This is a genomic window from Paenibacillus sp. NRS-1760 (assembly GCF_050467785.1).
Taxonomy (GTDB): Bacteria; Bacillota; Bacilli; order Paenibacillales; family Paenibacillaceae; genus Pristimantibacillus.
Genome location: NZ_JBITPK010000010.1, coordinates 519,042 through 576,712, shown reverse-complemented (window position 1 = coordinate 576,712; position 57,671 = coordinate 519,042). Strand labels below are relative to the sequence as shown.

The 57,671-nt window shown below is 46.1% G+C and carries 53 protein-coding genes (2 of these 53 cut by a window edge); 6 read left to right on the top strand and 47 right to left on the bottom strand.

Going from position 1 to position 57,671, the window contains the following annotated elements; translation table 11 throughout:
• The 15 genes from ACIFSR_RS13595 to ACIFSR_RS13525 form a co-directional block, all read right to left on the bottom strand.
• Positions 1–408: the 5' portion of a sulfite oxidase-like oxidoreductase gene (locus ACIFSR_RS13595; RefSeq protein WP_430057802.1), read on the bottom strand. The gene continues 267 nt to the left of window position 1, outside the view; only the first 408 of its 675 coding nucleotides appear in the window; the start codon lies at positions 406–408; the stop codon falls past the left edge of the window.
• Positions 409–476: 68 nt separating this feature from the next.
• Positions 477–1,400: an ABC transporter permease gene (locus tag ACIFSR_RS13590; RefSeq protein ID WP_076270797.1), complete on the bottom strand. Its 924-nt coding sequence runs from the start codon at positions 1,398–1,400 to the stop codon at positions 477–479.
• Positions 1,401–1,402: 2 nt separating this feature from the next.
• Positions 1,403–2,452, bottom strand: coding sequence for an ABC transporter permease (locus tag ACIFSR_RS13585; RefSeq protein ID WP_339207936.1), 1,050 nt, complete (start codon positions 2,450–2,452; stop codon positions 1,403–1,405).
• The gene (locus tag ACIFSR_RS13580) at positions 2,445–3,944 is read right to left on the bottom strand and encodes an ABC transporter ATP-binding protein (RefSeq protein WP_339207935.1); all 1,500 of its coding nucleotides are present in this window, start codon (positions 3,942–3,944) and stop codon (positions 2,445–2,447) included. The genes ACIFSR_RS13585 and ACIFSR_RS13580 overlap by 8 nt, the downstream gene beginning before the upstream one ends.
• 116 nt (positions 3,945–4,060) lie before the next feature.
• Entirely contained in the window at positions 4,061–5,098 is a 1,038-nt protein-coding gene (locus ACIFSR_RS13575; RefSeq protein ID WP_339207934.1) for a BMP family lipoprotein, read from the bottom strand.
• Between the two features lie 145 nt (positions 5,099–5,243).
• On the bottom strand, positions 5,244–5,687 hold the full coding sequence (locus tag ACIFSR_RS13570; RefSeq protein ID WP_076270801.1) for a MarR family winged helix-turn-helix transcriptional regulator: 444 nt from the start codon (positions 5,685–5,687) through the stop codon (positions 5,244–5,246).
• Between the two features lie 196 nt (positions 5,688–5,883).
• Positions 5,884–6,720 carry an urease accessory protein UreD gene (locus ACIFSR_RS13565; RefSeq protein ID WP_430057800.1) on the bottom strand — a complete coding sequence of 279 codons (837 nt, stop codon included), beginning with the start codon at positions 6,718–6,720 and terminating at the stop codon, positions 5,884–5,886.
• A 56-nt stretch (positions 6,721–6,776) separates the two neighbouring features.
• Positions 6,777–7,505, bottom strand: a complete 729-nt coding sequence (gene ureG, locus ACIFSR_RS13560; protein WP_339207932.1) for an urease accessory protein UreG — start codon at positions 7,503–7,505, stop codon at positions 6,777–6,779.
• A gap of 25 nt (positions 7,506–7,530) precedes the next feature.
• Entirely contained in the window at positions 7,531–8,223 is a 693-nt protein-coding gene (locus ACIFSR_RS13555; RefSeq protein WP_430057798.1) for an urease accessory protein UreF, read from the bottom strand.
• Positions 8,224–8,265: 42 nt separating this feature from the next.
• Positions 8,266–9,981, bottom strand: a complete 1,716-nt coding sequence (ureC, locus tag ACIFSR_RS13550; RefSeq protein ID WP_430057796.1) for an urease subunit alpha — start codon at positions 9,979–9,981, stop codon at positions 8,266–8,268.
• On the bottom strand, positions 9,978–10,346 hold the full coding sequence (locus tag ACIFSR_RS13545; RefSeq protein WP_430057794.1) for an urease subunit beta: 369 nt from the start codon (positions 10,344–10,346) through the stop codon (positions 9,978–9,980). The genes ureC and ACIFSR_RS13545 overlap by 4 nt, the downstream gene beginning before the upstream one ends.
• A 94-nt stretch (positions 10,347–10,440) precedes the next feature.
• Positions 10,441–10,743, bottom strand: a complete 303-nt coding sequence (locus ACIFSR_RS13540) for an urease subunit gamma (protein ID WP_339207926.1) — start codon at positions 10,741–10,743, stop codon at positions 10,441–10,443.
• Positions 10,744–10,958: 215 nt separating this feature from the next.
• On the bottom strand, positions 10,959–11,927 hold the full coding sequence (locus ACIFSR_RS13535) for a D-alanyl-D-alanine carboxypeptidase family protein (RefSeq protein ID WP_430057792.1): 969 nt from the start codon (positions 11,925–11,927) through the stop codon (positions 10,959–10,961).
• Positions 11,928–12,016: 89 nt separating this feature from the next.
• Entirely contained in the window at positions 12,017–13,120 is a 1,104-nt protein-coding gene (locus ACIFSR_RS13530) for a sensor histidine kinase (RefSeq protein WP_430057790.1), read from the bottom strand.
• The gene (locus ACIFSR_RS13525) at positions 13,110–13,814 is read right to left on the bottom strand and encodes a response regulator transcription factor (RefSeq protein ID WP_339207922.1); all 705 of its coding nucleotides are present in this window, start codon (positions 13,812–13,814) and stop codon (positions 13,110–13,112) included. Before ACIFSR_RS13525 ends, ACIFSR_RS13530 begins: the two co-directional genes overlap by 11 nt.
• A 241-nt stretch (positions 13,815–14,055) precedes the next feature.
• On the opposite strand from ACIFSR_RS13525, the gene ilvD reads away from it, so the two are divergent.
• Positions 14,056–15,741 carry a dihydroxy-acid dehydratase gene (ilvD, locus tag ACIFSR_RS13520; RefSeq protein WP_076270807.1) on the top strand — a complete coding sequence of 562 codons (1,686 nt, stop codon included), beginning with the start codon at positions 14,056–14,058 and terminating at the stop codon, positions 15,739–15,741.
• Between the two features lie 176 nt (positions 15,742–15,917).
• Here the strand turns inward: ilvD and ACIFSR_RS13515 are convergent, their stop codons facing one another.
• Entirely contained in the window at positions 15,918–17,309 is a 1,392-nt protein-coding gene (locus ACIFSR_RS13515; protein ID WP_339207921.1) for a polysaccharide deacetylase family protein, read from the bottom strand.
• Between the two features lie 166 nt (positions 17,310–17,475).
• Between ACIFSR_RS13515 and ytvI the strand changes: the two genes are divergently transcribed.
• Positions 17,476–18,639, top strand: coding sequence for a sporulation integral membrane protein YtvI (gene ytvI, locus ACIFSR_RS13510; RefSeq protein WP_430057787.1), 1,164 nt, complete (start codon positions 17,476–17,478; stop codon positions 18,637–18,639).
• 68 nt (positions 18,640–18,707) lie between these two features.
• On the opposite strand, the gene ACIFSR_RS13505 is transcribed toward ytvI, so the two are convergent.
• The 15 genes from ACIFSR_RS13505 to cymR all read right to left on the bottom strand — a co-directional run bounded on the left by ACIFSR_RS13505 (position 18,708) and on the right by cymR (position 35,217).
• Positions 18,708–20,831, bottom strand: a complete 2,124-nt coding sequence (locus ACIFSR_RS13505; RefSeq protein WP_430057785.1) for a peptidoglycan D,D-transpeptidase FtsI family protein — start codon at positions 20,829–20,831, stop codon at positions 18,708–18,710.
• A 208-nt stretch (positions 20,832–21,039) separates the two neighbouring features.
• Positions 21,040–23,256, bottom strand: a complete 2,217-nt coding sequence (locus tag ACIFSR_RS13500) for a methyl-accepting chemotaxis protein (RefSeq protein WP_430057783.1) — start codon at positions 23,254–23,256, stop codon at positions 21,040–21,042.
• Positions 23,257–23,454: 198 nt separating this feature from the next.
• On the bottom strand, positions 23,455–24,717 hold the full coding sequence (locus tag ACIFSR_RS13495) for a peptidase U32 family protein (protein WP_339207918.1): 1,263 nt from the start codon (positions 24,715–24,717) through the stop codon (positions 23,455–23,457).
• A 152-nt stretch (positions 24,718–24,869) separates the two neighbouring features.
• Positions 24,870–25,802 carry a peptidase U32 family protein gene (locus tag ACIFSR_RS13490; protein WP_339207917.1) on the bottom strand — a complete coding sequence of 311 codons (933 nt, stop codon included), beginning with the start codon at positions 25,800–25,802 and terminating at the stop codon, positions 24,870–24,872.
• Between the two features lie 54 nt (positions 25,803–25,856).
• Entirely contained in the window at positions 25,857–26,963 is a 1,107-nt protein-coding gene (mltG, locus tag ACIFSR_RS13485; RefSeq protein ID WP_430057781.1) for an endolytic transglycosylase MltG, read from the bottom strand.
• Positions 26,964–27,179: 216 nt separating this feature from the next.
• Positions 27,180–27,491, bottom strand: a complete 312-nt coding sequence (locus tag ACIFSR_RS13480) for a DUF1292 domain-containing protein (protein WP_054027280.1) — start codon at positions 27,489–27,491, stop codon at positions 27,180–27,182.
• Positions 27,491–27,787, bottom strand: coding sequence for a DUF1292 domain-containing protein (locus ACIFSR_RS13475; protein ID WP_076270813.1), 297 nt, complete (start codon positions 27,785–27,787; stop codon positions 27,491–27,493). The genes ACIFSR_RS13480 and ACIFSR_RS13475 overlap by 1 nt, the downstream gene beginning before the upstream one ends.
• Positions 27,788–27,795: 8 nt before the next feature.
• Positions 27,796–28,212 (bottom strand): Holliday junction resolvase RuvX, encoded by a 417-nt coding sequence (gene ruvX, locus ACIFSR_RS13470; RefSeq protein WP_076270814.1) that lies wholly within the window; start codon positions 28,210–28,212, stop codon positions 27,796–27,798.
• A 121-nt stretch (positions 28,213–28,333) separates the two neighbouring features.
• On the bottom strand, positions 28,334–28,600 hold the full coding sequence (locus ACIFSR_RS13465) for an IreB family regulatory phosphoprotein (RefSeq protein ID WP_076270873.1): 267 nt from the start codon (positions 28,598–28,600) through the stop codon (positions 28,334–28,336).
• A 50-nt stretch (positions 28,601–28,650) separates the two neighbouring features.
• Positions 28,651–31,284 (bottom strand): alanine--tRNA ligase, encoded by a 2,634-nt coding sequence (alaS, locus tag ACIFSR_RS13460; protein WP_430057779.1) that lies wholly within the window; start codon positions 31,282–31,284, stop codon positions 28,651–28,653.
• 355 nt (positions 31,285–31,639) lie between these two features.
• The gene (locus ACIFSR_RS13455; RefSeq protein ID WP_076270816.1) at positions 31,640–32,710 is read right to left on the bottom strand and encodes an AI-2E family transporter; all 1,071 of its coding nucleotides are present in this window, start codon (positions 32,708–32,710) and stop codon (positions 31,640–31,642) included.
• 155 nt (positions 32,711–32,865) lie between these two features.
• Positions 32,866–33,063, bottom strand: coding sequence for a hypothetical protein (locus ACIFSR_RS13450; protein WP_054027275.1), 198 nt, complete (start codon positions 33,061–33,063; stop codon positions 32,866–32,868).
• 13 nt (positions 33,064–33,076) lie between these two features.
• Positions 33,077–33,613 carry a PRC-barrel domain-containing protein gene (locus tag ACIFSR_RS13445; RefSeq protein ID WP_083682557.1) on the bottom strand — a complete coding sequence of 179 codons (537 nt, stop codon included), beginning with the start codon at positions 33,611–33,613 and terminating at the stop codon, positions 33,077–33,079.
• A 17-nt stretch (positions 33,614–33,630) separates the two neighbouring features.
• The gene (locus ACIFSR_RS13440; RefSeq protein ID WP_430057777.1) at positions 33,631–34,785 is read right to left on the bottom strand and encodes a cysteine desulfurase family protein; all 1,155 of its coding nucleotides are present in this window, start codon (positions 34,783–34,785) and stop codon (positions 33,631–33,633) included.
• 12 nt (positions 34,786–34,797) lie between these two features.
• Positions 34,798–35,217, bottom strand: coding sequence for a cysteine metabolism transcriptional regulator CymR (gene cymR / locus ACIFSR_RS13435; protein ID WP_054027272.1), 420 nt, complete (start codon positions 35,215–35,217; stop codon positions 34,798–34,800).
• Positions 35,218–35,418: 201 nt separating this feature from the next.
• On the opposite strand from cymR, the gene mnmA reads away from it, so the two are divergent.
• Positions 35,419–36,552 (top strand): tRNA 2-thiouridine(34) synthase MnmA, encoded by a 1,134-nt coding sequence (gene mnmA / locus ACIFSR_RS13430; RefSeq protein ID WP_339207910.1) that lies wholly within the window; start codon positions 35,419–35,421, stop codon positions 36,550–36,552.
• A gap of 74 nt (positions 36,553–36,626) precedes the next feature.
• On the opposite strand, the gene ACIFSR_RS13425 is transcribed toward mnmA, so the two are convergent.
• Positions 36,627–37,967 (bottom strand): hemolysin family protein, encoded by a 1,341-nt coding sequence (locus ACIFSR_RS13425; RefSeq protein WP_430057776.1) that lies wholly within the window; start codon positions 37,965–37,967, stop codon positions 36,627–36,629.
• Between the two features lie 376 nt (positions 37,968–38,343).
• Here ACIFSR_RS13425 and ACIFSR_RS13420 point away from each other — a divergent pair, with 376 nt between their 5' ends.
• Complete coding sequence (locus tag ACIFSR_RS13420; protein ID WP_430057775.1) at positions 38,344–38,913, top strand: copper resistance protein CopC; 570 nt, start codon at positions 38,344–38,346, stop codon at positions 38,911–38,913.
• Positions 38,913–39,998, top strand: coding sequence for a copper resistance D family protein (locus tag ACIFSR_RS13415; RefSeq protein WP_430057773.1), 1,086 nt, complete (start codon positions 38,913–38,915; stop codon positions 39,996–39,998). The genes ACIFSR_RS13420 and ACIFSR_RS13415 overlap by 1 nt, the downstream gene beginning before the upstream one ends.
• Positions 39,999–40,095: 97 nt before the next feature.
• On the opposite strand, the gene ACIFSR_RS13410 is transcribed toward ACIFSR_RS13415, so the two are convergent.
• The 14 genes from ACIFSR_RS13410 to ACIFSR_RS13345 form a co-directional block, all read right to left on the bottom strand.
• Positions 40,096–41,403 carry a replication-associated recombination protein A gene (locus ACIFSR_RS13410; RefSeq protein ID WP_430057771.1) on the bottom strand — a complete coding sequence of 436 codons (1,308 nt, stop codon included), beginning with the start codon at positions 41,401–41,403 and terminating at the stop codon, positions 40,096–40,098.
• Positions 41,404–42,049: 646 nt separating this feature from the next.
• Positions 42,050–42,805: a tRNA threonylcarbamoyladenosine dehydratase gene (locus ACIFSR_RS13405; RefSeq protein ID WP_430057769.1), complete on the bottom strand. Its 756-nt coding sequence runs from the start codon at positions 42,803–42,805 to the stop codon at positions 42,050–42,052.
• 29 nt (positions 42,806–42,834) lie between these two features.
• Positions 42,835–44,661 (bottom strand): aspartate--tRNA ligase, encoded by a 1,827-nt coding sequence (gene aspS, locus ACIFSR_RS13400; RefSeq protein ID WP_430057767.1) that lies wholly within the window; start codon positions 44,659–44,661, stop codon positions 42,835–42,837.
• Between the two features lie 28 nt (positions 44,662–44,689).
• Positions 44,690–45,955 (bottom strand): histidine--tRNA ligase, encoded by a 1,266-nt coding sequence (hisS, locus tag ACIFSR_RS13395; RefSeq protein ID WP_430057765.1) that lies wholly within the window; start codon positions 45,953–45,955, stop codon positions 44,690–44,692.
• A 187-nt stretch (positions 45,956–46,142) separates the two neighbouring features.
• Positions 46,143–46,295, bottom strand: coding sequence for a hypothetical protein (locus ACIFSR_RS13390; RefSeq protein WP_179089913.1), 153 nt, complete (start codon positions 46,293–46,295; stop codon positions 46,143–46,145).
• Between the two features lie 332 nt (positions 46,296–46,627).
• Positions 46,628–46,798 (bottom strand): hypothetical protein, encoded by a 171-nt coding sequence (locus tag ACIFSR_RS13385; RefSeq protein ID WP_179089914.1) that lies wholly within the window; start codon positions 46,796–46,798, stop codon positions 46,628–46,630.
• 92 nt (positions 46,799–46,890) lie between these two features.
• On the bottom strand, positions 46,891–47,334 hold the full coding sequence (dtd, locus tag ACIFSR_RS13380) for a D-aminoacyl-tRNA deacylase (protein ID WP_430057763.1): 444 nt from the start codon (positions 47,332–47,334) through the stop codon (positions 46,891–46,893).
• A 54-nt stretch (positions 47,335–47,388) separates the two neighbouring features.
• Positions 47,389–49,569 carry a RelA/SpoT family protein gene (locus ACIFSR_RS13375; protein WP_430057761.1) on the bottom strand — a complete coding sequence of 727 codons (2,181 nt, stop codon included), beginning with the start codon at positions 49,567–49,569 and terminating at the stop codon, positions 47,389–47,391.
• Positions 49,570–49,767: 198 nt separating this feature from the next.
• Positions 49,768–50,298 carry an adenine phosphoribosyltransferase gene (locus tag ACIFSR_RS13370; protein WP_076270828.1) on the bottom strand — a complete coding sequence of 177 codons (531 nt, stop codon included), beginning with the start codon at positions 50,296–50,298 and terminating at the stop codon, positions 49,768–49,770.
• 22 nt (positions 50,299–50,320) lie between these two features.
• Positions 50,321–52,339, bottom strand: a complete 2,019-nt coding sequence (recJ, locus tag ACIFSR_RS13365; RefSeq protein ID WP_430057759.1) for a single-stranded-DNA-specific exonuclease RecJ — start codon at positions 52,337–52,339, stop codon at positions 50,321–50,323.
• Positions 52,340–52,371: 32 nt separating this feature from the next.
• Positions 52,372–53,289 (bottom strand): cation diffusion facilitator family transporter, encoded by a 918-nt coding sequence (locus ACIFSR_RS13360; RefSeq protein ID WP_076270829.1) that lies wholly within the window; start codon positions 53,287–53,289, stop codon positions 52,372–52,374.
• Positions 53,290–53,352: 63 nt separating this feature from the next.
• Positions 53,353–54,267: a protein translocase subunit SecF gene (gene secF, locus ACIFSR_RS13355; RefSeq protein WP_339207880.1), complete on the bottom strand. Its 915-nt coding sequence runs from the start codon at positions 54,265–54,267 to the stop codon at positions 53,353–53,355.
• Positions 54,257–55,489: a protein translocase subunit SecD gene (secD, locus tag ACIFSR_RS13350; RefSeq protein WP_076270831.1), complete on the bottom strand. Its 1,233-nt coding sequence runs from the start codon at positions 55,487–55,489 to the stop codon at positions 54,257–54,259. The genes secF and secD overlap by 11 nt, the downstream gene beginning before the upstream one ends.
• A gap of 82 nt (positions 55,490–55,571) precedes the next feature.
• Positions 55,572–55,811, bottom strand: coding sequence for a post-transcriptional regulator (locus ACIFSR_RS13345; protein WP_076270832.1), 240 nt, complete (start codon positions 55,809–55,811; stop codon positions 55,572–55,574).
• Between the two features lie 221 nt (positions 55,812–56,032).
• Between ACIFSR_RS13345 and spoVB the strand changes: the two genes are divergently transcribed.
• Complete coding sequence (spoVB, locus tag ACIFSR_RS13340; RefSeq protein ID WP_430057756.1) at positions 56,033–57,610, top strand: stage V sporulation protein B; 1,578 nt, start codon at positions 56,033–56,035, stop codon at positions 57,608–57,610.
• 58 nt (positions 57,611–57,668) lie between these two features.
• On the opposite strand, the gene ACIFSR_RS13335 is transcribed toward spoVB, so the two are convergent.
• Positions 57,669–57,671, bottom strand: partial view of a YetF domain-containing protein gene (locus ACIFSR_RS13335; protein ID WP_430057844.1) — the 3' portion only. Its footprint extends 717 nt past the window's final position; only the last 3 of its 720 coding nucleotides appear in the window; its start codon lies off the right edge, out of view — the gene reads right to left on this strand; it ends in the stop codon at positions 57,669–57,671.

The following is a 57,671-nucleotide window of genomic DNA, read 5'->3' as shown; positions in this document are numbered from 1 at the left end:
CAACAAATCCTCAAGCGGCACATTTGTGTCATAGTCCTCATCTGCATGAAACATAACATATTTAGCATCTGGCTTAACGCCCAGCAAAGGCAGCAAGTCCTTGAACTTAATGCCTTCCCATTCTGTGTCCAGCTTCGACCAGCGCGTTACACAATGAATGTCGCACTTCGTTTGGGTTTGAGGCATAGCAAGCAGCTCTTCGAAGCTGAACATACGCTCCTCCTCTACCTCGCCGAATACTCGCAGCGACCAGGTGTTGATGTCATAGGAAGGAACCTCTCCCTCATGCAAAATCGGAAAACGCTCGGTCATCGTTTGACCAGGCGGAATCCGATGAGCGATCTCAGGAGCGAGCACCGTCTGTTTAATGCTAGTCACTTTTTTGAGACGTTCTGCTTTTTTATGCATCTCGTATACCTCCAAATTCCATTCCTTGCTGATTCATTTCTTATTTCAAGCTATTAAGCATCTCAGCTCTACCTGGAGCTCTCATTCGACTTGCGAGCTTCCTGCATATAACCTTTATCTTTAAAGAACAACATAGCGAGAATCGTAACGATATAAGGCAGCATCATCGTAAAATGAGTCGGCAGCGCGAAGCCCTGCAGCCTGATGCTGAGTGCATCCATGAATCCGAACAGCAAGCTTGATGCTGCAACACCGATTGGATTGGATTGGCCTAACATCGTTGCAACGAGCGCAATGAAACCTCTACCAGAAGTCATACCCTCTGTAAACATGGTGACATTGCCGAGTGACAGCTGCGCGCCTGCTAACCCGCACAGAGCGCCGCAGAGCAGCACTGCTCCATATTGAATGCGAGTTACCTTGATGCCTAAGCTTTTGGCTGCTGTTGGATTCTCACCAGCTGCCAGCAAGCGAAAGCCCGTAACCGTTTTGAACAAAAACAGCTGAAGCACAATAACAAGAATGATGGACAAGTATACCAGCGGGGAATGCCCGGATAAAACCTCGCCGAACCATGGAATATCCTTTAACAATGGAATATCCCATTTAGGCAGACCAATCATATCCTTATTGTAGTATGCGCCTTTTACATCAAAGATCGCACGCAGTGAGAATGTCGTCAGTCCAAGCGCCAGAAAGTTAAGCGCAATACCAACAACGATAACATTCGCTTTCAGATGAATACTCATAAAACCGAACAACACTGAAAACAGGAGTGAGCATAATACCGCAAACAATACGGCTGCGAACACATTTCCGGTGAAGTGGTTGCCTACAATCCCAGAAAATGCACCTATCAATACTAAGCCTTCTAGGCCTACATTAAACAAACCAACACGCGCGCATATTGCGCCGCCGAGTGCCGCAAGCAGAATTGGTGTAACCATACGAAGCGTCGAGGCATACAGCGAGACATCTAATAAAAAATCCATACTTATGACCTCGCCTTCCTGCGTTTAATGAACGAATATGTGAATTTAGCAGAAACGAACAAAATGAGCACCGCTTGAATAATGCTTGATACCTCCAGCGGAACATCTGTATTCCGCTCCATACCCATACCGCCGGTCTGCAGTGCAGCAAGCAAAATCGCAGCTACAGCTGTACCTAGCGGATGCGATCCGGCAAGCAATGTTGCCATGATGCCCGACCATGCGTAACCTGGAGAAGTCAAAGCACCGTCCAAATAGCGGTACTGCGTGCCAAGCACTTCAACGGAGCCAGCAAGTCCAGCAAAACCTCCGCTGACGAACATGCTGATAAGCATCATTTTTCCACGCTGCACGCCGCCATAGCTTGCAAACAAAGGATTGCCGCCAAGCATTCTAATTTCATAACCCTTAACGGTATAGCGCATGAACAAGAACAGCAATATTGCTCCGACTACAGCGATAATAAAACCGCCATGAAGGCTCATTCCTTTAAACAGCTTCGGCAGCCATACGCTTTGATCAAGCATAACCGTCTGAGCCATTGCAGCAGAGCCTGTACGATCCTTGAGCGGATAAGATACGATATACCCTGCAAATAACGTAGCAATATAATTTAGCAATAATGTGGTTATGAGCAGATTCATTCGAAATCTAGCATCGAGCCATCCTGCGAATGCCGACCATATTCCCCCGGAAATAATTCCAGCTATAATAGCAGCTACGAGCTTAAACCAACCTGGCCCCGGCAAATAGATTGCCGTTACCGCTGCGCTTAGAGCGCCTAATACCATTTGGCCTTCTGAGCCCATATTAAAAAATCCAGCACGGAATGCCAGCGCCACCCCTAGACCAATAAGGATAATAGGCGTAGCTCTACTGAGCGTATTCGTAAAAAAATAAAAGCTGCCGAAGGCGCCCTTCCACATTTCCGCGTATGTATCCATTACGGAGCCTCCGACGATAACAATGGCAATCGCACCCGCTGCTAAACCAATGATAACAGCCAAAAGCGGCTGTAACAGCGAACGTCCGAATTGTACCAGCTTATCCAACCGCTTTTCCTCCCGCCATTAACAAACTAATTTGCTCTTCTGTAGCTTTGTCAGCGTCCAGTTCCCCAACGATCTTACCTTCATACATGACCAATACTCGATCAGACAGCTTCAAAATTTCAGTCAGCTCTGATGAAACAAGCAATATTGCTCCGCCTTCATCACGCTTCTTTAGAAGCTCGCCATGTATAATTTCCATCGCGCCGACGTCAACGCCTCGCGTTGGCTCCGCTGCAATAAGAAACGGCGTCTTCTGCGCAAGTTCCCGTGCAACGATAAGCTTCTGTAGGTTACCGCCTGACAAATACTGAGCTTTCGTAGATAAAGAGCCCGTTTTTATCCCAAAGCGTGTCACCCACTCGCCTACCATCTGACGAATGCTCGTCCCATTCAATACACCAAGTTTTTGATGCTTGTCTGCATGTCCCATCAAGCCATTCTCGGTAACGGTCGCATCCTTCGCAACGCCCCACTGGTAACGGTCCTCAGGAATATGGGCAAGCCCGCTTTCCCGAATATCGCCAACTGGCGCTCCGGTCACATCTTTACCCAGCAACTTGATTATGCCGGCTCCGGGTTTCATTAATCCGGATATCGTCTGCAATAACTCAGATTGACCATTGCCTGAAATACCCGCGATCCCCACAATTTCGCCCCCATTGACATGAAGGCTAATATCGCTAAGCAGCGGCTTCGCTTTGACACCTGGAATAGAAACATTCGATACTTCAAGAACAGGCTTGCCTCTGCTCACCTTATTTCGTGATATATGTACTAAATCCCGGCCTACCATAAGCCGTGACAAATGTTCCGCATTCGTGTCTTTCGCTTCGACTGTTCCCGTCACCTTGCCATCTCGAAGGACGGTAACGCGGTCAGCAACTTCCATAATTTCTTGCAGCTTATGACTAATAAGAATAAAGCTTTTGCCCTGCGCGGCTAATCCTTTAATCGCAATAAGCAGCTCTTTCACTTCGAGCGGCGTTAAGACGCCAGTCGGCTCATCCAAAATAATAACTTCAGCGCCCTGATAGAGCACTTTCAATATTTCAACGCGCTGCTGCATGCCAAGCGAGCAATCTGCAACTTTCTTCCAAGGGTCTACCGGCATGCCATAAAGCTTGCCGATTCTTTCCACCTCTGTGGCAGCTGCCTTACGGTCAAAACCTACCCCTTTGGAGGGCTCGCGCCCAATAACGATATTTTCGGCAATCGTAAACGTCGGGAATAACATGAAATGCTGATGAACCATTCCAATCTTATGCTTAATCGCATCAGCTGGGTTCCCGAACGAAACCGGCTTGCCGTCAATGCGAATTTCACCGCTAGTTGGACTTTCCATCCCGTACAGAATACGCATTAACGTCGTTTTTCCTGCACCGTTTTCACCTACTAAGGCATGAATTTCTCCTTTTTGCAGCGAAAACTGAACATTGCTATTTGCGGTTACGCTCCCATATGACTTCGTAATGCTGTCCATTTGCAGCAACATACAAAAGCTCTCCCCTTTCAATCCCGATATAAACAAAAAAACCGCTCCCTCGATTACAGAGGAAGCTTCTAGGCAACAAGCAAACCGGCTGCATGGGTAGCAGCCGGCCTGTTGTACTATTGAGCTAGCGGATTAACTACTACGATTTTACCAGATTTAATGTCTTCTGCGATAGCTTTTACTTTATCAACATTTTCTTGGCCAATAAACGGGCTAAGCGTTGATTTGCTGTCTCTTGTAACGAAAGTCAAGCCTACGCCGTCTTCTTTCAAGCCGTAGTCTGCAACGCCGAATGCAAAGCTGCCATCAACGAAGCTTTTCACTGTTTCGTAAGCAACTGCATCCGTACCTTTCAATTGTGAAAGCACGATATGCTCTGGATCTTCATCCGTACGGTCTGTATCTTGACCTGAAGTGAAGAAGCCTTTTTCTTTCGCTGCGTCAAACACACCATTGTCGCCAACTGCTGCCATACCTGCGATAAAGTCAGCGCCTTTGGACTGTTGAAGAAGCGCAAGCTCTTTACCTTTAACTGGATCCGTGAAGCTGCCTACATAGTTGATAAGGAATTGCGCATCTGGATTTGTGCTTTTCAGACCTTGTTCAAATCCTGATGTATATTTGCTAAGAAGTGGAGCGTCCATTGCAACGACTGCACCCACAATATTTGTTTTAGTTGCAAGACCTGCAAGTGCTCCCATCAAGTAGGAAGCTTCATGCTCGCGGAAGTTAACGCTGCGAACGTTCGGAAGATCAACTACAGTATCGATAACTGCAAAAGACTTGTCCGGATTTTCAGCAGCCACTTTTTTAAGTGCATCTTCTGCTTGGAATGTTGCTGTAATAATCAAGTCGTAATCTTCAGCTACAGTTGCACGAAGATTCTGTTCAAAGCCCGCTGGGTCAGTGGACTCAATTGTTTTCACTTCAGCGCCAAATTCGGAGCCTGCTTTTTTGAAGCCTTCATCCATCAATACAAAAAACTTGTTAACGCCAATTTTTTCGGGCAATACAAGAGCGATTTTTTTCTTGTCCGCTTTGTCGCCTGCACCGTTATTCGCTGCGTTTCCTGGTTCATTTTTGTTAGATCCGCAAGCTGCAACAATCGCAACCATTAGAAACAACGATACTGCCAAAGCAAAAACCTTTTTCATCGTAATCTCCCCTAAACAATTGAATGTATTAATTCCTTTTAATCCTAGTTGTTTTATCGGATTTTGTCAATCTTTTTCGATTCGACAAATTTCTAGTTTATTCTACACTAAATTCATCCATAATAATAATGAAATATGAAATTAGTCACGAATTTGTAACATCCGATTCCATATTACGACTCATTTGCTCAAACAACTGAACACCTTGCTCCATATCTGCTATCGACATGCCATCGAACAGCTTAAGCATCAGCTTCGAGCGTATCGTCTCAATTAAATGGATGATTTCCAAACCCTCTTCCGTAATTTCGAGCATCACGACACGCCGATCCTTCTCGCCGCGTTCGCGCTTCACATACCCGAGCTCTATCAAACGATCAGCAATTCCAGTAACTCCCCCACTAGTGATGAGCAGTTGCTCAGCCAAAGCTGATGCTTTCTGTGGTCCTGATTTCCCTAAAATAATTAACATTTTCCCATGGGTCATGCCTAAGCCATGCACATTATAGGTGTGCCATTCGGTGTTTATTTGTCTTCTCACTTGACGAAATGATTCGTCCAGCCGCCTCATTAACTCTTGTCTTTCCATATTTGAAGCTTCCAATTGATCACCAACCTATCTACTTTCTTTAATCCATACTGTTGTTCATATTATACCTTCCCTTCCTTTGTTTAACTAACGTTCTGCACGAAATAAATATGAAACCTTTTTGATTTAGCACAAAAAGACCAACCCAAGGTTGCAGGTTGACCTTTTTTTCAGAAAAAGTATAAAACTGCTTGATCTATCCTTGCAAAAATCGCAGCGGCGGCTTGCCAAGCAGTCCCATTCGCGCAGTCTGCCACAGCTCTTGCATTAATTGCTGCAGCGGCCATGCTGCTGTTGAGGCTGCGGACACCGCAACACCGTAACGATAGGTCATAGACGCCCCGCCAATTACTTTATGAGCCTCTGGAGCTTCGAAGCTGTCCAGCTTCTCCTGAAGCTGCTCCAGATGGCTGCTGTTGACACGATCACTGAACATATAAAAGGTAGCCCAGTGCGTCATCTCATCCCAGCTGCCAGGCGCAGTTATAACTTGACTGCCTGGCACTACTCGCTGACGCTGCGAGAAGATAAGCTCTTCACCATAATGAACGGTTAATGAATTGCTGTATGAGCGATAGTCGAAGCGTTCGCCGCGAAGCGTGCGACCTGGACAAAGGACGTCGGCTTGCAGCCAAGCGGACCCTTTTTGCAGTCGAACCTGAGTATCGTTTCGAAAGGCTGCTTCCTTATATAGCATAATGGGCTCCGGCATATGCTCGACGACTGCATCTGTCTCTAGCTCGAACAACTGCTGCATCGAAGAGTCACTGTTAGGTAAACTAGGATGCACCTTCGTATACGATTGATTCGTAATCATGACATGAGAGTGCTGCTCGGCTGTCCATTCCAGCTCATACCGGTCACCGCTGAGCAGGCCTGGTGAAACATCCATTACGATTACGCCCAGCTGACCATCCAGTGGAAAAGCTTTGGCAATCTTTATCGGAGCGGTATGATATTTATTGCCGATTAACGTTTGACCGAGGCGGCTGGCAAACGTTGCACGCAGTACGGATGTCCTGACCTCTCCCACTCCATTATCCTCGTGCCGAATGGCTGCAGCCTCTGCACTACTTTGCTCACGCCTCATTAGGAAGCTGTGTGCCGCTTGTCATCAGGTATGCTCGTAAGCTGGATCACATGGGAGTGTTCCGTTCCGCGCGCATGTGCTACCTCATGTGTAAGCCAATTCACAATCTCATCCACGCCATCGCCGCCAAACAAATTAGAGAAAACGAAAGGACGCTCCCCACGCATCTTAATTGTGTCAGCTTCCATAACTGCGAGACTCGCTCCTACATACGGCGCAAGATCGATTTTGTTAATGACAAGCAGGTCCGAGCGCATAATGCCAGGTCCGCCTTTGCGTGGAATCTTCTCGCCTTGGGCAACATCGATAATATAAATAAAACGATCGACAAGCTCTGGACTGAACGCCGCTGCAAGATTATCTCCACCGCTCTCAATGAAAATCAGATCCAGATGGTCAAAACGCCGCTCCAGCTCATCGATAGCTTCAAAATTCATCGATGCATCCTCTCGAATGGCTGTATGCGGGCACCCGCCAGTTTCAACACCGATAATACGTTCTTCCGGCAGCACACCCGTATTGAACAAAATACGTGCATCTTCCTTCGTGTAAATATCGTTCGTAATGACAGCGAGGCTGTATTTGGTATGAAGCTCTCGCGTTAATCGTTCAACAAGCGCTGTTTTTCCTGAGCCTACTGGTCCCCCGATACCGATTCGGATCGGCCTTGAGCTGTCTATTGCCGGGCTTTCCCATTCCTGATGCGTATGTCCTTGTCCTTGGCACATTTTTCATTCCTCCATTAATTTATAATTAAGACATAAATAATCGCGAATATAACCTCTCGTGGCGCATCATCGCCATCTCCGCCATTGGCATATTAGAATAGGCTTGTTCCGGCTCCATCGCACGCACGATTTCCAAAGCGTCTGCTGTTAGCGGTATAAGCCTTGCGATCAACGATTGGCCCTCCGTCTGTCCCATCGACATCAGCCGCAGAGCGCTGTTGACGCAAGTTACGATGCAAGTATACAAATAGCCTTGGATCGCTTTCTCCTCCGATATGCCAAGCACCCAGCAGGCATAGCCGTGCGAGAGAGGATGGGAAGCAAAACAATTCCCTGCCTTCATTGCTTCCAGTAAAGGCGACCAATCCAGCTGCGGATGTATAGCTGCTGCAAGCTGAAGCAGCCGCCGTCCTATTTTCTCTACGCCGCTGCGTGTTTCTGATGCGACCCTTTGCAAATGAACAATCCGCTCAATCGCCCACACCTTTTCCCAATTCCCTTTTGGCGCATCCCTATATACGGCCTTGATCACCATCGCATCCGAGCTTGCCCAGCTTTGCATAAGCATGGCTGAGGCATAATCATAGAGCTGAGCAGAACGATTCATACGGCCATCTTGAACCATGGTCTCAAGTCCGAACGAATGCGAGAAGCCGCCGATCGGCAGCGCTGAATCGAGCAGCTGCTGCATAGCCAGCCATTTCATATCATTATTCAATTTTTCGCTCGCCCTCCTGTCCTCCATGGCCGCAGCGTGCAGCTAAAATAAGAAATAACGCTGCGCCATTGGCAGCACCTCAGCTGGCTCGCAGGTCACATGCTCGCCATCTACCAGAACATGATACGTTTCCGCGTCCACCTCAAGCTTAGGCGTTGCATCATTGTGGATCATATCCTTCTTCGTTACGCTGCGGCAGCCTTTTACAGGTTCAATACGTTTCTGCAGTCCGAGCTCCTTCGCAACCCCGAGATCATAGGCTGCCTGAGATACAAAAGTAATCGAGCTGCTAAACACCAGCTTCCCGAAGGAAGCGAACATAGGCCGACCGAACACAGGCTGCGGTGTCGGGATGGAAGCGTTTGGATCACCCATCTGCGCAAATGCGATGCTCCCGCCCTTCAGGACGAGATCCGGCTTGACGCCAAAAAACATTGGATTCCAAATGACAAGATCGGCGAATTTACCGGCTTCCAGCGAGCCTACCAGATGAGAGACACCATGCGTGATCGCAGGATTAATCGTATATTTGGCAATGTAGCGCTTAATACGGAAGTTATCATGCTGTTCATTGTCCGGAAGGAGCGGTCCTCGCTGCTTTTTCATCTTGTCTGCCGTTTGCCATGTACGGATAATAACTTCTCCTACGCGCCCCATCGCCTGCGAATCGGAGCTAATCATGCTGAATACTCCCATATCATGCAAAATATCTTCCGCTGCAATCGTCTCCGGCCTAATCCGAGAATCAGCGAATGCAACGTCCTCAGGAATGCTGCTGTCCAAATGGTGGCAAACCATCAGCATATCCAAATGTTCTTCTATCGTATTAATTGTAAAAGGACGAGTAGGGTTCGTGGATGAAGGCAAAACATTCATCTCACCCGCCGCGATGATGATGTCTGGGGCATGACCGCCGCCCGCGCCCTCGGTATGATAAGTATGAATCGTTCTTCCGCCAATGGCCGCAAGCGTATCCTCAACAAAACCTGCCTCATTCAGCGTATCGCTGTGGATAGCAACTTGAATGTCATACTGATCTGCGGCTTGCAAGCAAGCGTCAATTGCTGCTGGTGTTGTTCCCCAGTCCTCATGCAGCTTAAGCCCGATGGCTCCCGCTTCAATTTGCTCAATGAGCGGAGCGGTGAACGAAGCATTGCCTTTACCCGTAAAGCCGATATTCATCGGAAAATGTTCGGCTGCCTCCAGCATGCGCCGCATATGCCACGCGCCAGGTGTTACCGTGGTTGCATTGGTTCCTGTTGCCGGACCTGTTCCGCCGCCGATCATCGTCGTGACGCCCGAGGAGAGCGCCGTTTCAATTTGCTGCGGACAAATAAAATGAATATGCGAATCAATGGCTCCTGCAGTTACAATCTTTCCTTCACCGGCAATAACCTCGGTACTTGCGCCAACAATCATATTCGGGTGCACGCCGTCCATAATGTCTGGATTGCCGGCTTTGCCGATGCCAACGATAAATCCATCCTTTAGGCCGATATCCGCTTTCACAATGCCGGAATGATCGATAATAACCGCATTCGTAATCAATGTATCCAGCACACCCTCATCACGCTGCGCGCCGCTCGACTGCCCCATCCCATCGCGTATAACCTTGCCGCCGCCGAATTTGCATTCGTCGCCATACACCGTGTAATCATGTTCAATCTGTGCCCATAGCTCCGTATCTGCCAGCCGAATGGCATCACCCGTTGTAGGGCCAAACATGGCCGCATAGCTGCGTCGATCCATCTTAGTCATTTACCTTCGCCCTCCCAAGCCGCAAGCCGTTCGCGAACAACATCTGGCATCCTGCCATTCTCCGCTTTCCCTTGGCTGAGACCATTAAGTCCATAAGACAGCTTTGTACCACCCAGCTCAACAACGGTTATAGGCTTCTCCTCACCAGGCTCGAAACGAACCGCTGTACCTGCTGCGATATGAAGGCGCATCCCGAAAGCTTCCTCGCGATCAAACTTCAATGCACGATTCACTTCAAAAAAATGAAAATGAGAGCCTACCTGAACCGGTCTATCTCCAGTATTTACTACAATTAACTGCTTCGTCATTCGCCTTGCATTTAATTCAATTTCACCGTCAGCCGTTCGATATTGTCCAGGTATCACAGGCCATTCTCTCCTCCCCTATAAAGCTGATCGTTCCACGTACCACTTGCTATATCAAATGAAATGATGCCCCTAGCCGTTTTGTATTTAGTTTTCAAGTTATAGGGTCGTGAATGGTAACAAGCTTCGTTCCGTCTGGGAAAGTCGCTTCCACCTGAACCTCGTGAATCATTTGCGGTATGCCAGTCATGACTTGATCTGCATTCAAAATTGTCGTTCCAAATGCCATTAGCTGTGCAACTGTCATTCCATCACGAGCGCCTTCCATAATTTCAGAGGTGATTAACGCTATGCTTTCAGGATAATTAAGCTTCAAGCCGCGATTCATTCGTCGTCTTGCCAAATCTGCAGCGATCGTAATGAGCAGCTTTTCTTTTTCACGTTCGGTCAATTGCATATACTCACCTCTTTATCTGTATTAGTTTTATTATAAACAGCAAAAACCGGTTCGTAAATCATTTAGTGTTAGTTTTCATGACACAAAAACAAAAAGTCCAGAAAAAGCGACTCGCGCTCGTCCTAGACTTAACATGACAATAACATAACTAATCAAATGAGAATAATCGACTATTTTCTGCATCATTCGAGAAAAACAGATTACCTCAACCTTTTTCATCCTACTTTAAAGCCAAGTTTGCTTTGCACATGCCCCATCACGCTCTCCAAACCGCTTAATTGAAAACCGTATTCAAACAGCTTCCCTGTTTCCGTGAATCGCTGCTCTGGCGTCTTCGCACCCATAATGACGGATACAAGACGTTTGCCATCCTGCTTCGCTGTACCTGTAAAGCAATAACCAGCCTGCACGGTATAGCCTGTTTTCAACCCGTCATTGCCCGGAAATGCATACGGCATGCCGCTTAGCATCATGTTTGTCGTCTTCAATCTTTGCGAGGTGCTCGCAAGCTTCACGCTGCTGCGGCTGGAAACATCGACCACCTCAGGATATTTCTTCAGTAAATAAGCAGCTAGTGTTGCAGTATCCTTAGCTGACATCATAGTATCCCTCTCCGAGGAAGCAGCTTCAAACGGAACCAGATCCTCATGGCTAAGCCCCGTTGCATTCGCAAAGACGGTTTCTTTGGACAAGTCCAGCTTAGCAGCCCGATTATTCATTAATTGAACAAATGCAGCCTCACTGCCGCTAACATGCTCTGCAAGCGCCACTGCCGCATCATTCGCGGAATGAATAGCCATCGCTTCAAAAAACTCTCTAACCGTATAAGTCTCCCCTGCCGAAAAGCCTATTTGGGATCCCGGTACCTCCGCAGCATAAGCGCTGGTTTTCACTTGTTCTTTCCAATCAAGCGTACCTTCACTTGTGAGATCTAATATGATAAGCTCTGTCATCAGCTTCGACATGCTTGCAGGCGGCAGCGCTTCATTTGCATTTTTTTCGTAGAGCACTTCCCCTGTATTGAGATCTATTAAAATAGCCGAGCTAGAATCCAATTGCAAATCCGCTCTAGATGGGCTGCCTTTTAATGATATGACGTAAAAGACGCTGATGATCACTCCAATTGCGGTTAGAAGCCACAAGACTGTGCCTCCACGTTTTCTTCCATACGTTTCTTGCTGCATAAAAAACGATCCCCTTTCACTGTCACTTCTATACAACCAAGTATAGGAGAGTTAGTTTAAGGAGACCGTAAACAAACCATAAGAAACCCTTAATTATTAATTAATATCGGCAATGTTATACGGAATGCCGTTTGCTCCGAATCACTCGTCACCGAAATCGTACCTTCATGCTTTTCAACGATGCCTTTGGCAATGGCAAGCCCTAAGCCGGAACCTCCTGACCACTGTGTTCTTGATTTGTCTACGCGATAAAATCGTTCAAAAATATGTGGAATGTCCATCATTGGAATCGGTTCACCAAAATTAATAACCTCGACAACGGCTGCACTGCCCTCCAAATGAACAGTCACAACAACTTGTTTGCCGTCTCTGCCGTAATTCATGGCATTCACGATCAAGTTCTCGAATACTCGCACAAGCTTGGCTGCATCTCCCTTGATCATGACTGACGTTTTATCCGTCACCAGCTTGCTCTGCATTCCCGCTTCCTCCAGCGGCAACCGAAACTGCACGAGCAGCTGGCCGAGCATTTCGATTAAATTAAAATTCGTTACTTTAAGCGCAGTCGTATCATGCCTCATTCTCGTATATTCAAAAAGATCATTAATGAGGACATTCAGCCTCATCGATTTTTCATAAGCGATTTGAACATAGTGACGCAGCTCCACCTCGTCTCGATAACGATCCTGCTCAATCAGTCCCAAATAGCCAAGCACTGACGTTAAAGGTGTACGCAAATCATGGGAAACGTTAGTAATCAATTCGTTTTTGGTTTGCTCTGCCTTCCGCTCTTCCACTAGCGCATGATGGAGCCTTCCTGCCAAGCTGTTCATATTGGCTGCCATAGGACCAAATATATTTCTTTTCCGCACTTCGATTTTGTAATCCATATCATAGGTACCGTCAGCAATGCGGCGAACCGTCTTATTCATTTGACCGAGATAATGAAATAAGCTCCACTGGAGAATGATGTAGTAAAAAAGAGACATTACAATGCCCGCAGCACCATACACAAGCTGTCGATCAAACCTAGAATCAATGAATTGATATAAAACTCTCATTGGCCTTACATTATCGATAAGCCACATTCCGAACCCTAATAGGATATACAGTGAAAAGGCTGCTAGCACGGCGCTTATCACTATATTCAGCAGCGAACGGAAGACAAGCTTCAATGCGATGTTATCCTTCAATTTTATAGCCAACCCCCCAGACCGTGATGATCATCTTATCACCAAGCTCCTTCTCCAGCTTATCTCTGAGCTTGCTGATGTGGACCATTACCGTATTGTTGGAATCAAAATATTTTTCTTTCCACACCTGCTGGAAAATATCCTCCGCACTAAACACGCGGCCAGGCTGGCCAGCGAGCAAATGCAAAATGCCGAACTCGGTAGAAGTCAGATGCAGCGGATTGCCGTCTATTTCAGCCGTATGGCTCAGCTTATCGATCCGCAGCGGACCAAGTCGAAGCTCCTTATCTAGTCGCGCTCCGTTATTTGCACTTGCTTGACCGCTGTACTGATAGGATCTTCTTAATAAAGAGCGTACCCTAGCCACAAGCTCAAGCGGATTAAACGGCTTGATCATATAATCGTCCGCGCCGGTCATCAGCCCCATTATTTTGTCCATATCCTCTGCTTTTGCACTGAGCATTAGAATAGGAACCGATTGATCGCGCCTGAGCCGCCTCGTAGCTTCCAGCCCATCCATATTCGGCATCATAATGTCTAAGATGACTAAATCAAACGGATCTCGCGCATATGCAAGCAGCGCCTGCTCCCCGTCATACGCCTTTTCGGTAATAAACCCTTCATTTTTCAAATAGATCTCTATAAGATCGGCAATTTCCCGCTCATCATCAACAATTAACACTCTTCTTTCCAATTTCAAGCGCCTCCTTTTTCATCTTCAAATTATTCTCATCGTTACCAATGAGCATACTATACATGAATAACCTGCATCATGTCCTATTGTTTCACGGAATATCACAATGTTTAAGCCAATTTTAATGTTTTTTTAACATTTATTTGCGAATGCCTTTCGGCCCTCCGTTATAGCCAACGCCTGTCCGTTGTGATAAAATCGAGAGTATTGATATTTTAATAAGCATATAGGGGGAACTTACATGGCGGCCAAAAGAATGCGTTCAGACATGATCAAAAAAGGATTCGACCGCGCACCGCATCGCAGCTTGCTTCGCGCCGCAGGCGTAAAAGAGGAAGATTTCGACAAGCCGTTTATCGCGGTTTGCAACTCGTATATTGATATTATTCCTGGTCACGTTCATCTACAGGAGTTCGGCAAGCTCGTTAAAGAAGCGATCCGTGAAGCTGGCGGCGTTCCTTTCGAATTTAACACAATCGGCGTTGATGATGGTATTGCAATGGGTCACATCGGTATGCGTTATTCACTTGCCAGCCGTGAAATTATTGCCGATTCCATTGAAACAGTCGTAAATGCTCACTGGTTCGACGGTATGGTTTGTATTCCAAACTGTGACAAAATTACGCCGGGCATGATCATGGGCGCACTTCGCGTCAATATCCCGACTATGCTTGTAAGCGGCGGACCTATGAAAGCCGGTAAAACATCCGATGGTCGTTCAATTTCACTCTCCAGCGTATTTGAAGGCGTAGGCGCTCACCAAGCTGGTAAAATCAATGACGATCAACTGATGGAGCTTGAACAATTCGGTTGTCCGACTTGCGGCTCTTGCTCCGGTATGTTTACGGCAAACTCCATGAACTGCTTGGCAGAAGGCATGGGACTTGCAATGCCTGGTAACGGCACGATTCTTGCTGTTTCTCCAGAACGCAAAGAGTTCGTTAAAGACGCTGCTCGCCAATTGATGAAAATCATCGAGCTAGGCATCAAACCTCGCGACATCGTTACAAAAGATACAATCGACAATGCATTTGCTCTAGATATGGCAATGGGCGGCTCAACAAACACAGTTCTTCACACGCTAGCAATCGCGCATGAAGCTGGAATCGAGTACCCAATTGAGCGTATTAACGAAGTAGCTGAACGCGTACCGCATTTGGCAAAAATCGCTCCTGCATCCGATTATCACATTGAGGATGTGCATAATGCAGGCGGCGTAAGTGCTGTCCTTAATGAGCTATTCAAGAAAGAAGGCGCATTGCATGGTGACTGCATCACCGTTACTGGCAAAACGCTTCGTGAAAATGTTATTGGCTGTGAAATTCAAGACACCGATGTTATTCATACCATCGACAACCCGCATACAGAACGCGGTGGTTTAGCTGTACTATTTGGTAATCTGGCTCCTCACGGCGCTATTATTAAAACAGGTGCAGTTGACAAGTCCGTTGGCGGCTACCACAAAGGTCCTGCTATCTGTTTCGATTCCCAAGACGAAGCGCTTCACGGCATCGCTAACGGAAAAATCAAAGAAGGTCATGTCGTAGTCATTCGTTACGAAGGACCACGCGGCGGCCCTGGTATGCCAGAAATGCTTGCACCAACTTCGCAAATCGTAGGTATGGGACTCGGTGCTAAGGTTGCCCTCATTACAGACGGACGTTTCTCCGGCGCATCTCGCGGCATCAGCATCGGCCACGCTTCTCCTGAAGCAGCTGAAGGCGGCCCTATCGCTTTCGTACAAGACGGCGATATCATCGAGATCGACATGAACAACCGTACGATGGATCTTCTTATTAGCGACGAAGAGTTCGAGAAACGCCGTTCCGAATGGAAAGGCTTCGAGCTAAAAATCAAGCGCGGCTACTTGGCTCGCTACGCTCACCTTGTTACATCTGCCAGCACGGGCGGCGTAATGAAAATGTAGTTATCGCCTTCAGTATCCTCTGGATGCTGAAGCAGCTTTGAGCAAAAAATATAAGGTAAGTTAGAAGAAGTGATTTCCTTCCTTATATTTAAACAAAAGGAGTGCAGGCTGGAAACAGCCTGCACTCCTTTATTTATTTAACATTCATTTGGATAAATGTCATTTATATCTCAACATTAGATCGCTGTTGTTTTTGTACCTAACTGCGCAGCTTCGTCGGCTGCTGCGTTTAAAGTTCTCTCTACTGTCTGGCTTATATCTTGAATCATGTTCAGCTGTGCCGTTGCATAGGACCTAATCGTTGCGACGGGCATTAACAGCATACGCGGCGAGATCAGTTCTCTTTTTTTCTTGCTCTGAGAAGTCTGCTTCGTGTTCGTTAATACTTTAATTAATACACGCAAATACACACGCGATGATCTGGCAAACCAGCCCTCAGGCAGCTGAAATATTTCAAATCCTAAACGATCAGCCCCGCGATGGATCATTGTAACCCCATATACCGCTTTGATGTCATTCGCATCTGTATCTTCAGCAAGCTGATTTGCGAGCAGCGGAAGAGCTTGCTCCACTTCACGCAGCATGCGAATACCTGTAGCTACAGGGGATTTTGAGGTTGCTGCAATCATCGACAATTTCTTGTTGTCAAAATGCAGTTCTGCAATACGGTCTCCCTTTGAGACGCGTCCTCCCTCTGCTAATTCAATGTCCTGACCAGTGTATGTGGTCACCCGGTAATGAAATGCTGCATCCTTCACATCACCAACGGTCTTCAAACGGAAAACGACGTGAAACAGACGCTCCCATGTCAGCCAAAGCGATATCATCGCTTTCTTCAAGAGTGATGTATGAGCAGCACGCGCTGCTTCAGATCGCTTCATCATTTCTTCAATGCCAACAAAGCGGAAACCTTGCTTCGTACCTTCTTCTAAGTAAGCCTCAAGTGCCGTAAGCATATTTCTCGGTGCATCCTTGTCCGCCCCAAAGGTCATGCCGCAATCATGCAATAGAATGACTTCACCGGGCCGAAGCTTTTTCATCATCCGGTTTTTCAATCGTTCTGACCCTAAACGTATCCGCCAATCACCGAACATTGCCGACCACAAAATAATTTGCAAATGGCCTAAGTTCGCATAATCGAATACATTTACGATTCCCCATGGCGGGCGATAATAAGTCGATCGCAATCCCGTAGCTTGCTCAATAATGTCAAGCGTACGCTCGATTTGGCGCTTAACCGTCCTCGGACGCATTAACCAGTTCGATTTATGAACGTAATTATGGACACCAATATTGTGACCCTCATCCTTCATCCGCTTCAGCAGCTCTTCTTGTCCCTCGGCATGTGAGCCGACAACAAAAAAGGTTGCCTTCGCATTGTAGCGGGCAAGAAGATCGAGCAATTGCGGCGTATAAATCTCATCAGGCCCATCATCGAACGTTAAAGATATTTCGTTTCCCACACGGCCCTTCTTAAAAACACGAAAGCCAAAAGTACGGCTAATGAGGCCAGGAAGAAACGCATAGAAGGATGCTACGTATAATCCCCATAACAGCAAATTTTCCATTTTGTTTTCCCCACCGTTATATGATTTAGTCGACGAATAAATAGCGGTACAAAACAACAACAGTAGTATTAATTGTAGCATAACGCAATTAAAAATAGGCATCTTTTTAAAAACTATAGTACAATCTTTATGGAAATATGAATATGGAAAAAGAAGGAGAAACATTATGCTGCCCTTTTACAAAAAGTATTGGCGAACCGCCTTTGACATCGCACTCATTGCACTAACTGTCTATTTAATTATGTTTTCTTTCAGCTATTTGTACCGAATCGCAACGCCTATATTTTTATCCTTTCTCATTTTCTTATGTATCGAGCCGCTGGCAAGGCGTCTAAATAAGCTTGGCATGAAAAAATCGATCGCTTCTGGCATTTCGATTCTGCTGTTCACTTTAATTTTACTTACCGCCTTCTCAGGCGCTGCTTATCTAATTACGAAGCAAGGAACTGAGCTCGTTAACAACTTCCCGAAATATCAAGAAATGCTCGCTATTCAAATCGCTAATCTGACTGAAGAGGTGCAAACCAGATTTGGGAATCTGCCCGCAGATTTGGATTTGGTTCAGCGCTCCAAAGACCTCATTGAAGGTGCTTCTTCAACCTTAGCATTATTTGGAAAGACTGTACTGCTTAGCATCATCGGGTACGTCACATCCTTCTCAACTTTCATCTTTAATTTTGTAGTCGGGATTATATTAGCTTATTTCTTAAGCATCGAAATTACGACTTGGAAAAAGACGGCCGAGGACAAAACGCCAAACACCTTCAAAACGGCATTTTTCTTCCTTAGAAACAATGTATTTAAAGGAATCGCGTTATATATTAAAGCGCAAGCCAAGATGATTAGTATCACCTTTGTCGTTATTTTGATCGCGCTCCTTCTGCTGCGCGTAGAAAATGCTTTTGTCATAGCAGTCGTATCCGCTATCTTCGACATTTTGCCGCTGCTCGGCGTAGGCACTATTTTTATCCCATGGATTATTTACTTAATTATTGTCGGCAAAGTCTCGCTTGCCATTTGGCTGTCCGTCCTCTTTCTCGCAGTTGTGCTTACACGCCAAATTCTTGAACCAAAAATTACAGGCGACTCCTTAGGCGTATCCGCCTTTACAATGCTCGCTTTCATGATTGTATCCTTATCGCTTTTCGGCGTCGCAGGTGTCATATTATCACCTATTCTTATGATCTTAATCAAAGCGCTGTATGATCAAGGTTATTTCCACCGCTGGATTCACGCTCCGCAGGGGGAATACGACAACCCTTCGGACAAGCCGGACGACACTGATAGTATATCGGTGAAAATAAATAACAAGGACATCAAGGAACAATAATACGAAAATAAAATAGAGCCACCCCATTGCAAACGAACGTTGATCCGTCTGCAATGGGGTGGCTCATTTTATTTGGAATGGCGTGCGGCGATATCCATGACGCCGCGGAAGAGCTTAGTCGCCTGGTGTGAGCTCCCAGGCGGCTTGTTCTCCACGAGGACGGCTACGGCGTATCGTGGAGCTTTGACCGGGCCGTAGCCCGCAAACCACTGGTGGTTGCGGGCGATTCCGGCCTGAGTCGTTTCGGCGGTGCCGGATTTGCCGGCAATCGCCCACAGCCCTTGGCGGATCGATCGACCGGTTCCATGGTCGACGACCGCCTGCATGCCGCACAGCAGCGCATGCGCCGTGGCCGGTTTAATCCGGCCACGGATCGCTTGCGCGCGCTGCGCGGGCAGCTTCACCATCCGCTGGCCGTTGGCATAGCGGATTTCACTCACTAGGCGCGGCTCCATTACGCGCCCCTCATTCAGCAGCGTTACAATCAGATTTGCCGCTTGCAGCGGCGACATCCTTACATCACGCTGCCCAAGCGCGCTTTGCGCGAGCACACCGCCATCGACGCCAGCCAGCATGGCTGCTTCTTCCCGCGCTTGCTGCGCCGCATTAAACTTCCCGCTCCGCTTCGCATTACGCTTCCCATTGCCATTACCCTTGCCATTTTCATTCTCATTACCGCTGCTATTGCCATTACCATTTCCATTATCGCTGCCACTTCCGTTGCCGTTGCCGTTGCCGTTGCCATTTCCATTCTCATTGTCACTGCCGTTATCATTGCCACTTCCACTGCCACTCTCATTCACATGCCCATTCCCAATCGCATGTTCACTCTCGTGCTCATGCTCACCAATCTCAACGCCGCTATTCCAAGCGAGCTTGCTCTTAACGGCTGCAAACAGCTGTCCGCGATCTTCCTCCTCAAGCAGTCTCAGAGGTGATGTAAAGGGGCCAAACGCTTCATCGCGATGCCATCCCACTTGCTGCCCTATCCCGAGCAAATCCGCGGTCCGCTTCAACTGCTTAGCTTCAAGCCGCTCAGCCACTGTTGCAAACACGATATTGCAAGATTGCGCCAAGCCCTCTTGGAGTGACAAGCGGCCGTGTCCGCCTTCCTTCCAGCAGGATAAGCCATATTTGCCGTATTCACCATTGCAAAAAAACGTTTCATGCTGATTCACTACACCCGCCTCCAGCGCAGCTGCTTCCGCAACTAGCTTGAACACAGAGCCGGGAGCGACCGCCTTGATTGCATGATTAGCCCACTCGCTGCCGTCGGAGCTTTGGAACTGTCCTGGCTTCAATTGCGGCCGCGATACCATCGCTACAATATCCGCATTGCTCGCATCCAGCACAACGATTGCTCCCTCTTGCAAGCCTTGTGCATCCACATACGCTTCGATTTCGTTTTGCAGCTGCAAATCAATCGTCGTCATCGCTTTAAGAGGATAATATCGATTGCCAGGCTGCGTAATCCGCATATCAAGGCCGTGCATTGGAGCATTACGTCCATCCAGGAAGTAGGAAACAGAAGTAGCCCCTACTCCATGCAGCAGCATGTCCAGCGATTTCTCCAGACCCGACCCGCCAACCTGATCTACTAGCTTTCTTTTGCCGCTTACGAGATCTTCCGCATGGTTAGTCTGCAGCCACTCAGGATGCTGGCTTGTAAAGCCAATCAGATGCTTCGGATCAAAATCCGGCAAATAGCGATTACGATAAGGAAGCACACGTATACCGTTTAGCTCAAGTTTTTTTAGGCGGGTAATTTGATCATTTGTCAGTCGCAAAGGCGCTTGCATCCCATCAGCCTTCCAAAACACAGGCTCTCGCACAGCATCCCATTTCTGCTGCAGCTGCTCCGTGGTTACGCCTAGTAAACGGCTAAGCTCAGCTAAACTTTTTTCTTGACCACGCAGCTCTGCCCGTACGGGAAATAAGGCAACGGCCGAGTAAGTTTCACCTGTTATCGGTTTTCCATAGCGATCATAAAAGTCACCTCTGCCTGTGTCCAGCACCAAGTTTCGTTGACGCTGCTGAACTGACAGCCGTTGCCATCCTCCCCGGTTTGCCAGTGGAGAAAGGACCGCTGAAGAAGAGCTTCCAGGCATCAATTGAATCCACGCTAAGCGGCCAATATAAAGCATCATTATTAAACTAATGAAACAAGCAGCCATTGTTATTCGTTTAATCATGTCCCGTTCTCATCCTGCGAAAGCTCCTTTTTAATGCTGCCTAATGTTTGATAAGCGCTGGAATCGTTATTATACGTTCATTATCTCCTTCCGCGGCTCTCCTTCAAACATCCATTCTATTTTCTACAACAAAAAAAGAGCTGTTCAGCATTAACTGCCTGAATAGCTCTTCCTTCAATATTAACAATTTAATAGGATACCGTGATTGCTAATTAATTTTAAATTTAGAAAGTGAATCCTTGAGCTCACGAGACACCGTATCCAGCTTCTCCGACAAGCGTACCATACCATCGCTAATGCTTAGCTGTTCTGTGCTGAGTGATGCGACTTCTTCTGATGTAGCGGAAGATTCTTCAGCTACTGCACTCACGTTAGTCATCGCTTCTCCTAATACGACTTGCGATTCATCCAATTGCCCGATTGAATCCGTAACAAGATCCAACTTCTTAACTAGTTCTCCCATTTGGCCAGAAACGGTTAAGAAAATTTGATTCGCTTCTTTTACAGAACCGATTTGCTCTTGGAATAACGGATAGGCATCGGACAAAACATGAACGGTCTCGTCAATCTCGCCTCTAATTTTCTCCGTTATTTGACCAACAACGTCAATGGATTGGCGGCTTTGATCCGCCAGCTTGCGAATTTCATCGGCAACGACCATAAAGCCTTTTCCTGCTGCGCCAGCGCGAGCAGCTTCAATCGTCGCATTCAATGACAAGATGTTCGTTTGCTTCGTTAAGCTATTGAGCACGTCTAGGATTTTTACGATTGAGCCAGTGCTTTCCTTCAAAGCATCAACCTTCTCTACCATAGAACGGGTCATTTCTTCCGTCATGCTCGTTTTTTGAATAAGTACGCCCATATAGTTTGTTCCCTGCTCACTTGCCTTCTCAACGGCTTGCGCAGAGTTCACCATTTGTTCGTTGGCTGCAATAACTTTTTTCATTTGAACATCGATGTTTCCTGTAAGGTCAGAACCTCGCTCTGCTTCAACAGCCAAGCTTGTTGCTCCTCCCGCGATCTCCTCTGTTGCGACTGCAATCTCCTTAGCAGAAATAGCTGTTTTCCGAGAAGCATCTCCGAGCTCAGTAGCTGTAACCAGTACATCCTCAGCTGATCTTGTCGTCTGTACTGCAAGAGCAGTTATTTGTGTCATCATAAGATTAAAGCTGTCGCTTAGCTCACCAATTTCATCTTGGCGTTTTTTCATGACAGATCGTACGGTCAGGTTGCCGCTTGCTCCTTCAGTCATTAGGTTGCGAAGCTTAACCAGTGGCTGTGCAATCGTCATAATTACGAGAATACCGATTGCAATGGCAATAAGTGCTGCGATAAATACCGTAATCCATGTCAAATTTTGAATCGCTTTAGCATCTTTTACTAGCTCTTTTACCGGTACCGTGCCTAGCAGCTTCCAGTTCATCGATTCGAATGTTTTGTATGTAGCCAAAACCTCAGCACCATTTGTCGTTTTCATTTTCGACGAATCCTCAAGCGCTTTATCGCCTTCGGTTGGGAATGTAATACTCGCTGGCTTGCCTACCAATTCTGGATCATTATTTGTAATATATTCACCGTTTGCATTCACGATCGAAAGCTGGCTTCCTTCACCATGGTTAACTTCTTCGAAGCGTTTCGCAAGCGTCGAGGCTTGCACCTCCAGCAGCAGTACATAAGATGCTTCACTTGAAGTTATATCTTTAATGAGTCGACTCAAGCCTATGGTAGGAGCACCCGCTGGATCTGACAAGCCTTCAGGCTGTGGCGGAATCCAGTTTGTTTTCCCCGCATTTTCGACAGTTTCCATAAACCATGCTGTTTTCATTAATTTCTCCGCAGTACCGGTGGTTGCCCGGCCGGATGTTACAACCGTCAATTTCGGATTTACTGGCAGCAGCATCATGGAAACGATCGTATTATTACCCATAACGTAAGATTGCATTTTGTCGCTTAAATTACGCGATGCCTCAAACTTGCTGAAATCGTCTTCGCCATTAAGCATTTTTCTTACAATTTCATGGAAGCTTTTATCAATTAATATTTGCAGCGATAAATCCTCATAAGTCTTGAAAATAACGTCCATATTGTTTGCAACCTGATTGATCGTTTGAAAGCTTGCTTCTGAAACTTTATTTTCAATAATCGACTTCGACTTTGAATAAGCCATTAGACCTACTGTCAATACACACGCGATAATACTGCAAAAGATAATCGTAAACAGCTTCGTTCCTACTGATTTAATTGGATTTGACAGCTTTGTGCTTTTTACAGATACCGTCGCTGCCTTTGCTGCCTGTGATAAAGATTGGATTTTTGATGACGCTTTCATACTTGTACCTGACTTAATTTCGTTTGTGCTATTTTGCTCTTTTTCCTGTTTCTGTTTCTTTGTTTTCTTCTTTTTTTGTTCTTCTTGGTTTTCCATGAGGGAAGACACCGCCTTTAATATTGTAAGTCCAAAATAGTACGTTTGCTGCTAGCGCATCTTGCCGAAATATGTATTTACAGTAGATTTACAGTATATTATTTTATATCGACACATTCTTGTCATTTCATAATAATAAATACAAAAAAAAGAGTCTTATTTTCTAAAAAAATAAGACTCTAGTCATGTTTTGCTTATTTACTTCTTCCCGATCTTCTTTCTCATCATATCCATCGGTTTAACCGGCTTTAACGTACGAATGCGAATATGCTGCAAAGGATGGCGAGCCGCTTCAAGCGCATTGCCGTCTGTATCCGTAATTTCGGTTACCGTTTGCTTGAAAAAAGTTCCCTTCGGACCAACAAATTCGATTTCTTGTCCGAGTTTAAAGTGATTGCGCTGCTGCACGATCGCAAAACCCGTTTTATCATTATAATCTACGACTACTCCAGCAAAATCATATGGCGCTGCTTTTTCCTCTGGCTCATAAATATGATCCTCCGCACCCGGTGTATCAAGGAAAAATCCAGTGTTTAGCGGACGGTTGGCAGCCTTATTTATCTCATCCACCCATTCCTGCTTCAGCTCGAAATGCTCAGGATCAGCGAAATACGCATCAATCGCTTGACGATAAACATTAACGACTGTCGCCACATAGTGAATGCTTTTCATTCGTCCTTCGATTTTGAAGCTGTCAACGCCAACTTCGATAAGCTCCGGCAAATATTCAATCATGCATAGATCTTTAGAGCCCATTGTGAACTTATCTTCTTCTTCCGGGTACATTGGCATATCGTCAACAAACAAATCATATTTCCAGCGACATGACTGACAGCAGCCTCCACGATTGGAGTCACGATCCGTAAAATGATTAGACAATACGCAGCGACCAGAGAAAGATGAGCACATAGCACCATGAATAAACGCTTCAATCTCAATATCAACATTTTTTTTTATTTCTGCAATGTCTTTAAAGCTCGTTTCACGGGCCAGCACAACGCGCGGCAAGCCTTCTTCCTTCCAGAACTGCACAGCCTGCCAATTCAGCGTGGATTGCTGCGTGCTCAAATGAACCTCAAGCTTAGGAGCTACTCGCTGCGCCGTTTCAATAATGGCAGGATCTGCGGCAATGATAGCTGAGATTCCTGCTGCTTCTAGATTGCGCAAGTAGTCTTCAAGTCCCTCTACATCCTCATTGTGCGCATATATATTTGTCGCGACAAACACCTTTGCACCATAACGGTTGGCGAACTCAACGCCTTCCTTCATTTCTTCAAAGCTGAAATTGTCTGCATTGGAGCGCAAGCCATACTTTTGACCGCCGATATAAACCGCGTCAGCTCCGTAATGAATCGCGAATTTCAGCTTCTCTAAATTCCCGGCTGGTGCGAGCAGCTCCGGCTTGTCCAGCCGATGGCGTTTGCCTTGATAGCGAGGTGTCGTCTTCTCAATTGTTGTCACTATGTGTACCTCCTAAGTTTTGCGAAGCAAAACTCACTTCGTAAGCATTAACTTTGGTTTTGCGAAGCAAAACTCACTTCGTAAGCATTAACTTATTAATAGACTTGCTCTTTGAAGAAGAAGCCAAAACTCACTTCGTAAGCATTAACTTATTAATAGACTTGCTCTTTGAAGAAGAAGCCAAAACTCAGCTCTCGCTGCGGATTCTGGACTTTCTTAATCGCGTCAAGCCATTCCTCTTGGAAAATGTAGCCCTCTGGATCAGCCAAATAGGCATCGATTGCTTGCCGATATGAACGCACAACAATTTCGTTGTACTCGGTAGATTTCATTAATCCCTCAATCTTCAAGCTGGTTACTTTAGCATCCAGCAGCTCATGAAGGTTCTCTACCATACAAACATCATCCGAGCTCATAATATGAGTGCCGTTCGCATCTTCGTAGATTGGATAACGCTCGTCCTGCCGCTCCGCTTCCATCACATAAAGCCCACGATCCTTGTCTTTCTCCGGAAGCCGATCCGTCTCCGACTGATGCTCCATATAGCTCTCTACAAGCGAACGCTTCGAATGATAAATATTCGTCATCCCATGCACATGTACTTGAACCTCAAGTTCTGTACTAGCCGTTGTCTCGCAAACCTGTTCCATATTGAGTTCGCGTGCGAGCACATATCTAGTAGCACCTCTGCGGCCCCAATAATTAGCTGTAACATAATTAGTTGAGGTCATTTCGGCATTCCAGTGCAGCGCCATGCCTGGGGCATGCAGCCTAGCAGCCATTAAGACCGCAGGGTCGCCGAATACTAGTGCATCAACGCCAGCTTCAGCAAGCGAGGATACATAATCATTTAATGAATCCGCTGCTTCATTATCCATAAGATTGTTAAGGGCAGCATAGATTTTCACACCCTTAGGCTTAGCGAGCTTTACGGCCTGCGCTATCATTTCTTTGTTAAACTCTCCTGCTAATCGCATACCGTAGCGTGCTTCGCCAATGACAAAAGCATCCGCGCCTGCGGCCATGAGCCTCTCCAGCTCTTCTATAGAAGCAGCGGTAGCTAACAATTCCGGCTTGTACGCCATACTTGATCCTCCTTAAAAACACCGTCAAGCTTCGTTTCCTATCTAATCGTATGACTACCCAGCCGTCTGATTACTTTTCTCGATGTTTTTCAAATGCTCTTTATATGTTTTTGCGAACAAATGAGTCTGACTTCCATCCTTCTTGGTTACATAGAAAAAATATTCCGTATCTTCCGGATATATAGCCGCTTCAATCGACTTAAGGCTTGGACTTGCGATAGGTCCAGGCGGCAAACCTTCTACCTTATACGTGTTATAAGGACTGTCTACAAGCAAATCCTTCTCATAAAGACGTTCCTTAGGCTTATCTAATGAATATTGAACGGTAGCATCAATTTGAAGCTTCATGCCATCGGCAATCCGGTTATAAATAATGCCCGATACGAGAGCTCTTTCCTCGTCCACAACGACTTCACGCTCTACAAGCGACGCGATTGTCAGCATATCATGAAAGGACATTTTTTTCTCTTCAAGCACTTCCATCCAGCCCTCTGGAAGCTCAGCAAGCTTCCGGTCGAGTTCAAGCGCCATCCGTTTAATAATATCTTCTTCTGTGCTTTCTTTTTTCATCTCATACGTTTCAGGGAACAGATAACCTTCAAGACGCTGATGCAGCTTATCGTTATTGGGAATGGTTCGAACAGCCTCCGCATCACCCCAATTGTTTTCCGATGCAATTAATCCAATAAACTTTTCTTTGTTGATCAATTTCTCTTGAGCAAGCTTGTCAGCAATTTGCAATACGGTAAAGCCCTCAGGAATCGTGAATCGAATCGTTTCTGCTTCTACGGTGTCGCCAGCATTTAGCTTGGCTATAATGGCTTCATTATTCATGCCGGGGTTAAGCTCATAAAGTCCCGCCTGAAAGCGGCCGCCTTGATCCTTAAGCTTCAAATAATATTTAAAAATAAATGCATTTTTAATGATCCCTTGCTCTTCCAGTAATTCTGCAACCTCATTCGCAGATGTTCCTCTTGGAATATCAATCTTCTGAACCGCTCCAGCAGCTGTTGGCTTCAAGCTGCTCCACACATACAAAGCAACGCTTCCAGCACCAATGATCATAATTCCTAACAAGCTTAAAATAACCCATAATGTAATGCGGCTTTTCCTCGGTCCCGATGATGATTGTTGCTCAAGGTGCTGTGATGACTTGTCCAAAATTAGACCCCCTTTTTATAATGCATCATTTCCGGTATATCGATTTGCGCAGGCGAAATGGCTGAGACCATCCTATGGTGGCTCAGCTGAAAATGCTGTTAAACAGGTTAATGAAGTGAATTACTACCGCATGTTTGAGTAATTAACGCTAAACATGGAACAAAAGAGCGGTTATTGGCCGCTCTCTCGTTAGATGCATATACATTACACGACGTTTTATGGACGCTCGTCAGTAGCAAACAATAAATCATCGTACGCTTCTGATGCAGCTTCCCACTCTTCATCGTTTTCGATGTTTTCCAACTGCGGTTCACCATCGACTTGAATGACGCGGAATAGCTCAACATCATCCTCGCCACGCATCGGATCCGATTGCAGGGCTGCATAAATGCGATCCCCTAGCTGAAACTCAGCTTTAATATCGTATACCTCTACGCTGCCGTCATCTGCTTCAAGCTCAATTTCATTGCCGAATGCCGCTCGTAGCGTATTCAGCTTCTTAGGTGCTTCATGCTCTGTGCCGGACATTAATTTTCTTCCTCCATCTCACCAAGGAGAGTGTTGAACGTTTCCTCAACCATATTCCATTCTTCTTCATCTTCAATGGTATACAGCTTCAGGTCATCGCCTTCTTCTTCATAACGGAAAGCATATACTTCATCTTCCTCGTCATTTTCTCCATGAAGCGGAACTACCATCATATATTTCTGATCGGAACCATCAACTTCAAATTTCATGATGACTTCGAATTCCTCTTCGTTTCCTTCTTCATCCGGGATATAAATAATTTCCGGCTCTTCGAATTCCAACTCTTCATTTGTCATGTTTACCCTCACCTTTTCGCTTTAGAATCGAGATAATTTTGCAAAATAAGCGTTGCCGCCATTTTGTCTATTACGAGCTTTCGCTTCTTCCGGCTGACGTCCGCTTCAATAAGCGTTCGTTCGGCAGCTACCGTTGTCAGCCTTTCGTCCCAAAGGTGAACAGGTATGTTTAGTTTCTGCTTAATCTGTTCTGCAAATTCTATACAAATTTCTCCACGTGGACCGATGGTGCCATTCATGTTTTTTGGAAGACCAACAACAATTTCACTAACCTCATGCTCCTTAACCAGATCGGCAATACGGTCAAACTCACTATGGTCTCGCCTTCGTTCAATAACACCAGTTCCTTGCGCGGTCCAACGAAAAGCGTCGCTGACAGCAACTCCTATGTTGCGGTCACCGTAATCAAGTCCCATCAATCTCATGTCTTGTCCGGCTCCTGCCTCATTAGTTAAAATATAAGAATTTATAAGTTTATCTGCTTATAAACTGCTTATATTTCTCTGCGAAACGATAGCTAAGCCTCCTAAGGGGGGCTTTAGCCGTTTACGCTTGTTGTTTCTTATGGTTTAGATAAAACCGGACAAGCTCTTCGATTAATTCGTCTCGTTCCTTCTTGCGAATTAAACTCCTGGCGTTGTTATGCCGCGGAATATACGCGGGATCTCCGGACAGCAAATACCCAACGATCTGGTTAATCGGATTATACTCTTTCTCTAGAAGCGCTTCATGCACGGATAGCAGAATGTCTTGAGAAGATTCAACCCCCTCCGCCTTCACGTTAAATTTCATTGTTTTGTCCATGGAACTCATCGCCAGCACCTCGCTTTCCAAACCGCATTTCAATGAGATATACACTCATATCATATCACATTTGTTTGATTAAGAACTAGTTCTTCTGTAAGTTTCAACGCTTCATCCAACTTCGTTGTGTCTTTTCCGCCTGCTTGCGCCATATCTGGGCGTCCGCCGCCGCTGCCGCCGCAATGAATTGCAGCTTCTTTTACAATTTTGCCCGCATGGAAACCTTTTTTAATTAAATCTGCAGAAACGGCAGCTGCAAGGTTCACTTTGTCATCCGAAATCGCACCAAGCACGATAACACTTGACTCCAGCTTCAGCTTCAATTCATCAACTATGCCGCGAAGCGCGTCCATTGAAGGAGCATTCACTTTTGCGCAAAGGACAGTGATGCCATTCACTATTTTCGCGTTTTGCTCAAGTGATCCTGCTTCGATCCGGCTCAACTTCGCTTGAAGGGATTCATTCTCGCGAGAGAACTCCTTCACTTGACCGAACAATGCTTCAATCCGTTTTGGCACATCATTTGCATTTGATTTCAGAAGTGCAGCCGATTGCTTAAGCAGGTCAAGCTGACCATCTAAATAGTTATACGCATGTTTACCCGTAACGGCTTCAATTCTTCGAACACCCGACCCAATACCGCTTTCGCTTAACAGCTTGAACAATCCGATTTGTGATGTATTGCTTACATGACAGCCTCCGCATAGCTCCAAGCTATAGCTGCCAACTTGAACCACACGAACCTCATCGCCGTATTTCTCGCCGAACAACGCCATCGCGCCCATCGCTTTAGCTTCATTCAATGATTTCGTTTCGATGGATACTGGAGTTCCAAGCCAAATTTGCTCATTGACGCGGCGTTCAATCGTTACTAGCTCTTCAGCAGTTATACTGCCAAAGTGCGAGAAGTCAAAGCGCAGGCGTTCAGCCTCTACCGAAGAGCCCGCTTGATTGACATGATCGCCAAGCACTTCTTTGAGCGCTTTATGAAGCAAATGCGTTGCCGTATGGTTTTTGATAATGTCATCGCGCACAGCTCTAGCAACGCTCGCCTCTACTGCTTCACCTGTACGAGCAGTACCTGAGGTAACAACAGCATGATGGACGCTTTGACCGTGCGGTGCTTTAGTTACTTCTTCAACCTGAAGCGTAAAGCCATTGCCCGTAATCGTTCCTGTATCTCCGATTTGTCCGCCGCTTTCTGCATAGAAAGGTGTGCGATCCAATATCACAACGACTTTGCTTCCTTCTGGAGCCGATTCAACCAACAGATCCTCATGAACGATGGCAATGATTTTGGACTCAGTTACCAGTTCATTATAGCCAACAAACTCACTTTTAACCGTGAAATCGCCGAGCGGTCCGCCTTGAACCTTCATGCTTCCAGTATCTTGGCGAGCTGCGCGGGCACGGTCGCGCTGTGCTTCCATCGCTTCGTCGAATCCAGCACGATCAACCGTCATTCCATTTTCTGAAGCAAAGTCCTCCGTCAGATCGAAAGGAAAGCCGTAAGTATCATACAAGCGGAATGCATCATCGCCATTAATCTCTTTTTGGCCAGCTTTCGTACCAGCAGCTACCAGATCAGACAGCATAGCTAGTCCATCGGACAATGTCTCATGGAAACGCTCTTCTTCCGTACGGATAACCCGCTCGATAAATTCACGTTTTTCTACAACCTCTGGATAATAAACGCCCATAACCTCGCCAACAATTGAAGTCAGCTCATGCAAAAACGGACGGTCGATTCCGATTGTTTTTCCGTAACGAACAGCTCTGCGAAGCAAACGGCGAATGATGTAGCCACGGCCTTCGTTAGATGGCATTACGCCATCACCTACTGCGAACGCTACTGTACGAATATGATCGGCAATAACTTTAAGCGCAACATCATGCTCTTCATTCACTTTGTAGCTTACTTTCGCAATTTCACAAGTGCGGTCGATAATGGGACGGAATAAATCCGTATCAAAGTTCGAATCCACATCTTGCAAAATAGAAGCAAAACGCTCAAGTCCTGCGCCTGTATCGATGTTTTTGATTGGAAGCGGCGTGTAGCTGCCGTCTTTATTATGATTGAATTGTGAGAATACAACGTTCCAAACTTCTAGGAAACGCTCGTTCTCACCGCCTGGCCAGCATTCTGGGTCCGAAAGATCGCCATATTTGTCACCGCGGTCATAGAAAATTTCAGTACAAGGTCCGCAAGGGCCCTCTCCAATATCCCAAAAATTTTCTTCCAGCTTATAAATTCGTTCAGCAGGAAGGCCAATTTTCGTATTCCAGAACTCGAATGCTTCTACATCTTCTGGATATACCGTTACCGACAAGCGATTAGGATCAAAACCAATCCATTTTGGCTCAGTCAGAAACTCCCATGCCCAAGTAATAGCTTCTTCCTTGAAGTAATCACCGATCGAGAAATTGCCCAACATCTCAAAAAACGTATGATGACGGCGGGTTTTGCCTACGTTTTCGATATCATTCGTACGAATGCACTTCTGTGAATTCGTAATACGCGGGTTTTCTGGAACGATGCGTCCGTCAAAATAAGCCTTTAGCGGCGCCATACCTGCATTAATCCATAGCAAGGACGGGTCATTATGCGGTACAAGCGATGCACTTGGTTCAATTTTGTGGCCTTTGCTTTCAAAAAATGCAAGCCATTTTGCACGAATTTCACTAGCTTTCATTAGGATGAGCCCCCTTCAAATGATAAAACACAAAAAAAGCCCCTGTCATTGACAGGGACGAATAGAATCGCGGTACCACCCTGGTTATTGCCTCGCTGCAAACAGCTAGAGCAATCGCCTTCATTAGACATTAACGGGTCCAACCGGTGAAGTTCATTCACACTCCGAAAATAGCTTTCGGCCACTCTTCGTTATAAAAGCTCTCTCAACCGACGCGGCTGCTTATCGAAAAGCAAATGCGAAGAAGCTTTCTCTCTGGCTAACGGGCATTGGCTTACTTCATTTCATCAACGATTTATTCCCTTATAATTGACACTTGATTATTTTAAAATTATAGCCACAGCCTATCCGCCTGTCAAATAATCTTTCTTCGCACGTAGTAGGCGAACATATGCTGAATGATCACTTTGCAGGCTGCAAAAATAGGAACCGCCAAAATCATGCCAACAATGCCTGCAATCTCCCCTCCGACCAGCAATGCAAAAATGATCGACAAGGGATGCATATGGAGAGTACGGCCAACTACTTGTGGAGAGATTACGTTACCTTCGAGTATTTGGCACAGGGTGTTGATAATCGCGACAAGGATGACCATCTTAATGGAAACCGTAGATGCCATTAGTATTGCAGGTGCTGCTCCAAAAAAAGGACCGAGATACGGAATGACATTCGTTATCGCAACGATGCCGGCAAGTAGCAGCGCATAAGGCATGCCGATCAACAGGTACCCGAAATAAGCAAGCACGCCAACGATAATACAAACCAAAAACTGTCCGCGAATATAGCTGCCAAGTGCCGTATCGATATCTTTAAGCAGCCTGACCGTATTTTTGCGATGTGATTTGGGTACATACGTAATGACCGTTCTTTCAAACACATCAAAATCCTTTAATATGTAGAAAGCGAGAAACGGAATAATGAACGCGATAAACACTGCATTTAACATGGACCCAATATTGTTAACAAAGTTGAACAAACTCTCCGACAGCTTTTTTTCCATATGCAAAAGTGACTTATTAAGCCCACTTCGAATACTCTCCGGTAAAAAAGAAGTGTTGTTAATGTCCGTGACGATATTTTGAGCACGCATGGAAAGCTCAGGCACATGACGATTGATTTCCTGTACTTGTTCGATGAACATTGGAATCAAGTTAACGAGAATCACCGTAATGACTGCACAAAACACTGCATATATGAGCAGCACGGCAATCGTCCTAGGAACCTTTCGGTCATGCAGCATCGTAACGATCGGATTCAGCACATAAGAAATTATCATCGCGATTATAAATGGAGCAAAAACGGCTTTTACAAACACATATACGTTCACAATAAGCGGTTTTATAAGCAGCATAAGATAAATCGCAAGCAGACCCAAAATGATGTAAACCAGCCAGACAAACAGACGGTTCTTCGTAAAGCGCTCCACCGTCCTCACCCCCGAACTTTCTTTATCCGCTTCGCTCTTAGCAAGACAAGCCGAACTAGTTCAGTATATGTACAAGCGCCCTAAATCATCCTATAACAGCAAAAAAAAGACGGCCAAAGACCGTCTTTTGATATTCAAGTTTATAGCAACGCACGTCAGTTGACGTGAACTTGTGTAATTTCTTCCTCAAAGAACAAGTCGTCGAGTGAGCTTAACGTGCCATCCTCTTCCACTTGGTAAACCGACATTTTGTCGCCGTTAACCGTCAGTTCAATGAAGCAGCCCCAGCAATAAAACTGGTGGGAACCGATCTTTCCGATATCTTTCGAATTACAATTCGGACATCTCATCATCTTTCATTTCTCCCTATCCTCTGAAATTGGAAGCTGCGACAGGCTCCAATTCCGCTTCACTGACAGCAGGAACAATAATCGCGTCTTCCCCGAGTAATACGCTATCCGGATCACTCGGCGCCTTCAGCCATCTGCGCCCTTCCATCAGATCCGAAACAAAACCGTCCGTAAGCTCGTAGCCTATTATTTGTGTACCCTCTTTTGGGTAAAAATAAACATCCGACACTCTGCCAAGTTGAATACCTTGTACAGTTACGACGGGCAGATCCTTTAATTTCACTAATCCTGTGTCATAAGAACGTAGCAATTGCTTCGACTTCATCCGAACGATCGCCGCTTCACTTGCTATAATAACGGTGTCCTCTCCGCAAGATATCACGTGAGTCCACTCCACTATTTTTACGGAGGAAGCAAACCACTTGGGACAATCGAGTATTAGCCCTTTCAGCTGCCAATGCTCATCGAACCAGGCGTCCTTGACAGTTCCAACAAGTTTGCCGGAATGGATAACGATTACGGGTAGTCCAATAAGCCGTTGAAGTTTGATCACGCTTAGCTGGAGTCCTCCTAGTAGTTATTACGAATACGCCTCACGATTGTTCCAACTTTTTGTGCGGCATCTTCTAATTCCTCCAAAGTATTCCCCAAACCAAAGCTAAATCTTACAGCAGAATTAATTTGTTCCTCGGGCAATTGCATTGCTCGAAGTACATGTGACCGCTCAAGCGCGCCGGAGGTACAAGCAGAACCGCTTGCTGCTGCGATACCTTCCATATCCAAATTCATGAGCATCGTTTCCGTATCGACACCAATAAAGCTGATATTTACGATATGCGGCAAATAGTGCTGCTCCGAGCCATTTATTACGATAGGCACTTCAACATGGTTGTGAAGCAGTTCTATCCATCTCTTACGAAGCTCGTCCATAAAAAGTTGCTTATTTTCTCGCTCGTTCACACAAATGTCAACTGCGGCAGCAAACCCGACGATCCCCGCAATATTTTCTGTGCCTGCACGCCGCTTTCTCTCTTGGGATCCACCATGCTGAAGAGCGTCAATCGGCGTACCGTTAGCCACATAAAGTGCGCCAACACCTTGAGGACCGTTGATCTTATGGGCGGAGAAGCTCATCAAATCGACTGGCAGCTCATTGAGCCTATACTCTAATGAGCCCAAAGCTTGAACTGCATCCACATGAAAAACAGCACCGCCAGCTCTAGCTATGCGCCCTATTTCTTCAATCGGCTGAATCGTTCCAACCTCGTTATTTCCATGCATGATGCTAATAAGGCCTGTTTCCGGGGTCATGGCTTCTTGAACAAGCTCTGGTGATGTTCGTCCAAAGCTATCAATAGGTAGTACGGTTAGGGAGAAACCTTCTTCCTTAACCAGCCATTCGCATGTATGAAGAACAGCGTGATGTTCACCCGCTGAAGTTATAATATGTGATTTGCCTCGTTTACGCTGTGCTCTAGCAGCCCCAATTAGAGCGGCATTATCGCTTTCCGTTCCACCTGAGGTAAATAATAATTGTCCCGGCTTGCAGCCAATTGCTGCTGAAATGAGATCTCGTGATCGATTTAACTGATGCTTGGCCGCTCTTCCAAAAGCATGCATACTAGACGAATTGCCGCCGGAGCCTTGCATTACCTCAAGCATCGCTTGGATGACTTTCGGATGCATAGGTGTAGTGGCGGCATGATCAAAATAATGATTTGTCATAGGTCGGCTTCCTTAAATATAGAACATATAGCTATCAGGTTTGCCAGCATCTTCGAAATTAATTAGATCTGCAAGCGTAGTCGAATCTAATACTTCTGCAATACTGTCTCTAATGCGCAGCCAAAGCTGACGTTTAGCCGGATCGTCTTCTTCTGTAAAGTCTACAGGCGAAATCGGGCCTTCAAGAATTCGAATAATATCCCCAGACGTAATCGTTTCCGGATCCTTCGATAAAATATAGCCGCCATAAGCTCCGCGAATACTTTTCACAAGACCAGCATTTCTAAGGGGTGCTACTAATTGCTCCAAATAGTGCTCGGAAAGCTGATTTCGTTCAGCGATACTTTTGAGCGAAGTCGGGCCTTCACCAAATTTAGCCGCAAGCTCCATCATAATAGTTAAGCCATAACGGCCTTTCGTCGATATTTTCAAAGTGGCACCTCTTTTATTGTTTTTAGTATTGATTTATGATTGTGTCTTCCTCATTGGTTGTTAATTCTCTGTATTCCCATTTCACTTATATGTTAACATATCGAGCGGGCGGAGTGTGCAAAAAGGTTGACATCTTCATGAAAAAGTTTGCAGCCTATGTTACAATAATAAATGTTTGATTCAAGCAAGGTGGTGTTTACGATGGAAAAACCAAAAGCTTCGACAAGAGTTGTCGTCGGGATGTCAGGCGGCGTCGATTCCTCCGTCACTGCACTGCTGCTAAAGCAGCAAGGATATGACGTTGTCGGCATTTTTATGAAAAACTGGGATGATACCGATGAATTCGGTCATTGCACGGCGGAAGAGGATTCTGAAGATGTACGCCGCGTATGTGAACAAATTGGCATTCCCTACTATACCGTGAATTTTGAACGGCAATATTTTGACAAGGTATTCACTTACTTTCTAGATGAGTACAAGCGCGGACGTACGCCTAACCCGGACGTAATGTGCAACCGCGAGATTAAATTTGGCGACTTCCTGCAGCGCGCCTTGGAGCTTGGAGCGGATTATTTGGCAACAGGCCATTATGCTCAAGTAGAACGTACCGAGGATGGTACAACGAAGCTCATTCGCGGAGTCGATTCAAATAAAGATCAGACGTACTTCCTTAGCGCCCTTAATCAGAAGCAGCTGGCTAAAGCGATGTTCCCGATTGGGCATCTTCCGAAGCCTGAGGTACGCCGTATTGCTGAAGAAGCTGGCCTTTATACCGCTAAGAAAAAAGACAGCACAGGCGTTTGCTTCATCGGGGAGCGCAATTTCAAAACCTTCCTTAGCGGCTATCTTCCCGCTCAAGCCGGCGATATGATTGATATTAGAAACGGCGAGAAAAAAGGTCGTCACGATGGGCTGATGTATTACACGCTCGGCCAGCGCCAAGGACTTGGCATTGGCGGATCAGGTTCCGGCGAGCCTTGGTTCGTAGCGGACAAGGATTTGGAGAAAAACATTCTTTATGTTGTACAGGGAGAGCAGCATGCCAGCCTTTACTCTGAGAGCTTGACGGCAACTGGCATGAACTGGATTCTACCAGTAAAAAGCGGAGATACCATTCGCTGCACCGCCAAATTCCGTTATCGCCAGCCCGATCAAGGCGTCAGCGTAACGATTGGCGAAGATGGAAACGCGCATATCGTGTTTGACAAGCCTCAGAAAGCCATTACACCTGGACAAGCTGTCGTACTCTACGACGGCAACGTTTGCCTTGGCGGAGGCACGATCGATAAAGTTAAGAAAGTCGATCCTGCTGCTGATTTTGCAAAGCAAGCATAACAACACGAAAAGCTGCCTGAAGCATCCGCTATTGATGCATTAGGCAGCTTTTCTTTTGATCAAAACGTTCATGTTCAGCCAAAATATTGGCCGTTCTGTCCTTTTTTTCTCTCGCCAATCTTTCGAATCAGAAGCCTGGAGATCCGAAGATGATCCGTCTCTTCAATAATGAATTCATATTCTCCAGCGTGATCGACACGCTGATTGTTGACAGGAGGTATGTTTATTTTGGAATACATCCAGCCCCCGATTGTATCATAATCATCCGTTTCGATATCGAGATTGAAGAAGCTGTTGACTTCCTCGATCAGCATGAGACCACTAATGGAGTAGGTATTGTCGTCTTTTTTCTCAAGAGGCTCTCGTTCCTCGTCAAATTCATCTTGAATCTCGCCGACGATTTCCTCCATAATATCCTCCAGCGTTACTAAGCCGGAAGTGCCGCCGTACTCGTCAATCAAAATAGCAATTTGCGACTTTCGTTTTTGCATCAGCTTCAGCAGTGTACTAATTTGCATCGATTCGGGTACTGTCGTAATCGGTCTCGTAATTTGCCTTATATCCTGCAGATTGTGCATCGTGTCCTTCAGTAAATCCTTGATATGCACGAACCCAATGATATTGTCCTTGTCATTCTCACAAACCGGATAACGCGTCAGCATTTGCTCCAGCGCAATTTTTTTATTGTCGGCTAAAGTGCAGCTTGTATTCAGGCATATCATTTCTGTTCGAGGAATCATAATTTCACGCGCATTCGTCTCGGCAAAATCAAAAATGTTATCAACAAGCGTTAGCTCCATATTATCTATTAAACCGTTTTTGTGGCTCTCCTTCATCAAAATCCGAATTTCATCCTCCGTGTGCGCCGAATCCTTCTCGGTCACAGGCTCAATTCCAATTTTTCTAAGAAGCAAATTGGCTACCCCGTTAAATAACCAAATAAAGGGAAACATAAGCTTATAAAAACAAACGAGCGGCAACGCTGTCAATCGCGTAATGGATTCAGCTTTGCGGATTGCAATCGTTTTTGGCGCCAGCTCTCCAAGTACTATTTGCAGCATCGTAATGAGAATAAAGGCAAGCAAAAATGAAAAGGCATGAACAAACCATTCACTGCGAATGCCGATGAAAGCCATAGTAGGCTTGATCACATTTGCAATAGCTGGACCGCCAACCCATCCGAGGCCAAGCGAAGCAAGCGTAATACCAAGCTGGCACGCAGATAAATAAGCATCTAAATTACCTGTCATATGAGAGGCAAGCTTCGCTCTCGAATCACCATCTGCGATTATTGTATCTAAGCGGCTTCCTCTTACCTTCACCATTGCAAACTCGGCAGCAACAAAAAAACTGTTCATCATGATAAAAACAAAAATAAGCAGCAGTGACAAGCTGGTCGGTAATGGGTCAATCAATGGATTCCTGTCCTCCGCAAGAAATGAAACGGGATGCGATGACAGGTGCACCTCCTTTTGGAACAAAGATACGGCAATCTTTGTGTAGTGTGAGATTTCTCCTAGATGACAAACCGCCGCGTCAAACGGTAAAGCTTGCGAGCCATACCGCTCTCAAGACTGTAATTATGTCTATTCGCCATAGGCTAGCACTTATACGCAGATTTCCAGTCTTTCTAAGCGTTTTTTATAGGAAGCATCAAACGATCTTCAACAAATGTTCACTAAGCCGCAATGAATTGATCATTTTATTTGGCGCAACAGCGAATTGGAATCTGTTATAATGCAATGAGCTTACTAAGTAGGCTCGTTACAAAAATATGTAGGAGGTTTAAAAATGAAACGAATATTGCTTATTTTTCTTGCCGCTCTATGGCTCGTTCCGGGCGTAGCGATGGCCCATTCCAAACTAGAAAGCGCGGTGCCTGCGCGAGATGCGACGGTCGCTGCCTCACCAGAGCGTATAGAGATGACATTTAACACAAAGATCGAGAAGCTTAGTAATTTTAAAATATTAAATGCTGCGGGCGAGGAAATGGAAAAAGAAAAGGTCGAGGTTGACGGCATGACGATGACCGGATCAGTACCTAATGCTTTGCCTAATGGTATTTATACAGTTAAGTGGGTCATTATCGGAGCGGATGGTCATTCGGTGGAAGGCGATTATTCGTTTACTGTAGAAGCGCCTGTTGTTACTGAACAACCAAGCGAAGAACCAACAGCTACAGCTACTGAAGCACCAGCAGAGACAACGGCTCCTACTCCTTCTCCTGATGCTAGCACTAATACTGACGGAGGAAGCAGTGAAGCTACAACTAATGATGCTGGGACAAACTATACTCCTTATGTCGTTATCGGTGTCATTATCGTAGCAGCAGTTCTCTTATTCATGCGGAGGCGCAAATAATGATCTATATCAGCGAAGGCCTTCTATACATTTGCTTCGCCATTTTAACGGGCACCTTTCTATTGCGGCTTGTACCGGAGGACAGAAGGCCTTCCGTTCATGTACCGCATGGCCTGCTGCTCGCATGCGCAGTAGCAATACCGTTCTTATCCTACGTTCCTATTCATAAGCTTGCTATCGTATTTGCCAAAGATTTTGACATGAGCTACGGCGCTATTCTAAAGAGCATCCTGCTCGATGTTAATACAGGCAAAGCGTGGGTATGGACAACCATCGGATCAGCTGGACTCGCTTTTCTACTAGGGCTTAAAGCATTCCGGGGCGATAAGCATATGCCTAAGGTAGCTTTGTTTGTTACCTTTTTGCTAATTGTGTGGCTGGGTTATGCAGGACATGCTTCATCCTTGTATGGATTTAAAGGTTTAATTACACATTCTGCTCATTTTCTCGCAGTCAGCGTATGGATCGGCATTTTGTTTGTGATCAGTTGGTTTTCCAAAGACGATGCCAATTGGAATGCATTTCTGCGTTGGTTTTCGCCAGTAGCCATAGTTTCTGTTGTTGTAACGCTTCTTGCCGGCATTACGCTTATGTCATTCACAACTCCAGAATATGTAAACTCATGGATGCTTCCCTACGGTCAGATGCTGCTGATTAAACATCTACTGATTTTGCCTCTACTGCTGTTTGCTTTCTCAAATGGCTTCGGATACAAAAAAATAGCAAAAACCAATCCGAATTTCAATCCAAGACGCTGGCTAAAAGCAGAAAGCTTCATTGCTTTGCTCGTGCTTGCAGCCACAGGTGTGCTTGGTCAGCAAGCACCACCGCATAAGGTGAAGGAGACACTGCAATCGGAATCACCTTCTCCATTTTTCACTTCAATTTACAAAGGAAACTTCAGCCCTGACATCAGCTTGAAATTCACGCTGAACATGGAGTGCCTGCTTATGCTTGCGGCAGCTGCACTAATGGCGTTCGGTCTGCTTTGGATGTATCGCGCAAATAAGCTTATGCCAGCTTTTGTAATGGGTATTTTGACAGTGGTATTCGGCTATTTCGGCCTGATGTTTGCGATTGCTTAAAAGAATAATAAGAAAAACTCCTGCTAATATGGAGGTAAGCTTAGGAATGAGCTTACCTCCATCAAATTAGCAGGAGTTTTTTTTATTAATTAAATTATCATTTACCTTGGCGTTTTTGCTGATTTTGCCTTATTTTATCTTCCATCCCTTGCTCGGTAGCCTTATAAAAGGTCATTCCCCCAAGCGTATTCGGCAAATATTGCTGCTTTACATAATGGTTTGGGAAATCATGCGGATATTGATACCCCTCGTGGCCAAGCTGCTGCGCCCCTTTGTAGTGGGTGTCGCGCAAATGCATCGGTACCTCTGCACCGCCTGCTCGCTCGATTGCCGCCTCTGCATTGCCGATTGCAATGGCAGTAGCATTCGACTTGGGACTCTCTACCGCGAACAGAATCGCTTGTGAGATGTTATATTTCGCTTCAGGCCAGCCTATCTTATGATAGGCATCCATCGCTGTAACCGCTTGAATCATCGCTTGCGGATTAGCAAGTCCAATATCTTCGCTGCATGCGACAATCAGCCTGCGGATAAACGTCATCGGGTCCATGCCCAGCTTCTCCACAGCATATAAAAACCAAAATAACGCTGCGTCGCTTGAACCTCTTACACTTTTGTGAAACGCCGACAGCACATCATATTGTGTAGATAGATCTGCGCGAATGGACGGCTTCCTTATGGACTCTTGAGCCACCTCAAGCGTCAACCGGACAGAACCATCCATCTCAGACGGCGTTGTCACCGCAGCCAGCTCAAGCGCATTAAGCGCCCTGCGGATGTCTCCGCCAGCCATTGCAGCGATATGCCGCAGCGCGTCCTCATCTACTTGCAAGTCCATAAAGCCTAAACCCCGCTCACGATCGGCTAGCGCTCTTATCATCGCTTCATAGGCGTGCTCCTCGCCAAGCGCTTCGAGCTGAAACAAAGTTGAACGTGACAATAGAGCGCCATTCACATGATGAAATGGATTTTCTGTTGTCGCCCCTATAAAAATAATAATGCCCTGCTCAACAGCAGGAAGCAGCGCATCCTGCCTAGCTGTATTAAAGCGATGCACCTCATCTAGAAAAAGCGTCGTCTTCTTGCCGTACATCGCTTTGTTGGTACGAGCCTGCTCGATAACTTCACGTACATCCTTTACCGACGCATCTACCGCGTTCAGCTTCACGAACTCGCCTGCTGTCCGCAAAGATATAATATGTGCAAGCGTCGTTTTACCGCAGCCCGGCGGACCATACAACAAAATTGACGACACTTGATCGCCTTCAATAGCCCGCCGCAGCAGCTTACCCGTTCCTACTATATGTTCTTGCCCGATATATTCGTCTAATGTCTGCGGCCGCATGCGATCTGCAAGCAGCCTGGCGCGAGGCGCTTCTTCCTCTTGAAATGAAAATAAATCCATTCTGCTCCCCAACCTTCTGCCATCTGTTACTCCGATCATAGCATACAAGCACATTTGTTCGCCAGAAATGATGTGCTTGTATGCTAATCACCGAAGCGTCAACGGCTTCGCTACCCTTTCTGCTGCTATGAAAAGTGTTGAATCGATTTATTTTACATTTCAGACAAATTGGAAGCAAGTTCATTCCTTTTTATGCTAGCAATCTTTCACGCTCGTTCAGTGCTAAACTATGAGCAGTTCGAGCTATCTTGTACTTATGCAGGCTAGCAACATTTTTTGTGCTAGACGTGTAGTCCATGATGTATTTTTGCAATACAGATGCACATGTTTTAGTCAACAACCCATAACTACGAGCAAGTTACTGCGCATATACATGATAGCTCGTCCTTTACTGCTAATCCAAGGCAAGTTATTCCAAATGTGCAGGATAGAAAACCGAAGCCTGTAAAGTCACTCCTAACAAACTTGCCTTGCCGCAATGCCCTAGAAATAAAATCCCTTTATTAAAATAAATCTATAAATTCCTATATAAAATAGCCGATTTGCAAAAAAGCTGAAGACGCTTTTTTCAAATCGGCTATTGTTTTGCTTCTTATTTGTCGACTGGAAATCTATGGCCTCTCATCAGCTTACCGACAGTTATCGTTTACACCTCAATGCCGCCAGCTGCAAGCAGGTCCTTCACAACGACACTAACCATGATTAGACCGGCTACCGGCGGAACAAATGCATTGCTGGCCGGAGGCTGCTTCGCTTTGCGAATGTCAGGCGCATTCTCGGGAACGATTTTTTTCGTAACATCCTCACGCGGCTTCATTGGCAGCTCCGTTGAGAATACTACCTTAACGCCGCGTTTGATGCCTTCCTTACGAAGTTTAGTACGGATAACCCTTGCTAAAGGATCGGTATGCGTCTGCGAAATATCGACAACCTGAAATTTCGTCGGGTCCATCTTATTCGCTGCGCCCATACTAGAAATAATCGGAATTTTTCTCTCGAGACATTGCTTGATCAAATGAATCTTATACGAAATCGTATCGGATGCATCAACAACATAATCAAGCGGGTACTCGAAAAACTGTTCAAACGTTTCTTCCGTATAAAACATACGCAGGGCAATGACATCACATTCAGGATTAATCAGCTTAATCCGATCGCGCATAAGCTCTGATTTCACTTGCCCCACTGTCGTTGTGAGCGCATGAATCTGACGATTAACGTTCGTAATATCTACAACGTCCTTGTCAACGAGTATAATACGTCCAACTCCGGTGCGTGCAAGCGCCTCAGCTGCAATGCCGCCAACGCCTCCGATGCCGAGCACGGCAACCGTGCTCCCCTTCATTAGCGCTAGCCCCTCTGGCCCAATAGCCAGCTCTGTTCGTGAAAATTGGTGAAGCATCCGGCCGCCGCCTCCTTCGTATTGATTTCTTATTTTTCGCTAGTTTCTGTTGCTGCAGTTGCTGCTGCCGCTGCCGCTGCAACTGGCTGCTTCGGTTTAAGAACTGTACGGATATGCAATTGCTCAAGCTGCGAAAGCTCGACCTCGGACGGCGCATCGCAGAGAAGATCTGTTGCACTTGCCGTTTTTGGGAATGCAATCGTCTCACGCAAATTCGTGCGGCCTGTAAGCAGCATCACCAGACGGTCGAAACCAAAAGCAATACCGCCGTGTGGAGGCGTTCCATATTCAAATGCATCCAGCAAGAAGCCGAATTTCTCTTGTGCTTCTTCCGCGTTAAAGCCAAGCGCTTTGAACATTTGTTCTTGTACCTCACGCTTGTAAATACGCATAGAGCCGCCGCCAACTTCATAACCGTTCAGAACTAGATCGTATGCTTGTGCGCGAATTTGGCCTGGATCGGTATCGAAGAAATGAAGGTCGTCTTCATTTGGACGTGTGAACGGGTGGTGTTCTGCAACATAACGCTTCGCATCCTCATCAAAGCCAAGCAATGGGAAGTCAACAACCCAAGCAAACTTGAATTTCGATTCGTCAATCAAGCCGAGGTCTTTACCAAGCTTAGAGCGCAGGTTGCCAAGTACATCACAAACCACTTTTTTCTTATCTGCAGAGAAAGTTAGCAAATCGCCATCTTCAACTTGCAGACGCTCAGTTAGCGAAGCAATCTCTTCCGGTTTAAGGAATTTAACGATCGGCCCGCGCCATTCGCCATCCTTCACCGTGATCCAAGCTAGCCCTTTACCGCCGTAACGAGCAGCGAACGGCTGCAAGTCATCAAGCTCTTTGCGGCTCCAGCTTGCACAGCCCTTAGCGTTCAACGCTTTAACAACGCCGCCACCTGCTGCAACGCTTGCGAATACTTTTACATCGCTAGTTGAAACGATATCGGTAATATCTTTAATTTCTAGGTCAAAACGAAGGTCCGGTTTGTCGGAACCGTATTTGTTCATTGCATCTGCATAAGTGATGCGTTGGAACGGAAGCTCAAGCTCTACGCCAACTGTTTCTTTCAGAAGCTTAGCTGTCAGCTCTTCCATCATAGCAAGCAATTGATCTTGCGAAAGGAAAGAGGTCTCGATGTCGACTTGCGTGAATTCCGGTTGTCGGTCTGCACGAAGATCCTCATCGCGGAAGCAGCGAGCGATTTGGTAGTAGCGTTCAATACCGCCAACCATTAGAAGCTGCTTAAAGATTTGCGGCGATTGCGGCAATGCAAAAAACTCACCTTCATGCACACGGCTTGGCACCAAGTAATCACGCGCGCCTTCAGGCGTGCTTTTCGTTAAAATTGGTGTTTCTACGTCGATAAAGCCTTCTCCGTCTAGGAAATCGCGGAAAACCTTTGCTGCTTTCGAACGAAGCAACAACGTTTTTTGCATTTCTGGACGACGCAGGTCAAGGTAACGATATTTCAAGCGAAGCGACTCGTCTACTTCTACGCCATCCTCAATTGGGAATGGAGGCGTTTTGGCAGCGTTCAACACTTCAATTTTTGTAACACGAACTTCAATTTCACCGGTAGCAAGGTTAGCGTTGTAAGTTTCAGCATCGCGCTCCACTACTGTTCCTTGAATGGCAAGGACAAACTCATTACGAGCACGGTCAGCGATCGCTAGTGCGTCACCTGAGAAATCTGGGTTAAATACCGTTTGTACAATACCAGAACGGTCGCGAAGATCGATAAATAGGACACCGCCAAGATCACGGCGACGTTGTACCCAGCCGTTTAGAATAACTGATTGACCAACGTCCGCTTTCGTTAAGCGGCCGCAGTGATGTGTTTTTAACAACATTGTGTTCATTCTCCTCGTTTAGTTAGATTTATTTTTGTGTAGCAAACGAACTATTAATTTCTTCAGCGAGCTTATCCAGTGCAACAACACGCTGTTCGCCTTTTGTCATGTCTTTCAAGGAAATCTCGCCGCGCTCAAGCTCATCGTCGCCTAGTATAGCGGTAAAACGGGCTTGAAGACGGTCTGCCGACTTCATTTGCGCCTTCATTTTACGACCAAGATAATCGCGCTCTGCACGTATGCCTTGCTGTCTTAGCTGGTAAACGAGCTTAGTGACCTCACGCTCTGCAGCTTCTCCAAGCGCAACCACATACACATCGATTTGATTAAAAACCGGCAATTCTGTTTCTTGATGCTGAAGCAGCAAAATCGTTCTTTCAAGACCTAAGCCAAGACCGACTCCCGGCTGGTCAGGACCGCCGATTTCCGATACTAGGCCGTTATAGCGACCGCCGCCACCGACAGTATCGATCGTACCGATACCCTCTGCCTTGTATTCGAAGGCCGTATGGGTATAGTAGTCGAGTCCGCGAACGAGGCGATGATTGATTTCATAAGGAATGCCCATGTCGCTCAAATACATTTTTACTTTATCAAAGTGAATTTGGCATTCCTCGTCCAGGCTGTCCAAAATTGACGGCGCATCCGTAAAATGCTCTTGATCGACCTTGCAATCAAGCACGCGCAGCGGATTGCGATCCATCCGTGATTGGCAATCCTTGCAGAGCAGCTCACGCTTAGGCTCTAAGAAAGCAAGCAGACGCTCGCGGAACACCGCACGTACAGCCGGTGTGCCGACGGAATTAATTTCTACGCGTACGCCTTTTAGACCCACCTCTGTATAAAAGGTATAGCCAAGTGCAATGACTTCTGCATCTATAGCAGGATCAACCGAACCGATAGCCTCAACGCCAAATTGATGCAGCTGGCGATAACGGCCTGCCTGCGGGCGCTCATAACGGAACATCGGACCGATATAATACAATTTAGACACGTCTGGCTCGCCGTACAGCTTGTTCTCTACGTAAGACCTCACGACGCCTGCAGTTCCTTCCGGACGAAGCGTCAGACTGCGATTGCCGCGGTCTGTGAAGGTATACATTTCTTTCTCAACGATGTCGGTCGTTTCACCGACGCCCCGTTGAAACAGCTCAGTGGATTCAAATATCGGCGTACGAATTTCTCGGAAATTATAACGCTGACAAATATCCCGAGCCTTCTCCTCCACATACTGCCATCTCTCTACCGCGCCAGGCAAAATATCCTGTGTGCCCGGCATTTTCTGAAATGCCATTGAATAACCCCTCCTGCCCTCATAATAAACGGGTTAAATTTCGGAAAACGCAAAAAACTCCCGTTCCTAATAGCTTGCGCCATAAGGGACGAGAGTGAATCTCCCGTGGTACCACCCACATTTCGAGCCTGCATCCTATGCGTTCGGCTCGCTCAAAGACGGTTAACGTCCGTCATCCGCAGTCCAGCTACTGTGCGTTAGCTGCAAGCCTAATTGCTTGCTGCCATCTGCCGTTCACCGTCTGTTCTCCGGGAAGTCTGTTCATTCTGCCAATATAAGGACGCTTGCAGCCAAGTGACGTCCCTCTCTGAATATAAGGCGTAGAATTACTTTGTCCCATCAACGAATCCATATCTATACTGAGGACTAATTTTACCTCTGACTAAGATTAAAGTCAAGATCGAACTGCCCAAGCAACGCCATCCTGTTTAAAATAGGCAGAAAAAAACCTACAAAACGTATTTGTAGGTCCAAAAGTAAAATATATTTTAAAAAGGGGGTCGAGTTCTATTATAGGTCAATGATATTAAAAAAAAGTTAGAGATTGATTACAGTAATATTACAATTTCGAAAGCGTTTTAATGGATACTTTGTGTAGATGCTATTTTCTCCATTTGTTTATTTCAAAAGATAACCGCCCCAGCTCTCGGCTTGGGCGGCGGTATGCTTATGCTATAGTTGACCCGAATTATCGCGGCGCGGGTGCTGCGGGAAACCCGCCCACTCCTCCGCCGCTTCCATATCTTCCTCAAGCTCTGCAAAAATTTTAGCTTCTCTGCGATCGGAATGAAGCAGTCTGCGAGAGGCTCGTTCCATCCCTTGTTCCTTGCGTGATTGGTGCATTCGCGGTTTACCTCCAATATGGCATACTGCTTGTACAAGCTTCTTATGATGCGTGCACAGCCTACACTATATTGTTTCCCGCGTTGCCTTAGTTAAATACGGCTATCCAAAATTAACGTTATAGGCCCGGAATTCACGAGCTCCACGTCCATCATCGCACCAAAGCGCCCCGTTTCCACGACCAATCCGGTGGAACGAAGCGTCTCATTAAACAAATCATACAGCTGCTCTGCTTGCTCGGGTCTGGCGGCTGCCATGAAGTTAGGGCGTCTGCCTTTCCGGCAGTCTCCATACAGTGTAAACTGTGAGACCGAAAGCAGCTGCCCGCCAACATCTGAAATAGAATGATTCATTTTGCCTGACTCATCCTCAAAAATACGCAGGTTAGCTACCTTATCAGCCATCCATTTGACATCCACTTCTGTGTCCTCATGCGTCATGCCTACAAGAAGCACAAGCCCCGAGTCAATTGAACCTACTGTTTCACCCTCAATGACTACCTTTGCTTGTTTACTGCGTTGTACGACAACCTTCACTGCTCAAAAACCTCCGATATTCGTTTTGATCTCGATGCCGCAAGAGCAAAACGTTTATTGCATAATCCGTTGAACAGAATAAATATCCTGCACTCGTTTGATCTTCTCAACAACCGAAGTAAGGTGCTCGACATTGCGGATAAGCACCGTCATATGAATATGCGACATTTTGTTTTTTACAGAACGTCCGGTTACAGCTGAAATGTTCGTCTTGCTTTCGGATACCGCCTGCAGCACTTCATTCAGAAGGCCTCTGCGATCGTGTCCGGTTATTTCGATATCGACGCTGTAATTGGCATCGATATTATCTTCCCACTCTACCTCTATTACGCGTTCGCCCTCTTCGCCCTGATCGCCAAAAGGTATGTTCAAACAATCCATTCGGTGGACTGAAACGCCGCGCCCTCGGGTAATGTACCCGATAATCGTGTCTCCCGGTACAGGGTTGCAGCAGCGTGCAAAACGAACGAGCAAATTATCGATGCCCTTCACAGTCACGCCTTGATTCGGACGTGATTTGCGATTGCCCGGCGATTTTATTTCCTTGATTTCGCTTGTAAGCTCAATCTGGCTTGCCAGTTCGGCCTCTCTGCGCATCTTCTCGGTAAGCTTCGTGCAAATTTGTGCAGCCGTAATTCCGCCAAAGCCGATTGCGGACATCATATCCTCAATATCGTTAAATGCGAACTTCGCGGCAGCCTCCTGCAGCTTATCTTCCTGCAGCCATGCGGAAGGCTCAAGTCCCAAACGCTTCAGCTCACGCTCAAGCAGATCCTTGCCTTTTGCTACATTTTCTTCGCGACGCTCTTTCTTGAACCATTGCCGAATTTTGCTTCTAGCGTGTGAGGACTGCGCAATTTTCACCCAATCCTGACTTGGTCCATAAGAATGCTTCGACGTTAATATTTCAACAATATCCCCGGTTTTGAGCTTATGGTCAAGCGGCACAATTCGACCGTTCAGCTTCGCGCCAATCGTTCGATTGCCCACTTCTGTATGAATCCGGTAGGCGAAATCAAGCGGTACAGAACCAGCTGGCAGTTCAATGACTTCACCGCTAGGCGTAAATACAAATACGAGATCGGCAAAGAAGTCCATTTTTAGCGACTCCATAAACTCCGACGCATCGCGCGCTTCATGCTGAAGCTCTAAGATTTCTCGGAACCATGACATTTTATCTTCAAAGTTGCCGCCTGGTACAAGCGAACCCTCTTTGTAAGCCCAATGTGCCGCAATTCCGTATTCCGAGGTGCGATGCATTTCCCAAGTACGAATCTGTACCTCTGTAGGCTCTCCATTTGGCCCTATAACGGTCGTATGCAGCGATTGATACATATTCGCCTTCGGCATAGCGATATAGTCCTTAAAGCGACCAGGCATCGGTTTCCAGAGCGTATGAATAATTCCGAGCGTAGCATAGCAGTCCTTAATATTATCAACGATTATACGAATAGCAAGCAGATCATAAATCTCCGTAAACTGCTTGTTGCGATCGGTCATTTTTTTGTAAATGCTGTACAAATGCTTAGGCCGACCAGAAATATCACCTTCAATACCCATTTCTTCGAGCTTCTCGGTAATCCGGGAGATGACATCGTCAATAAACTGCTCGCGTTCCGCACGCTTCTTCTTCATCAGATTGGCGATACGGTAATATTGCTGCGGGTTCAAATAACGAAGAGCAATATCTTCCATTTCCCATTTGATAGCTGAAATACCGAGGCGATGAGCAATCGGACAAAATATTTCCAACGTTTCATAAGCGATACGACGCTGTGCTTCTTCCGATTGGAACTTCAGCGTGCGCATGTTATGAAGCCGGTCAGCCAATTTTATCAAAATGACGCGAATGTCCTGAGCCATGGCGACAAACATTTTACGATAGTTTTCGTTTTGCTGCTCTTCTTTAGAACGAAATTGAATTTTTTCGAGCTTCGTTAGACCGTCTACCAGCATCGCACAGGTTTCGCCAAATTTCGCACGCACCGTCTGCAAATCAACAGTTGTATCCTCAACGACATCATGGAGCAATGCTGCGATAATGGACAGCACGTCCATTTGCATATCAACAAGAATATCCGCCACCGCTACGGGGTGCAGAATATATGGCTCTCCCGATTTCCGTACTTGTCCGTGATGGGCTTGCTCCGCAAAGTCATAGGCTTCCTGGATGCGTATAAGGTCCTGCTCTTTCATATAGGCGGATGCCTTCTCGAGTAAATGCTCAATGCCCATGAAACGTCCCTTTCTGATTACACTCCTGGCGGATCCCATTCATGCGTTTTCCGAGTTTTTATAATATTATGCCTGTAATCACAGTACCGCGTCAACTACCAGAGACCTCCAGCAATAAAATAAAACCGCCTGGCCTTCTCGCAAAATGCGAATAAGGGGGATAGGCGGTCATTTTATAGAGCAATCTTGCTGCTTGAATTATGAGTAAGTCATTAGTGAGAATACGTCGATTCCTTTAAGCTTTTCACGGCCAGTTAAGTATGCAAGCTCAATTAGAAAAGCTGCGCCTACTACTTCACCGCCAAGCTGCTCAATCAAATTGATCGATGTTGCGATCGTTCCGCCTGTTGCAAGCAGATCGTCAGCAATGAGTACGCGTTGGCCCGGTGTGATTGCATCCTTGTGCATAGCCAGTTTATCCTGTCCATACTCCAAATCGTAGCTTGCTGTAATCGTCTCGCCCGGCAGCTTGCCGCTTTTGCGAATCGGAGCAAAACCTACGCCTAGCGCAATCGCTAGCGGTGCGCCTACTACGAAGCCGCGAGCTTCTGGTCCTGCAATGACGTCAATTTTCATATCCTGTACGGCAACTCGCATCTCTTCAATCGCAGCACGATATGCTCCTCCGTCTTTCAGAAGCGTCGTAATATCTTTGAAACGGATACCTGGTTGCGGGAAATCAGGAATTACCCGGATGTAATCTTTGAAGTTGTATTGTGTGTTGGACACTTGAGGTCAACCCTTTCCAATTCTAACTATTCATTATAATTTGTGTTGCTTCAAATTGTGCTTTTGCTTCTCGGTAACGTTCAGAAGTAGCTAAATCACGTTTCTGAGGTGAGGCTGCTGCCTGCATCAAACCATTGTCTCGGTTAATAAATTGCAGCTCCTCGAATACTGCCAGCATAAGCTCAACCGTCTCTAAGGATAAACCACTTTGCTTCGATAAGCGAGCATTTAATCCTTGAAGCGGAACTTCCCCCAGCTGTTTCAACAGTTGATACACTTTGCCGAATTGCTCGCGCTCTGGAAATTCGACAGCAGCAGGATCAAAATGCACATCATGCAGTTGAAGCTGAGGTTTACGCTGCCCATTCCACTCATTAACAGATAATTCGCCGACAACATCTATTTTGCTGCCCGGCTTTAATCCTTCTGCTAGCATTCCCATACTGAAGCCGATACCGTCTAATAGACGACGGCCGCTTCCTAGAGACAGCTTTAAGTGTCTTGACTCCTTGCCTATCGTACGACGATCTGCAAGCTCCGTCTTCTGAAACAGCAATCTTGGCGATGGATTTCCCATCCCGAACGGCTCAAGCTGTGAAAGCTCAGTAATTGTATCGAGAGTGGCTTCGCTAACCGAGCATACAAGATCAACAGACGTTTTGGGAATCCAATCGTCAGCGCTCAGCCATTCAGCAGCCAGCTCGCCAAGTTTCTGTTCAAATTCAGATAGTCGATCGCGATGAAGACTCATTCCAGCAGCGGCCTGGTGTCCTCCGTAATGATCGAGCAGCTCGTCGCAAGCTGTAAGGGCTGCATGCAGGTCGAAGCCTTCTATGGAGCGCGCAGAGCCTTTACACATCCCTGTCTGCTCATCTATCCCAAGAATAATAACAGGCTTATAATTGCGTTCAAGCAGTTTGGAGGCAACAATACCGATGACGCCAACGTTCCAGCCTTCACCTGAGAGCACAATAACTCGCGGAGGTGATACATTCGCGGCTGCAGCATCGTCGCATTTGGTCTGCCACTGCAGCTCGGCTTCCTTCACGATACTCTCCACTACGCGCTGCCGTTCTTTGTTTAGACTGTCCAGCCCGATTGCAGTCAAAATCGCATTGTCATAATCGTCGGTTGTGAGCAATTCGACAGCACGTTTCGCATGATCGAGCCTTCCAGCTGCATTGATGCGCGGTGCCATTCCAAAAGCAATGCCTGTCGCAGTAATGCTGTCCAGCTCAATGCCGCCAGCCTCTGCCAGCGCTCGGAAGCCTACTCCTGCATGATTTTTCAATCGCTCTAAACCACAGCGAACAAAAATACGATTCTCGTCTTTAAGCGGCATTAAATCTGCTACTGTTCCAAGACTCACAATGTCGGCCCACTCAAGCGGAGGACGCTCTAATAACGCATGCGCCAGCTTGAATGCAACGCCTACCCCCGCAAGCCCTTTGAACGGATAAGTGCAGCCTTCTTGCTTCGGATTGACAACAGCTGCTGCATTTGGAATTTGCTCAGGCGGCTCGTGATGATCAGTAACAACGACATCAATCCCGAGCTGCTTCGCATAATCAATTTCTTCAACAGCGCTGATACCCGTATCAACCGTAACAATTAAACCGATGCCTTCTTCAGCAGCCAGCTCAATCGCTTTTTTGTTTAATCCGTAACCTTCCAAAGCACGATGAGGAATATAATAATCAAATTCATAATTTAATGATCGAAATAAATGTACCAATAAAGATGTGCTTGAAACGCCATCCGCATCGTAATCGCCATAAATCCTTATTTTCTCATTGCTGGCTGCTGCTCGCTTTATGCGTGCAACGGCAGCCTCCATTCCTAGCAATAAATAGGGATCATGAAAATGCTCCACCCCGCCTCGCAAAAAACGTTCAGCCGCTTCGGTATCATCAAAGCCACGCTGCACGAGTAGTCTCGCTACTAGCGGCGGCAAACTAAGATTCGCTGCCAAATCCTTCGCTTTTGCTTCGTCGTCCGCAGACCATGGCGCTACAGCCCATCTTGTCTTCCTTTGAATCATGCTGCTTGCTCCTCTCCTGCTGTTTGCTGTTCTTATTGCAGCAGTGTCGGCATCTGCTCCTGATTCGGATCATGATTAGACTTATAAGGATAACCAGGATCATAAGGCTCAACGAAAATCGATACATCCGTAACATGTATAAAACGTTTCATGACGAGCTGCTTTACCCTTTTGGCAATCTCTTGACCCTCAAGAACAGAAATGCGTGGATTTACACTTATAACCATTTCTGCAATGACATAATGACCATGCTCTTTCGCTCGCAAGGTTTGCACAGTAATGACTCCATCAACACGTTGAATAAGCTGCATCAGCTCATCCGGATTTTCCTCTGAAGTCTTGCTATGTTCATCTTTTCGCATAAAGACTGTAGCCATTCTATAACCGTTAACGATAACAATGACCGCAATAACGATTGCTGCCGCCGGATCAAAATAATAGAGCACCGGCACATTCAGCATTTTACCAATAATCGCTCCGCTTGCGCCCACTAATGCTGCGACTGAACAATAAAGGCCTGTCATTCGATCCTTCGATGGAAAAAACAGCTGCTGAACGATTAGAGCAAGCGCGATGGCCACTGCCGCACTCCAGTGCGGAGCGCTCGTTACACGATCAGAAAGGTCTCTAATGGCAGATATACCGATTTCGAGCCCAACGATGAGAAGGACGACTGACAACAATATCGTTGTCGCCGTCTCTCCTCTTAAATCTACTGGTACCGCTTTGGCACCCGGGTTTGCCATTTTTCGCTGCCGGCTTGCCCTCAAACCTGAAAGGGCAACAACTCCTGCAGCGACCTCAGCCGCTGTTCGAAATGCATCCGCGAGCAGCGCTTTGCTTCCTGACAACCATCCTATTACACCTTTAAATAGAGCCAGCAGCATGTTTCCCCATAAGCCGGCCCAGCTTGCGGACTCTGCTTTTACATATCGCTGTGTGGTTGACATTTATACCTCCTACAAGGTTTTGCGAATGCAAAACCTACTTCGTAAGCAATCAACTGCTTATAATTAAGCTGTTTTCTTAACAACAGCCTTCGGCTTTTGTCTGCCTTTAAGCATTAGCCATAGCGGGCTCGCGATACAAATGGACGAGTACGCACCGCTTGTAAGACCAATGATTTTTGCAAGGGCAAATAGCTTGATTGACTCGCTTCCGAAGATGAACAAACAAACTGCAACGATAAGCACTGCTAATACAGTATAGATATTACGCGCCATTGTTTGCCAAATACTTGCGTTAACCATCTCAGCGAGCTGCTCACGGTTTTTATATTGACCAAACCGAAGATTTTCACGAATCCGGTCAAAAATAACGATTTTATCATTGATAGAATAACCGATCGTTGTCAACACCGCCGCAATAAACGGAAGATCTACTTCCAGACGGAATATCGAGAACAACGCGACAACGACAAATGCGTCATACAAAATCGCAATGTTCGCAGCTAGTGCAAAGCGCCATTCAAAACGAATCATGACATAAATCATAATGGCTACGCTAGCAATCAGTACTGCCCAGATCGTTTTGATCCCAAGCTCCTGCGCCATGTCCGGCGATACGACGTTAACCTCAGCCGATACTTGATCACCATACTTCGCTTTAAATAAGTCTTGAATTTCAGTGATTTTGGTTTGTGTAAGCACTTCGTCAAAACGAGCCGTTACACGTTCTTCACCTGTACCGCCAACTGTAGGCGTGATGCCTTCGATTCCTGCTTTCACAAGAATTTCTTTCGCGTCCTGCTGGGTAACTGCTTTGCCTACTGAAATATCCATATTCGTACCGGCCTTGAAATCAACACCGAAATTAAGGCTGAAAAAAAGCAAAGACAAGATGCCGATTACGGTTAACGTGATCGAGAACAGAAAGAACTTATTGCGGTTCCCGATGAAATCATAACGAATTTTTGTATTAAAGTTCACGGATTTCTGCCTCCTTCACACCATAGTAGCTTGGTTTTGTAAACAGGTTGCTCTTAATAAGGAGCATAATTAAAAAGCGGGACAAGAAGATGTTTGTCAGCATACTTACCAAAATACTGAAAATCATCGTTAATGCAAAACCACGAATTGCTCCGTTACCGATAAAGTACAATACTGCACTTGAAATGATGTTCGTAATGTTCGCATCCATAATGGTACGGAATGAGTTTTTCGATCCAGCTTTAAGTGATGAAAGCAAGCTTTTCCCGCTTCGAATCTCTTCCTTAATCCGCTCATACATAATGATATTCGCATCAACCGCCATACCTATACCAAGCACAAAGGCGGCTATACCCGGGAGGGTTAGGGTCGCATTCATTAAATTAAATACTACGATCAAGAGCCAAGTATAAGTAATTACTGTAATACCAGCTACAATGCCTGGAATACGGAACAATATAACAAGGAATATCAAAATAATGACTGTTCCGATAACACCCGCCTCAACGGTGTCTTTCAAGGAAGCTAGTCCTAGTTTAGCGCCAACGCTTTGCGTATATTTCTCAGTGAGCTTGAGAGGCAATGCTCCGAGGTTAATCATATCGGCCATTTCTCTCGCTTCATTTACGGTATATTCACCCGTAATTGTAGCTGATCCGCCTGAAATTGGTTCTCTTACGGATGGTCTGGAAAGCTCTTTATCATCGAGATAGATCGCTAAATACGAACCGATCAACCGTGTCGTAATTTCCTCGAATTTTTTCGCATCCTTAAGTTCGATCGTAACAAAAGGTTTGCTTAAGTTGTCATAACCAACACCTGCGCCATTTTGCTTAAAATCGCTGCCGTCCAGCTCGATCTTGCCGTCAGGTCCGCGGAACGTTAAATTAATAGGTTTAGCAAGAATCTCTCTTACTTCATTCTCATTCGCAACTCCTGCTAGTCTCAAACGAATACGGTTTGAACCTTCAGTTGTAATTTCCGGCTCTACAATACCGAGCTCGTCAATTCGCTTTTCCAAACTTTTAGCAGTTTCCTTTAGTGATTGCGGTGTTACAGCTTCTCCACCTTCAAGCGGCGTAGCTTCGTACAAAACCTCAAATCCGCCCTTCAAATCAAGGCCTAGCCTTACGTCTTTCACTAGCGATGGGCTTGTCCAAGCGATAACGCCAAACATAATGACTACGATCGCAAGGAAGGCAATTATTCTCTTCCCGAACATACGTCTAAATCCCCCTTATGATCTCAATATTCCTATTATACAGACGGGACAAAATCGAGTCAAAAAAAAAGAAACCGTCAATTTAAAATTGGGTTCCTTTGTATGCGCTTATCGTCATGAAATTCATAAATTTCATAACCTTTAAAGATAAAATATCATTTACTAATTCATGCAGTTCGGGCTGCCCCGACTTGTTATATTTCTGGCTAACGCATTCCCAAACCTCTTGACCCGTTACATGTTCGTAGCCAATGAGATGAAATTCCTCCGCTTTGCTGTTGCATAGCTCCTCAATCATACGATTTAATTCTTCGTCTGCCATGCTGCGCCTCCCAAAAGCTTATGACATAAAGCTGTATCCCATCTATTCGCTGTACCTCTGCCTTTTTCCTGCCCGCTTCATTGCTAATCTATAAATTGACTGACATGGAACTGGACATGCCGAGCATAAAGATGATAGTACATGCCTGTCTAAAGACTTCGACTCATATCAGCATCAGGCAGCATTTGGTTATTTCATGATAGAGAAGAGGGTACAACATAATGACAAAACGATCGGATCAAACAAAGCAAAACTTTATAAAAGGCGCCATGATATTGCTTGCTGCAGGATTATTTAACAGGCTGCTTGGTTTCATACCTCGCATTGCACTCCCCCGTATTATGGGGGCAGAGGGTGTTGGATTATACCAGCTAAGCTATCCGTTTCTAACTGTCATGATAACCCTCATCACAGGAGGCATTCCGCTTGCCGTTGCCAAATGGATTGCTGAAGCGGAGTCGCAAGGTGATTCCAAACGAGTAAAGTATATTTTTCGAACGGCTATGCTCCTCGTTACTTCGCTAGGCGTATTGTTGACCGCTCTCATGCTTCTTTTTGCACCTTGGATAACGAAGCATGTGCTGCCGGATGCCCGCGTATACCGCACCTTTATGGTTATGACGCCTATGCTGCTCATTATTGGCATATCCTCGGTTTATCGAGGTTACTTCCAAGGCAAACAGAATATGATTCCTACCGCTGTATCTCAAATCGTAGAAACCTTGCTGCGCATTGTTGCATCGCTATCATTTTCCTTCATGCTCCTGCCCTATGGACTTGAATGGGCGGCTGCCGGCGCAATGCTTGGAGCTGTGCTTGGAGAGATCGGGGGCCTCGCCGTACTTCTTTGGAAATACTACAGAGACAAATCCCGCATCAAACAAAAAGCTCTCAGTCATCCAGATGAAAAAGCAGGGAAAAACATTCCTGTATTGCGAAAATTACTTAGCTTATCCATTCCCGTTACAGGCAGTCGATTAGTCGGCTCCTTCTCCTACTTGCTGGAATCCATCTTTACCGTACGGAGTTTAGCGGCGGCAGGAATTACAACGGGCATCGCCACTGCGCAATACGGAGCATTGCAAGGAATGATCATACCGCTGCTTTTACTGCCAACTGCATTAACCTACTCACTTGCTGTTTCTTTGGTACCATCCTTATCCGAAGCGGCTGCACGCGGAGATCATGCGTTAATTCACAAACGGCTGCATCAATCGATGAGGCTTGCACTTGTTTCAGGGGCGCCTTTTGTTGTTATTATGGCTTTGTTAGCTGAACCGATTTGCCGTATCGTTTATAACCATGCCGAAATAGCTCCGATGCTCCAGCTCATCGCTCCTGTTGGCATTTTCATCTATCTGCAGGCTCCCCTGCAAGCAGCACTCCAAGCACTAAATAAACCGGGAACGGCATTAATTAATACATTAATTGGTGCGGTGGTCAAGCTATTTCTCATCGTTCAACTTGCATCGAATGCTGATTTTGGAATATACGGTGCTTTAATCGCTATTAATGTCAATATCGTACTCGTCACATTATTGCACGGCATTAGCGTATTGCGTTTCATTGGCTTCCATATGAAAGTACTTGATTTTGTAAAAGTTGGAACCTCTATGATTATTATGGGAGCTGCCGCCAGGTTTACGATGAATCATAAACCGCTCTCCATGGAATGGGTAAATTTACTTCTTGCATGCACAGCTAGCGTAATCATTTATTTAATTTTGATGATCGTAATGAAAATCATTGATCGCCACGATATGGCGCGTTTACCATTGTTCGGAGCTTGGTTTAAATAACAATGGTAAGGTCATCGAATGATAAAAACCGCGGTAAAGAAAGGGATAAGCCCTCTCTTTA

What these genes read in the sequence shown, in the direction of transcription:
- ACIFSR_RS13590 (WP_076270797.1), bottom strand. Translation starts at nt 1,400, where the DNA reads ATGGATTTTTTATTAGATGTCTCGCTGTATGCCTCGACGCTTCGTATG.
- ACIFSR_RS13580 (WP_339207935.1), bottom strand. Translation starts at nt 3,944, where the DNA reads ATGTTGCTGCAAATGGACAGCATTACGAAGTCATATGGGAGCGTAACC.
- ACIFSR_RS13575 (WP_339207934.1), bottom strand. Translation starts at nt 5,098, where the DNA reads ATGAAAAAGGTTTTTGCTTTGGCAGTATCGTTGTTTCTAATGGTTGCG.
- ACIFSR_RS13570 (WP_076270801.1), bottom strand. Translation starts at nt 5,687, where the DNA reads ATGGAAAGACAAGAGTTAATGAGGCGGCTGGACGAATCATTTCGTCAA.
- ureG (WP_339207932.1), bottom strand. Translation starts at nt 7,505, where the DNA reads ATGTGCCAAGGACAAGGACATACGCATCAGGAATGGGAAAGCCCGGCA.
- ureC (WP_430057796.1), bottom strand. Translation starts at nt 9,981, where the DNA reads ATGACTAAGATGGATCGACGCAGCTATGCGGCCATGTTTGGCCCTACA.
- ACIFSR_RS13540 (WP_339207926.1), bottom strand. Translation starts at nt 10,743, where the DNA reads ATGCAATTGACCGAACGTGAAAAAGAAAAGCTGCTCATTACGATCGCT.
- ACIFSR_RS13535 (WP_430057792.1), bottom strand. Translation starts at nt 11,927, where the DNA reads ATGCAGCAAGAAACGTATGGAAGAAAACGTGGAGGCACAGTCTTGTGG.
- ilvD (WP_076270807.1), top strand. Translation starts at nt 14,056, where the DNA reads ATGGCGGCCAAAAGAATGCGTTCAGACATGATCAAAAAAGGATTCGAC.
- ACIFSR_RS13515 (WP_339207921.1), bottom strand. Translation starts at nt 17,309, where the DNA reads ATGGAAAATTTGCTGTTATGGGGATTATACGTAGCATCCTTCTATGCG.
- ytvI (WP_430057787.1), top strand. Translation starts at nt 17,476, where the DNA reads ATGCTGCCCTTTTACAAAAAGTATTGGCGAACCGCCTTTGACATCGCA.
- ACIFSR_RS13505 (WP_430057785.1), bottom strand. Translation starts at nt 20,831, where the DNA reads ATGATTAAACGAATAACAATGGCTGCTTGTTTCATTAGTTTAATAATG.
- ACIFSR_RS13500 (WP_430057783.1), bottom strand. Translation starts at nt 23,256, where the DNA reads ATGGAAAACCAAGAAGAACAAAAAAAGAAGAAAACAAAGAAACAGAAA.
- ACIFSR_RS13490 (WP_339207917.1), bottom strand. Translation starts at nt 25,802, where the DNA reads ATGGCGTACAAGCCGGAATTGTTAGCTACCGCTGCTTCTATAGAAGAG.
- ACIFSR_RS13480 (WP_054027280.1), bottom strand. Translation starts at nt 27,491, where the DNA reads ATGTCCGGCACAGAGCATGAAGCACCTAAGAAGCTGAATACGCTACGA.
- ACIFSR_RS13475 (WP_076270813.1), bottom strand. Translation starts at nt 27,787, where the DNA reads ATGACAAATGAAGAGTTGGAATTCGAAGAGCCGGAAATTATTTATATC.
- ruvX (WP_076270814.1), bottom strand. Translation starts at nt 28,212, where the DNA reads ATGAGATTGATGGGACTTGATTACGGTGACCGCAACATAGGAGTTGCT.
- ACIFSR_RS13465 (WP_076270873.1), bottom strand. Translation starts at nt 28,600, where the DNA reads ATGAGTTCCATGGACAAAACAATGAAATTTAACGTGAAGGCGGAGGGG.
- alaS (WP_430057779.1), bottom strand. Translation starts at nt 31,284, where the DNA reads ATGAAAGCTAGTGAAATTCGTGCAAAATGGCTTGCATTTTTTGAAAGC.
- ACIFSR_RS13450 (WP_054027275.1), bottom strand. Translation starts at nt 33,063, where the DNA reads ATGATGAGATGTCCGAATTGTAATTCGAAAGATATCGGAAAGATCGGT.
- ACIFSR_RS13440 (WP_430057777.1), bottom strand. Translation starts at nt 34,785, where the DNA reads ATGACAAATCATTATTTTGATCATGCCGCCACTACACCTATGCATCCG.
- mnmA (WP_339207910.1), top strand. Translation starts at nt 35,419, where the DNA reads ATGGAAAAACCAAAAGCTTCGACAAGAGTTGTCGTCGGGATGTCAGGC.
- ACIFSR_RS13420 (WP_430057775.1), top strand. Translation starts at nt 38,344, where the DNA reads ATGAAACGAATATTGCTTATTTTTCTTGCCGCTCTATGGCTCGTTCCG.
- ACIFSR_RS13415 (WP_430057773.1), top strand. Translation starts at nt 38,913, where the DNA reads ATGATCTATATCAGCGAAGGCCTTCTATACATTTGCTTCGCCATTTTA.
- ACIFSR_RS13410 (WP_430057771.1), bottom strand. Translation starts at nt 41,403, where the DNA reads ATGGATTTATTTTCATTTCAAGAGGAAGAAGCGCCTCGCGCCAGGCTG.
- ACIFSR_RS13405 (WP_430057769.1), bottom strand. Translation starts at nt 42,805, where the DNA reads ATGCTTCACCAATTTTCACGAACAGAGCTGGCTATTGGGCCAGAGGGG.
- aspS (WP_430057767.1), bottom strand. Translation starts at nt 44,661, where the DNA reads ATGTTGTTAAAAACACATCACTGCGGCCGCTTAACGAAAGCGGACGTT.
- hisS (WP_430057765.1), bottom strand. Translation starts at nt 45,955, where the DNA reads ATGGCATTTCAGAAAATGCCGGGCACACAGGATATTTTGCCTGGCGCG.
- ACIFSR_RS13390 (WP_179089913.1), bottom strand. Translation starts at nt 46,295, where the DNA reads ATGGGACAAAGTAATTCTACGCCTTATATTCAGAGAGGGACGTCACTT.
- ACIFSR_RS13385 (WP_179089914.1), bottom strand. Translation starts at nt 46,798, where the DNA reads ATGCACCAATCACGCAAGGAACAAGGGATGGAACGAGCCTCTCGCAGA.
- ACIFSR_RS13375 (WP_430057761.1), bottom strand. Translation starts at nt 49,569, where the DNA reads ATGGGCATTGAGCATTTACTCGAGAAGGCATCCGCCTATATGAAAGAG.
- recJ (WP_430057759.1), bottom strand. Translation starts at nt 52,339, where the DNA reads ATGATTCAAAGGAAGACAAGATGGGCTGTAGCGCCATGGTCTGCGGAC.
- ACIFSR_RS13360 (WP_076270829.1), bottom strand. Translation starts at nt 53,289, where the DNA reads ATGTCAACCACACAGCGATATGTAAAAGCAGAGTCCGCAAGCTGGGCC.
- secD (WP_076270831.1), bottom strand. Translation starts at nt 55,489, where the DNA reads ATGTTCGGGAAGAGAATAATTGCCTTCCTTGCGATCGTAGTCATTATG.
- ACIFSR_RS13345 (WP_076270832.1), bottom strand. Translation starts at nt 55,811, where the DNA reads ATGGCAGACGAAGAATTAAATCGTATGATTGAGGAGCTATGCAACAGC.
- spoVB (WP_430057756.1), top strand. Translation starts at nt 56,033, where the DNA reads ATGACAAAACGATCGGATCAAACAAAGCAAAACTTTATAAAAGGCGCC.